Origin of the sequence: Mesorhizobium sp. M0293 (genome assembly GCF_040321735.1) — a bacterium.
GTDB lineage: Bacteria > Pseudomonadota > Alphaproteobacteria > Rhizobiales > Rhizobiaceae > Mesorhizobium.
The window spans coordinates 1-56,360 of the sequence record NZ_JAMYSA010000024.1 but is presented as its reverse complement, the minus strand read 5'-3'; the positions used below and the strand labels follow the sequence as shown (position 1 = coordinate 56,360).

Annotated in this window: 54 protein-coding genes and 1 pseudogene (1 of these 55 running past the window's edge); 31 read left to right on the top strand and 24 right to left on the bottom strand. The window is 62.4% G+C overall.

The window, feature by feature from the left end; translation table 11 throughout:
- The 3 genes from eglC to NKJ06_RS11985 all read left to right on the top strand — a co-directional run.
- On the top strand, positions 1–304 hold the 3' portion of the coding sequence (gene eglC, locus NKJ06_RS11995; protein ID WP_352633391.1) for an endo-1,3-1,4-beta-glycanase EglC. 1,121 nt of this gene lie to the left of the window's left edge; the window shows 304 of its 1,425 coding nt (coding positions 1,122–1,425); the start codon falls outside the window, past its left edge; the stop codon is at positions 302–304.
- Between the two features lie 74 nt (positions 305–378).
- Positions 379–2,106, top strand: a complete 1,728-nt coding sequence (locus NKJ06_RS11990) for a type I secretion system permease/ATPase (RefSeq protein WP_352809838.1) — start codon at positions 379–381, stop codon at positions 2,104–2,106.
- A gap of 3 nt (positions 2,107–2,109) precedes the next feature.
- Positions 2,110–3,429 (top strand): HlyD family type I secretion periplasmic adaptor subunit, encoded by a 1,320-nt coding sequence (locus NKJ06_RS11985; protein WP_352633386.1) that lies wholly within the window; start codon positions 2,110–2,112, stop codon positions 3,427–3,429.
- Between the two features lie 33 nt (positions 3,430–3,462).
- On the opposite strand, the gene NKJ06_RS11980 is transcribed toward NKJ06_RS11985, so the two are convergent.
- Entirely contained in the window at positions 3,463–4,707 is a 1,245-nt protein-coding gene (locus NKJ06_RS11980) for an ROK family protein (RefSeq protein WP_352633384.1), read from the bottom strand.
- A gap of 269 nt (positions 4,708–4,976) precedes the next feature.
- Here NKJ06_RS11980 and xylF point away from each other — a divergent pair, with 269 nt between their 5' ends.
- The 4 genes from xylF (at position 4,977) to NKJ06_RS11960 (ending at position 10,101) form a co-directional block, all read left to right on the top strand.
- Complete coding sequence (xylF, locus tag NKJ06_RS11975) at positions 4,977–6,017, top strand: D-xylose ABC transporter substrate-binding protein (protein WP_352633382.1); 1,041 nt, start codon at positions 4,977–4,979, stop codon at positions 6,015–6,017.
- 144 nt (positions 6,018–6,161) lie between these two features.
- Positions 6,162–7,487 (top strand): sugar ABC transporter permease, encoded by a 1,326-nt coding sequence (locus tag NKJ06_RS11970; protein WP_352633380.1) that lies wholly within the window; start codon positions 6,162–6,164, stop codon positions 7,485–7,487.
- 13 nt (positions 7,488–7,500) lie between these two features.
- Positions 7,501–8,301, top strand: coding sequence for an ATP-binding cassette domain-containing protein (locus NKJ06_RS11965; RefSeq protein ID WP_352633378.1), 801 nt, complete (start codon positions 7,501–7,503; stop codon positions 8,299–8,301).
- A gap of 153 nt (positions 8,302–8,454) precedes the next feature.
- Positions 8,455–10,101, top strand: coding sequence for a CHASE domain-containing protein (locus tag NKJ06_RS11960; protein ID WP_352633377.1), 1,647 nt, complete (start codon positions 8,455–8,457; stop codon positions 10,099–10,101).
- Between the two features lie 94 nt (positions 10,102–10,195).
- On the opposite strand, the gene NKJ06_RS11955 is transcribed toward NKJ06_RS11960, so the two are convergent.
- The 5 genes from NKJ06_RS11955 to NKJ06_RS11935 form a co-directional block, all read right to left on the bottom strand.
- On the bottom strand, positions 10,196–10,441 hold the full coding sequence (locus NKJ06_RS11955) for a YMGG-like glycine zipper-containing protein (RefSeq protein ID WP_023757387.1): 246 nt from the start codon (positions 10,439–10,441) through the stop codon (positions 10,196–10,198).
- Positions 10,442–10,524: 83 nt separating this feature from the next.
- Positions 10,525–10,803 carry a hypothetical protein gene (locus NKJ06_RS11950; protein WP_352633375.1) on the bottom strand — a complete coding sequence of 93 codons (279 nt, stop codon included), beginning with the start codon at positions 10,801–10,803 and terminating at the stop codon, positions 10,525–10,527.
- A gap of 375 nt (positions 10,804–11,178) precedes the next feature.
- Positions 11,179–12,210, bottom strand: coding sequence for a sensor histidine kinase (locus tag NKJ06_RS11945; protein ID WP_352633372.1), 1,032 nt, complete (start codon positions 12,208–12,210; stop codon positions 11,179–11,181).
- Positions 12,211–12,382: 172 nt separating this feature from the next.
- The gene (locus NKJ06_RS11940; protein ID WP_091578592.1) at positions 12,383–12,550 is read right to left on the bottom strand and encodes a DUF1328 domain-containing protein; all 168 of its coding nucleotides are present in this window, start codon (positions 12,548–12,550) and stop codon (positions 12,383–12,385) included.
- A 255-nt stretch (positions 12,551–12,805) separates the two neighbouring features.
- Positions 12,806–13,600, bottom strand: coding sequence for a response regulator (locus tag NKJ06_RS11935; protein WP_352633370.1), 795 nt, complete (start codon positions 13,598–13,600; stop codon positions 12,806–12,808).
- A 222-nt stretch (positions 13,601–13,822) separates the two neighbouring features.
- On the opposite strand from NKJ06_RS11935, the gene NKJ06_RS11930 reads away from it, so the two are divergent.
- Positions 13,823–14,026, top strand: a complete 204-nt coding sequence (locus NKJ06_RS11930; protein ID WP_352633368.1) for a NepR family anti-sigma factor — start codon at positions 13,823–13,825, stop codon at positions 14,024–14,026.
- 3 nt (positions 14,027–14,029) lie between these two features.
- Positions 14,030–14,581 carry a sigma-70 family RNA polymerase sigma factor gene (locus NKJ06_RS11925; RefSeq protein WP_352633366.1) on the top strand — a complete coding sequence of 184 codons (552 nt, stop codon included), beginning with the start codon at positions 14,030–14,032 and terminating at the stop codon, positions 14,579–14,581.
- A 68-nt stretch (positions 14,582–14,649) separates the two neighbouring features.
- Here the strand turns inward: NKJ06_RS11925 and NKJ06_RS11920 are convergent, their stop codons facing one another.
- Positions 14,650–14,970 carry a response regulator gene (locus NKJ06_RS11920; RefSeq protein ID WP_352633426.1) on the bottom strand — a complete coding sequence of 107 codons (321 nt, stop codon included), beginning with the start codon at positions 14,968–14,970 and terminating at the stop codon, positions 14,650–14,652.
- A 224-nt stretch (positions 14,971–15,194) separates the two neighbouring features.
- On the opposite strand from NKJ06_RS11920, the pseudogene NKJ06_RS11915 reads away from it, so the two are divergent.
- The 3 genes and pseudogenes from NKJ06_RS11915 to NKJ06_RS11905 form a co-directional block, all read left to right on the top strand.
- Positions 15,195–15,409, top strand: a pseudogene (locus NKJ06_RS11915) (Crp/Fnr family transcriptional regulator); the annotation flags it as partial.
- Positions 15,410–15,563: 154 nt separating this feature from the next.
- On the top strand, positions 15,564–15,890 hold the full coding sequence (locus NKJ06_RS11910) for an ElaB/YgaM/YqjD family protein (RefSeq protein WP_352633365.1): 327 nt from the start codon (positions 15,564–15,566) through the stop codon (positions 15,888–15,890).
- A gap of 12 nt (positions 15,891–15,902) precedes the next feature.
- Complete coding sequence (locus NKJ06_RS11905; RefSeq protein ID WP_352633364.1) at positions 15,903–16,361, top strand: hypothetical protein; 459 nt, start codon at positions 15,903–15,905, stop codon at positions 16,359–16,361.
- Between the two features lie 80 nt (positions 16,362–16,441).
- On the opposite strand, the gene NKJ06_RS11900 is transcribed toward NKJ06_RS11905, so the two are convergent.
- Positions 16,442–17,974 carry a sensor histidine kinase gene (locus tag NKJ06_RS11900; RefSeq protein ID WP_352633363.1) on the bottom strand — a complete coding sequence of 511 codons (1,533 nt, stop codon included), beginning with the start codon at positions 17,972–17,974 and terminating at the stop codon, positions 16,442–16,444.
- Positions 17,975–18,143: 169 nt separating this feature from the next.
- On the opposite strand from NKJ06_RS11900, the gene NKJ06_RS11895 reads away from it, so the two are divergent.
- Positions 18,144–18,317, top strand: coding sequence for a hypothetical protein (locus NKJ06_RS11895; RefSeq protein ID WP_352633362.1), 174 nt, complete (start codon positions 18,144–18,146; stop codon positions 18,315–18,317).
- A gap of 29 nt (positions 18,318–18,346) precedes the next feature.
- On the opposite strand, the gene NKJ06_RS11890 is transcribed toward NKJ06_RS11895, so the two are convergent.
- Positions 18,347–19,267, bottom strand: coding sequence for a diacylglycerol/lipid kinase family protein (locus NKJ06_RS11890; RefSeq protein WP_352633361.1), 921 nt, complete (start codon positions 19,265–19,267; stop codon positions 18,347–18,349).
- Positions 19,268–19,510: 243 nt separating this feature from the next.
- On the opposite strand from NKJ06_RS11890, the gene NKJ06_RS11885 reads away from it, so the two are divergent.
- Positions 19,511–20,833 (top strand): PRC-barrel domain-containing protein, encoded by a 1,323-nt coding sequence (locus NKJ06_RS11885; RefSeq protein ID WP_352633360.1) that lies wholly within the window; start codon positions 19,511–19,513, stop codon positions 20,831–20,833.
- A 50-nt stretch (positions 20,834–20,883) separates the two neighbouring features.
- On the opposite strand, the gene NKJ06_RS11880 is transcribed toward NKJ06_RS11885, so the two are convergent.
- Entirely contained in the window at positions 20,884–22,455 is a 1,572-nt protein-coding gene (locus NKJ06_RS11880) for an alkaline phosphatase family protein (protein ID WP_352809834.1), read from the bottom strand.
- Between the two features lie 227 nt (positions 22,456–22,682).
- On the opposite strand from NKJ06_RS11880, the gene NKJ06_RS11875 reads away from it, so the two are divergent.
- The 4 genes from NKJ06_RS11875 to NKJ06_RS11860 all read left to right on the top strand — a co-directional run bounded on the left by NKJ06_RS11875 (position 22,683) and on the right by NKJ06_RS11860 (position 25,745).
- Complete coding sequence (locus NKJ06_RS11875; protein WP_352633358.1) at positions 22,683–23,615, top strand: VOC family protein; 933 nt, start codon at positions 22,683–22,685, stop codon at positions 23,613–23,615.
- A gap of 4 nt (positions 23,616–23,619) precedes the next feature.
- The gene (locus NKJ06_RS11870) at positions 23,620–24,240 is read left to right on the top strand and encodes an alpha/beta hydrolase (protein ID WP_352633357.1); all 621 of its coding nucleotides are present in this window, start codon (positions 23,620–23,622) and stop codon (positions 24,238–24,240) included.
- A gap of 2 nt (positions 24,241–24,242) precedes the next feature.
- The gene (locus NKJ06_RS11865; RefSeq protein ID WP_109665182.1) at positions 24,243–24,542 is read left to right on the top strand and encodes a GNAT family N-acetyltransferase; all 300 of its coding nucleotides are present in this window, start codon (positions 24,243–24,245) and stop codon (positions 24,540–24,542) included.
- A 144-nt stretch (positions 24,543–24,686) separates the two neighbouring features.
- On the top strand, positions 24,687–25,745 hold the full coding sequence (locus NKJ06_RS11860; protein ID WP_352633356.1) for a dipeptidase: 1,059 nt from the start codon (positions 24,687–24,689) through the stop codon (positions 25,743–25,745).
- 9 nt (positions 25,746–25,754) lie between these two features.
- Here NKJ06_RS11860 and NKJ06_RS11855 read toward each other — a convergent pair whose 3' ends face one another.
- The 4 genes from NKJ06_RS11855 to NKJ06_RS11840 are packed head-to-tail and all read right to left on the bottom strand — an operon-like array spanning position 25,755 to position 30,452.
- Positions 25,755–26,015 (bottom strand): hypothetical protein, encoded by a 261-nt coding sequence (locus NKJ06_RS11855; RefSeq protein ID WP_352633355.1) that lies wholly within the window; start codon positions 26,013–26,015, stop codon positions 25,755–25,757.
- Positions 26,016–26,017: 2 nt separating this feature from the next.
- Positions 26,018–27,277, bottom strand: a complete 1,260-nt coding sequence (locus NKJ06_RS11850; RefSeq protein ID WP_352633354.1) for an aminomethyl transferase family protein — start codon at positions 27,275–27,277, stop codon at positions 26,018–26,020.
- 3 nt (positions 27,278–27,280) lie between these two features.
- Entirely contained in the window at positions 27,281–28,846 is a 1,566-nt protein-coding gene (locus NKJ06_RS11845) for a phytoene desaturase family protein (RefSeq protein WP_352633353.1), read from the bottom strand.
- Entirely contained in the window at positions 28,833–30,452 is a 1,620-nt protein-coding gene (locus tag NKJ06_RS11840) for a phytoene desaturase family protein (protein ID WP_352633352.1), read from the bottom strand. Before NKJ06_RS11840 ends, NKJ06_RS11845 begins: the two co-directional genes overlap by 14 nt.
- Positions 30,453–30,653: 201 nt before the next feature.
- Here NKJ06_RS11840 and NKJ06_RS11835 point away from each other — a divergent pair, with 201 nt between their 5' ends.
- From NKJ06_RS11835 to NKJ06_RS11815, 5 genes are all read left to right on the top strand, one after another.
- The gene (locus NKJ06_RS11835; protein WP_352633351.1) at positions 30,654–31,448 is read left to right on the top strand and encodes a class I SAM-dependent methyltransferase; all 795 of its coding nucleotides are present in this window, start codon (positions 30,654–30,656) and stop codon (positions 31,446–31,448) included.
- A gap of 6 nt (positions 31,449–31,454) precedes the next feature.
- Positions 31,455–32,168 carry a transcriptional regulator BetI gene (betI, locus tag NKJ06_RS11830; RefSeq protein ID WP_502905610.1) on the top strand — a complete coding sequence of 238 codons (714 nt, stop codon included), beginning with the start codon at positions 31,455–31,457 and terminating at the stop codon, positions 32,166–32,168.
- Positions 32,169–32,198: 30 nt separating this feature from the next.
- Positions 32,199–33,281 carry an ABC transporter substrate-binding protein gene (locus NKJ06_RS11825; RefSeq protein ID WP_352809833.1) on the top strand — a complete coding sequence of 361 codons (1,083 nt, stop codon included), beginning with the start codon at positions 32,199–32,201 and terminating at the stop codon, positions 33,279–33,281.
- Positions 33,282–33,398: 117 nt separating this feature from the next.
- Entirely contained in the window at positions 33,399–34,475 is a 1,077-nt protein-coding gene (locus NKJ06_RS11820; protein WP_352633348.1) for an extracellular solute-binding protein, read from the top strand.
- Positions 34,472–35,782: a flavin monoamine oxidase family protein gene (locus tag NKJ06_RS11815; RefSeq protein WP_352633347.1), complete on the top strand. Its 1,311-nt coding sequence runs from the start codon at positions 34,472–34,474 to the stop codon at positions 35,780–35,782. Before NKJ06_RS11820 ends, NKJ06_RS11815 begins: the two co-directional genes overlap by 4 nt.
- Here the strand turns inward: NKJ06_RS11815 and NKJ06_RS11810 are convergent.
- From NKJ06_RS11810 to NKJ06_RS11800, 3 genes are read right to left on the bottom strand one after another with little or no spacing between them, the layout of a single operon-like run.
- Complete coding sequence (locus NKJ06_RS11810) at positions 35,746–36,819, bottom strand: ABC transporter ATP-binding protein (RefSeq protein WP_352633424.1); 1,074 nt, start codon at positions 36,817–36,819, stop codon at positions 35,746–35,748. The genes NKJ06_RS11815 and NKJ06_RS11810 overlap by 37 nt on opposite strands.
- A gap of 16 nt (positions 36,820–36,835) precedes the next feature.
- Positions 36,836–37,660, bottom strand: a complete 825-nt coding sequence (locus NKJ06_RS11805) for an ABC transporter permease (protein WP_352633346.1) — start codon at positions 37,658–37,660, stop codon at positions 36,836–36,838.
- Entirely contained in the window at positions 37,657–38,574 is a 918-nt protein-coding gene (locus tag NKJ06_RS11800; protein WP_352633345.1) for an ABC transporter permease, read from the bottom strand. Before NKJ06_RS11800 ends, NKJ06_RS11805 begins: the two co-directional genes overlap by 4 nt.
- A 271-nt stretch (positions 38,575–38,845) precedes the next feature.
- Here NKJ06_RS11800 and NKJ06_RS11795 point away from each other — a divergent pair, with 271 nt between their 5' ends.
- A complete protein-coding gene (locus NKJ06_RS11795) occupies positions 38,846–40,267 on the top strand; it encodes an aminotransferase (protein WP_352633344.1) in 1,422 nt (473 codons plus the stop codon).
- 201 nt (positions 40,268–40,468) lie between these two features.
- Positions 40,469–41,164, top strand: coding sequence for a hypothetical protein (locus NKJ06_RS11790; RefSeq protein ID WP_352633343.1), 696 nt, complete (start codon positions 40,469–40,471; stop codon positions 41,162–41,164).
- A gap of 10 nt (positions 41,165–41,174) precedes the next feature.
- On the opposite strand, the gene NKJ06_RS11785 is transcribed toward NKJ06_RS11790, so the two are convergent.
- Complete coding sequence (locus tag NKJ06_RS11785) at positions 41,175–42,377, bottom strand: aromatic ring-hydroxylating oxygenase subunit alpha (RefSeq protein WP_352633342.1); 1,203 nt, start codon at positions 42,375–42,377, stop codon at positions 41,175–41,177.
- A 496-nt stretch (positions 42,378–42,873) separates the two neighbouring features.
- Here NKJ06_RS11785 and NKJ06_RS11780 point away from each other — a divergent pair, with 496 nt between their 5' ends.
- Complete coding sequence (locus tag NKJ06_RS11780) at positions 42,874–43,284, top strand: hypothetical protein (RefSeq protein ID WP_352633341.1); 411 nt, start codon at positions 42,874–42,876, stop codon at positions 43,282–43,284.
- Positions 43,285–43,399: 115 nt separating this feature from the next.
- Here the strand turns inward: NKJ06_RS11780 and NKJ06_RS11775 are convergent, their stop codons facing one another.
- Positions 43,400–45,487 carry an ATP-binding protein gene (locus tag NKJ06_RS11775; RefSeq protein ID WP_352633340.1) on the bottom strand — a complete coding sequence of 696 codons (2,088 nt, stop codon included), beginning with the start codon at positions 45,485–45,487 and terminating at the stop codon, positions 43,400–43,402.
- A 77-nt stretch (positions 45,488–45,564) separates the two neighbouring features.
- Entirely contained in the window at positions 45,565–46,338 is a 774-nt protein-coding gene (locus NKJ06_RS11770) for a response regulator (protein ID WP_352633339.1), read from the bottom strand.
- A gap of 45 nt (positions 46,339–46,383) precedes the next feature.
- Here NKJ06_RS11770 and NKJ06_RS11765 point away from each other — a divergent pair, with 45 nt between their 5' ends.
- Entirely contained in the window at positions 46,384–47,085 is a 702-nt protein-coding gene (locus NKJ06_RS11765) for a winged helix-turn-helix domain-containing protein (protein ID WP_352633338.1), read from the top strand.
- Positions 47,086–47,157: 72 nt separating this feature from the next.
- Here the strand turns inward: NKJ06_RS11765 and NKJ06_RS11760 are convergent, their stop codons facing one another.
- Together NKJ06_RS11760 and NKJ06_RS11755 are read right to left on the bottom strand one after the other, a co-directional pair.
- Positions 47,158–47,325 (bottom strand): hypothetical protein, encoded by a 168-nt coding sequence (locus tag NKJ06_RS11760; protein ID WP_023757353.1) that lies wholly within the window; start codon positions 47,323–47,325, stop codon positions 47,158–47,160.
- Between the two features lie 40 nt (positions 47,326–47,365).
- Complete coding sequence (locus NKJ06_RS11755; RefSeq protein ID WP_352633337.1) at positions 47,366–47,698, bottom strand: hypothetical protein; 333 nt, start codon at positions 47,696–47,698, stop codon at positions 47,366–47,368.
- Positions 47,699–48,055: 357 nt separating this feature from the next.
- Here NKJ06_RS11755 and NKJ06_RS11750 point away from each other — a divergent pair, with 357 nt between their 5' ends.
- Positions 48,056–48,511, top strand: coding sequence for a L,D-transpeptidase (locus NKJ06_RS11750; protein ID WP_352633336.1), 456 nt, complete (start codon positions 48,056–48,058; stop codon positions 48,509–48,511).
- 154 nt (positions 48,512–48,665) lie between these two features.
- Here the strand turns inward: NKJ06_RS11750 and NKJ06_RS11745 are convergent, their stop codons facing one another.
- Both NKJ06_RS11745 and NKJ06_RS11740 read right to left on the bottom strand, forming a co-directional pair.
- The gene (locus NKJ06_RS11745; protein ID WP_352633335.1) at positions 48,666–51,749 is read right to left on the bottom strand and encodes an efflux RND transporter permease subunit; all 3,084 of its coding nucleotides are present in this window, start codon (positions 51,747–51,749) and stop codon (positions 48,666–48,668) included.
- Positions 51,746–53,089 (bottom strand): efflux RND transporter periplasmic adaptor subunit, encoded by a 1,344-nt coding sequence (locus tag NKJ06_RS11740; RefSeq protein ID WP_352633334.1) that lies wholly within the window; start codon positions 53,087–53,089, stop codon positions 51,746–51,748. Before NKJ06_RS11740 ends, NKJ06_RS11745 begins: the two co-directional genes overlap by 4 nt.
- Positions 53,090–53,234: 145 nt before the next feature.
- Between NKJ06_RS11740 and NKJ06_RS11735 the strand changes: the two genes are divergently transcribed.
- The 3 genes from NKJ06_RS11735 to NKJ06_RS11725 form a co-directional block, all read left to right on the top strand.
- Positions 53,235–53,768 (top strand): TetR/AcrR family transcriptional regulator, encoded by a 534-nt coding sequence (locus NKJ06_RS11735; protein WP_352633333.1) that lies wholly within the window; start codon positions 53,235–53,237, stop codon positions 53,766–53,768.
- A gap of 482 nt (positions 53,769–54,250) precedes the next feature.
- Positions 54,251–55,579: an NAD(P)H-dependent oxidoreductase gene (locus NKJ06_RS11730; protein ID WP_352633332.1), complete on the top strand. Its 1,329-nt coding sequence runs from the start codon at positions 54,251–54,253 to the stop codon at positions 55,577–55,579.
- A gap of 2 nt (positions 55,580–55,581) precedes the next feature.
- A partial coding sequence (locus NKJ06_RS11725; protein WP_352809831.1) for a thiamine pyrophosphate-dependent dehydrogenase E1 component subunit alpha occupies positions 55,582–56,360 on the top strand: 779 nt, incomplete at its 3' end.

The following is a 56,360-nucleotide window of genomic DNA, read 5'->3' as shown; positions in this document are numbered from 1 at the left end:
CACCAAGGTTTCGTCCACGGTGAACGTTGCGGACACCGACGGTTTCCACACCTATGGCTTGCTCTGGACGAAGGATGAGCTCGTCTGGACCTACGATGGTGTTAAGGTCGCTCAAGCGGCGACGCCCGCCGACATGCACGATCCCATGTATATGCTGGCCGATCTCGCGGTGGGCGGCATTGCTGGCCAGCCTCCTGACCATCTGGCTACGCCGGCGGAGATGAAGATCGACTACATCCGCGCCTATACGCTGGACGACCTGCAGCACCACCCCTTGGACATCGCCGGCGACCATTCGGTCTAAGCGACGCCCTCATGTTGGGGCCATGAGCCGTTAGGAGCGCGGGAATGATTGCACAGTCTGGTCTGCGGGCAGTCTTGAGGCGCGCCATCGCCGATGTCGGTGTTTTCTCGTTCCTCATCAACATCCTGCTATTGGTGATCCCCCTCTATCTCTTGCAGGTTTATGATCGCGTCCTGCCTTCCTCCAGCGTCGAGACGCTTCTTTACCTCTCTGCTATCGCGGTTCTCGCGCTCGCCTTTCTCGGCCTCCTCGATGCGGTCCGCTCCGTTTACACGCAGCGCGTTGCAGCCACTGTCGATAACAGACTGGGCGCGAGGACATTCGCCGTCTCGCTTGAGGCTAAGTACGCCGGCGGAGCAGCCCTGAATCCACTGCGAGACCTTGCCTCGGTATGCGCATTCATCAGGTCACGCGGCGCGGCGGTCTTGTTCGACCTGCCGTTTGCTCCGTTCTTCCTCGCCCTGTTGTACCTCATCCATCCTTTGCTGTTCTGGCTTACGCTGGCGGGATCTGCGCTGTTGCTTGCGCTGGTTGTGGCAAATCAGTTTGCCACCGGCAGGAATGACGCCTTGTCGGCGGAACGCTCGGCTGTTGCCAGCCTGTCGGAGCAAGCCTTTGCCCGGAATGCGGAGACGCTGCGTGCCATGGGCATGGTCCAAAACGCCGCGCGAGTGTGGGGAAGGCACGTGGCGGAGGCGCTAGTCCTGCATGACCGTTCGTCGATGGCCAACGCGATTTTCAGTGGAACGTCGCGAGCCGTACGCATGATACTTCAGCTGGCGATACTGGGTGTCGGAGCATGGCTCGTGCTGCAAGGGAAGATGACGGCCGGGATGATCTTCGCGTCTTCCCTGGTGTCGTCCCGCGCGCTGCAGCCGCTCGACCAGTTGATCGGGTCATGGAGGCAGATCGTCGACGCCAGACGATCGTGGAAGCGGTTGGACAAGGCGCTTTCCGCCCAGCCGGCACAAGCGCAAAAACTGACCTTGCCTGATCCGTCCGGCGAAATTGTCGTGCAGGGCCTGATCTTTGTCGCGCCGAACGCCCCGCCCGGCACCGAACCCATCATCAAGAGACTGAACTTCCACATCGGCGCAGGCGAAGCGGTGGCGATAATAGGCCCGAGCGGAGCCGGCAAGTCCACCCTGGCGAGATTGCTTGTCGGTGCGATCCAGGCGACCAGCGGCTGCGTCAGGATCAACGGCTCCGACCTCAGAAGCTGGGACGAGAAGCAGCTTGGCAGGCATATCGGATATCTCGCTCAGGAGGTGGAGCTCTTTCCCGGATCGATCGCGGAAAATGTCGCCCGCTTTGAACCCAATGCAAATGACGCCTCGATCGTCGAGGCAGCAAAGAATGCCCGGGCGCATGAGTTGATATTGGAGCAGCGAGACGGCTATCAGACCAGAATAGGTCCGTCGGACAGAACACTGTCGGGTGGCGAACGCCAAAGGATCGGACTGGCGCGCGCTTTTTACGGCAATCCGCGTGTTCTCGTTCTGGATGAGCCCAGTACCCATCTCGACGGCAGCGGCGAAGCCGCGCTCGAAGAACTGCTTGCCGCCGCGAAAGCGGCGGGCATTACGACAATCGCAGTAACGCACCGCCCTTCGATCGCCGCGGCCTGCGACCGCGTGATGCTTCTGCGCGCTGGAGTGATTGAAGCCTTCGGTCCAAGCGGCGACGTGTTGCGGCAGCCGATTGCCGGCAACGGCCTTCCTCCACAGCGCAGCATGGCGGTGACAGGGTCTTTTGCCACGACGGTCCGCAGCACCCCTCATAGCGTCCGCTTTGGATCGTAGAAGATGACAGCGCAGAGCCTCGCCTGGGAAGGCACAGCACGCACCGACATCCGGCGGGTGGCATTCGCCGGATACGCGGCAATAGCGATACTGGTGGGTTGCTTTGGCTATTGGGCGGTCAGTGCACCGTTGTCCGGCGCGGTTATCACGCAAGGCACCATCTCGGCGACAGGCGGGAACATCCTCATCCAGCATCCTGAGGGCGGCATCATCCAAGAGTTGCTGGTCCATGAAGGTGATCGCGTGCAGCAGGCCCAGGATCTGATCCTGCTGGATAGAACAGCCGCGCAAGCCGAACTCAACCGGCTGACGAGACAGTCGATCGCGTTGAAGGCCAGCGCGTCGCGGCTGGAGGCGGAACGCGACGGATTGGATCAGCTTGCCCCAATCACAGTGGCCGCGCCAGCACCGTTCCAGCACGATTTCGAGGCTCTGGTTCGAGAACAGCAGAAGGAATTCAACGCCAGGCTCGCCCGGTTTCGATCGGAACAATCGATCCTCGCGCAGCGAGTTGCCATGCATCGCCAGTCTGTTGTCGGGTTGCAGGCCCAGAAACAGGCCATTCAGCAACAGGCCGAAGTCGTGAAGAAAGAACTCGGCATCAAGACCGGCCTGTTGGACAAGGGCCTCACCAATCGCACTGAATATTCGCAGCTTTTGCGTAGCGAGGCCGATCTCGTCGGGCAGGGAGGGGCGCTGGAGGCAAATCTTGCATCGGCCAGCACCCAGATCGTCGAAGCCCAGGAGCAGATCGAGCGCCTGACCACGCAACGCGTGGAGGAAGCCCTGACGAAGCTCGACGAGGTGCGTTCTTCGCTGGCCGACATTGACGAACAGATGCGCGCATCCGAGGCAGTGCTGCGGCGGACGACGATCAAGGCACCGGCGGCGGGCATCGTGGTGTCGTCCACCTACAATTCCAAGGGCAGCGTGATTGCCCCCGGCGAGAAGATCATGGAGATCCTGCCTACGGCATCGGGCCTGATCGTCGATGCACGGCTGCCGCCGAAAGACATCGACCAGGTTCGTGTCGGCCAGCCGGCAAAATTGCGCTTGTCCGCGTTGAACATGCGGCTCACCCCTGAGATATCAGCCATCGTGACACAGGTTTCCGCGGACCGGCTCATCGACCAGGGTACGCATGAACCCTATTTCCGCGCCAAGCTGAAGATTGCCGCCAACCTGCCGCCCGACGTGAAAGTGGAGCAGCTTTACCCTGGAATGCCGGTCGAAGCGTTCATCAGCACTGGCGACCGGACTTTCTTCGAGTATCTCGCACGGCCGATGCTTGATTCCTTCGCTCGCGCTTTCACGGAGCGGTAGATGTTGCGGACCGCGCAATTTTGACCCTGGTCCTCACGCAACACTCTTTCCGGCGCTCCCTCGCGCCTGCGCGCCGGGCGCGAAAATTTCCTGGTCGACGAAGGTCAGCGCGCGCATGGCGCAGCCTTCGCGGATCAGCGGCAATTCGTTCGGCTCGGTGTCGAAGGAAATCGACTTCGAATGCTGGCCGCCGGCGGTCTGGGCAATCGCCTTGCGCAATGCCGGCTCGATCAGGTCGAAGGCGGCGGCGCTGGCGCCGACCATGGCGACGGGGGCCGGATCGATCAGGGCGAACAGGCTGCCGAGACCGTAGCCGAGCGCTTCGCCGGCCTTGCGATAGGCCTCGCGCTCAGGCCCATCCCGTTCGCGGGCCGCGGTCGCCAAGGCGCGCATGTCGGCGTCGCTGACATCGGCGACGGGTTCCGCGTCCTCACCCAATTGCCTTGCATTGCGCCAGATGGCGTAGTTGCCGGCATAGGCCTCGACGCAGCCGCGCCGTCCGCAACGGCAGAGCGCGCCGTTCGGCTGATGGATCATGTGGCCGAATTCGCCGCCCGAGGAATGGGTACCGGTGAACAGCTCGCCCTTCAGCACCAGGCCCATGCCGATGCCGTGCGACAAGAGAATGGCGATGAAATCGTCGCGGTAGCGATCGGGATCGCGCCAGCGCAGCGCTATCGCCATCATGTTGCAGTCGTTCTCCATGGTGGCGGGGATGGCGAACTCGTCTTCGAGTATGTCGGCGAAAGCGATGTCGGTGTGCGGCGTGATCGGCGACCACAGCATGGCGCGAGCACGGGTGTCGGTGATTCCCTGGATCGCCAACGCGATGCGGGCGATGCTGCGCACGTCAAGGTCGGGGTCTTCAAGGCGGCGCCGCACGATGGCGACGCATTCGCCGATCAGCGCGTCGCGCGACATGGTCAGTGTGTCCAGCCGCCGCTGTTCCTCGGCGACCACCTGGCCGGCATAGTCGATGACGGCGACGGAGAGAAAATTCAACGACAGCACCACGGTCATCACCGCCGCCGCTTCCGGATTGAGGCTGAGGCCGACCTGAGGCCGGCCGCGTTTGAGCGAGCCGGCCTCGCTTGGCTTGCTTTCGGTCAGGATGCCTTCACCGATCAGGTCGGAGGAGATCGCCGATATGGTCGAGTGGCTGAGCCCCGTGGTCGCGGCGATCTCGGTGCGTGACGGCTGTCCGGCGCGGCGTACGGCCGCGATCACCATCGCCCGGTTGCGGCGGCGCAGATCGTCGTGGCGGATTCCGACCGACATGCTTCTTCAAGTCCTCCCGGTCGCCGCGGTTCTCCGTGCCCTCGAACGCTGTCGGCAACGCAGCCAAATACTGGCAGAAGCCGTCCACTCTGTCATTTATTTATTCCGGGGCTCGAAAAAAATTCGCGAGCACATCAAAATCCATCAGAATCGATGTTGACAGTGTTCGGGTGTTGGACCAGTATTTTTTCGAGGCTCGAAAAAATAGGGCCTCTGTGCCGGCCTTCGGGTCAGTTTGGTCGCGCCATACGCGGCGCAGGGAGGATAATATGAAAAGATTCACAGCCGCCATCCTGGCGGGTGTCGCAATGTCGCTGACGCTCGCGTCGGTCGCGCAGGCGAAGGACAAGGTCATCGGCGTCTCGTGGTCCAACTTCCAGGAAGAGCGCTGGAAGACCGACGAGGCCGCCATGAAGACGGCGATCGAGGCAGCCGGCGACAAGTATATCTCCGCCGACGCGCAGTCCAATCCCGGTAAGCAGCTTACCGATGTCGAAAGCCTGATCTCGCAGGGCGCCAATTCGCTGATCATCCTGGCGCAGGATGCCTCGGCCATCGGCCCGGCGGTGCAGAAGGCGCTGGACGAAGGCATTCCGGTCGTCGGCTATGACCGGCTGATCGAGAACAAGGATGTCTTCTATCTGACCTTCGACAACAAGGAAGTCGGGCGCATGCAGGCCCGCGAAGTGTTCAAGGTCAAGCCGGAAGGCAACTATGTCTTCATCAAGGGCTCGGGTGCCGATCCGAATGCCGACTTCCTGTTCGCGGGCTCGATGGAAGTGCTCAAGGAAGCCATCGACAGCGGCAAGATCAAGAATGTCGGCGAGGCCTATACGGACGGCTGGCTGCCCGCCAACGCCCAGAAGAACATGGAACAGTTCCTCACCGCCAACGACAACAAGGTCGATGCCGTGGTCGCGGCCAATGACGGCACCGCCGGCGGCGTCGTCGCGGCGCTGACGGCACAGGGCCTTGCCGGCACCGTGCCGGTCTCGGGCCAGGACGGCGACCACGCCGCGCTGAACCGCATCGCGCTAGGCACGCAGACGGTGTCGGTGTGGAAGGACGCGCGCGAGCTCGGCAAGAACGCTGCCGAGATCGCCTCGCAGCTGGCCGATGGCAAGAAGACGGCCGATATTGCCGGCGCCAAGGACTTCACGACGCCGGGCGGCAATACTGTCAAGTCGCTGTTCCTGACCCCGGTTGCCATCACCAAGGACAACCTCAACGTCGTCATCGACGCCGGCTGGATCAAGAAGGACGAAGTCTGCGCGGGTGTTGCCGCCGGCACCGTTGCGGCCTGCAACTAAGAGCCGGTCTCTTCCTGCATTCTCAACGCCGCGGCCCAAAGCCGCGGCGTTTTCTCAAAAAGATTTGTGTTTCCGCATCGCGCGGATAGCTTCTAGGCTGGGTTCCGGTATCCGCGTCGGACGGCCAGCCGGTGGGAGGAAATCATGACCGACACGACGTCCAACCCCGCAAATACGCCCGCAGACCAGGCGCGCGCGTCCGAACTGAGCACTGTCGGACGCTTCCTCAAGGCAACCGAACTCGATACGCGCATGCTTGGCATGGTTGGTGCGTTGCTGGTCATCTGGGTCGGCATTCACATCCTGTCGGGTGGACTTTTCCTGACGCCGCGCAACCTCTGGAACCTGTCGGTGCAGACCTCCTCGGTCGCGATCATGGCGACCGGCATGGTGCTGGTCATCGTCATGCGCAACATCGACCTTTCGGTTGGTTCCGTCGAAGGCGTGATCGGTATGATCATGGGCGTGGCGCAAGCCGAATTCCTCATTCGTGTCATCGGCTTCCAGCTTGGAAATCCCTGGCTCTGGATCATCGCGCTGGCCGCCGGTGTGGTGCTCGGTCTTGTGATCGGCGCCTTCCAGGGCTTCATCATCGCCTATCTCGAAGTTCCTGCCTTCATCGTGACGCTGGGCGGTCTGTTGGTCTGGCGCGGCATGGCATGGCTGATCACCAACGGGCGCACGGTCGCGCCGCTTGACTCCACGTTCCAACTGATGGGCGGAGGACCGCGGGGCTCGATCGGCGCCACCGCCAGCTGGATCATCGGCATCGTCGCTTGCGTGGCTGTCGCCTTCGCGCTGCTCAACGGCCGGTCGCAGCGCAAACGGTTCAATTTTCCACTGCGCCCCGTCTGGGCGGAAACCTTTCTCGGTGTAGTCACCTGCGCTGCCATCCTTGGAGCCGTCTGGATCGCCAATTCCTATCCGTGGCCAATCGGCATCGTGCGCCAGTATGCGCAGCAGAACGGCATCACCGTTCCCGAAGGCGGGCTGTTCATCGCCCACGGCATCGCCATACCGGTGCTGATGGCCGTCGCGGTCGGCATCGTCATGACCTTCATCACCAAGCGCACCCGTTTCGGCCGCTATGTCTTTGCCATCGGCGGCAATCCGGAGGCCGCCAATCTCGCCGGCATCAACACGCGCTGGGTGACCATGAAGGTGTTCATGATCATGGGCGTGCTGGCCGCGATCAGCGCGGCGATCTCGTCGGCCCGTCTCAACGCATCGACCAATGCGCTGGGCACGTTGGACGAGTTGCTGGTGATCGCCGCCGCCGTCATCGGCGGCACTTCGCTTGCCGGCGGCTCCGGAACGGTGCTGGGCGCCATGCTCGGCGCGCTGCTCATGCAGTCGCTGCAGTCCGGCATGGTGCTGCTTGGCATCGACTCGCCGCTGCAGAGCATCGTCGTCGGCGCAGTGCTGGTCATCGCCGTCTGGCTCGACACCGTCTATCGCAAGCGCGTCTAGGGAGGACAAGATCATGGCAGACAAGACCGCTCCCATGGGCACCGCGCTGATCGATATGCGCAACATCTCGATCGCGTTCGGCGGCATCCGCGCCGTTGACGACGCCTCGATCGATCTTTTCCCCGGCGAGGTCGTGGCGCTGCTCGGCCACAATGGCGCCGGCAAGTCGACATTGATCAAGATCCTGTCCGGCGCCTACAAGCGCGATGCGGGCCAGATCTTCGTCAACGGCGAGGAGGCATCGATCTCCAACCCGCGCGACGCCAAGAAATACGGCATCGAGACGATCTACCAGACGCTGGCGTTGGCCGACAATGTCGACGCCGCCGCCAATCTGTTCCTCGGCCGCGAGCTGATGACCGCCTGGGGTACGCTCGATGACGTTGCCATGGAGGCGGAGGCGCGCAAGGTGATGGGCCGGCTCAATCCGCGCTTCCAGCGCTTCAAGGAGCCGGTGATCAAGCTGTCGGGCGGCCAGCGGCAGTCGGTGGCGATCGCGCGCGCGATCCTGTTCAACGCACGTATCCTGATCATGGACGAGCCGACGGCGGCGCTTGGCCCGCAGGAAACGGCGCAGGTCGGCGAACTGGTCAAGCAGCTCAAGTCCGACGGCATCGGCATCTTCCTGATCAGCCACGACATCCACGATGTGTTCGACCTTGCCGATCGGGTCTGCGTCATGAAGAACGGCCAGGTCGTCGGCACCGCCCGCACTACGGACGTGACCCAGGATGAGGTGCTCGGCATGATCATTTTGGGCAAATGCCCGCCCGGTGCCATTCCAGGACCGGGCGCTCTGAAGATCGCCGCTTGAGGCTTGCCGGTAGCGATGCCGCCTGACCGGAGGAATGTGCCGGGTCTCGGACAATCCGATGTGCCAGCCGTCAGGATGGCTTGGCCTTGCCATTGTATTGGCACGGCGACTTCCCCATAAAAGGCTCGACATGCTCATGGACCGCATCATCCGTTGAAGAAGCTTTTTCCAACCGTCGCGTTCATCGCCGTTGCGCTGATCAGCATGACGATGGCGGGGTTTGCCTATTTCGCGACGCAGGAGGCCGCCCGCATCAAGTTCGAAGCGACGGCCGACGACGCGCTCAACCGGATCGAGAGCCGCATCGACCTGCATCTGTCGCTGCTGCGCTCGACGCAGGCCCTGTTCGATGCCCGCAACGGCAATATTTCCGGCAACGAGTTCAACGCGTTCTTCAAAGCGCTCGATGTCGACAAAAACTTTGCCGGCTTGCGCGGCATCGGCTATCTCAAGCTGGCGAAGGCTGGAGACGAGGCAGCGATCGAACGCGATATGCTGCGCGACCATGGCGTCAGCCATCCGATCTATCCTGATACCACGCAGCCATGGCGCACTCCGGTCGTGCTGTTCGAGCCGCAGGACCCTTCCAACCAGACCAGCGTCGGCTACGACATGTTCAGTGAACCGGTACGGCGCGCGGCGATCGAAAAGGCGATGTCGGACGACCAACAGCACGCCAGCGGGCTGGTGCAGCTGGGCCACGACACCGGTGCCGCGCAGACGTTCACCGGTTTCCTCGTCTTCGTGCGGCTCAATGTCGAAACCGCACCCGATGCCATCAATGCGCCCAGATCCTCCACAGCCGGTTTTCTCTATGCGGCCTTTCGAGCTCGCGACCTGTTCCAGACCGCGCTCAGCCGGTCCCCGCTGCTGCCGGTCAACACGGAAATCTACGACGGCGACGGCGCTGTGAACGGCGACAATCTGCTGTTCCGGTCGGAGACGCCACCGGCTTCGACCTTGGGGGACAGGCTGCTGGTCACCCGCAAGATCATTGTGGCCGGGCGGCCATGGACTGTGCTGTTCCGGCCGACGAGCGCCTTCTCGCAGCCGTCGTCGCGCGCCATTCCGGTGATGCTGGGGCTGTTTGGCCTGCTGTTGGCGGGCGCCATCGCGCTGGTGGCGCGTTATCAGGAGCGGGCCTATGAGGCGGCGTCGCGCTTGCACGAGACCACGGAAAAGAGCCTGCTCGAAAAAGACCTGATGCTGCAGGAGATGAAGCATCGTATCAAGAATTCGATCACCAGGGTGCTGGCGATCGCGCGCCAGACGGCGTCGCGGGCCACCGACGTCAATGAGTTTTCCGCATCCTTCTCGGCCCGGCTCCAGGCGATGGCGGCGTCCCAGGACATGCTGACGCGTTCGCGCTGGCAGAAGGCCGATCTTGGCGATCTCTTGCGCATCGAGCTTGGCCAGGTGTTCGGCAAGGAGCTGCCCGAAGAGCTGTTGTCAGGGCCGCAGGTGCTGCTCGACGAAACCACGACGCAAGCGCTCGGCCTGACCTTTCACGAACTGGCGACAAATGCGCTGAAATACGGCGAAGCCGGCAATTCGGCCAATTCGTTCAAGGGGGACTGGGCGCTGAAAGTGGACTGGTCGCTCGAAGGGCGCGGGCGTGATAGGACGCTTGCTCTCAACTGGCGCGAAACCGGGCACAAGAAACTCGAAGCGCCTGCCAAGACCGGATTCGGCACCAAGCTGATAGACCTCAACGTTACGCGCGAATTGCGCGGCACGATCAAGCGCGATTACCAGCCCAATGGCCTGAACGTGGAAATCAGAATCCCCCTGGCGAACTGAGCGCGATCGTCAGGCGCAGAATCAACCATCCAAACAACGAAAAACCGGAGGCCGGCTAACCGGTCTCCGGATCAACGTTTCGATTATCGCCGAATTAGTTGCAGCGAGCCGTGTAGATCCGGCCGCGATGATCGCGATACTGGCAATAGCCATTGCGCAGATTGCGCACCAGCAGGCCGGAACCAGCACCCACGGCCGCGCCGATCAGCGCGCCCTTGCCGCCGCCGACCAAGCCGCCGACACCGGCGCCAATCAAGCCGCCGCCAACCACGTCCTGTTCGGTCGAGGTGCAGCCACTGACCGCCACCACCGCAACCATGGCAATAATCATCTTCCGCATAGAGTCACTCCTCACTTTGTGTCCTCACTTTAATAAGCTCCAACCGCCATTTAGCATGAAATGGAGGCCTTTGCTGCTGCAATCTATTGTTGGCGAAGATAGTCTTTTTCTGGGCGTATCGTGTTCGACGCTATCACGACGCTGGAAATCGCCAGGGAAGCGTCGAGCGTGCCGTCCGGATGCACATTCCAGACGATCTGGTCATAGTCGTCTTCCAGAGCCGGATCCACCGGAAGGCACTTGGCTACGATATGCTGAGCCTGCCCTTGAACATCGCTCATCGCAAACGGCCGTTCGGCAACGCATTGGTCGGCGGTTTCGAAGACACTTACAGGAACCTGGAGTTCACGACAGTCGGTCATTGTGTTCGAGCAGCCGATGACCAGCAACAATGCAGCGATGTGTTGAGCGGCCAGCGCGCGCGGGGCGTTGACGTCAGGAACTCAGCTGGTAGCATGACTGCGAGTATGACCGCAGCAGCCAGACCTAAGGCGAGAATGCGCATCGAGATATGGCGGACAGAAGGCGGTGGCACGGTTGCCTCGGAGTCTTCAAACTCGCCCATGGAGATACGAGCGGCCTGTTCCAGTCTGTTCATGTCGGCAACCGTCAAAGGCATTCCTCCCACACCATGCTGCAAGTCCTGCTGCGGAAATGTCCGACGATGCAACAGGTTCAAGCGGTGTCTGGGAAAAACAGCATCCGCTTTTATGGTGAACAGCCGGTTAAGGAGCCGCTCATTCCGTCTCGAAATTGCCATGCGGAACGACAAGGCGGTATTCGAGGCGGCCAGCCGCGATTTCAAGCGTCGCCGTGCCGTTTAGCGATGCCGGCACGACCCGTTCGAGTGCGACGCTACCGAAGCGCTTCTCGCTACGCTGGTTGTCATTGGCTCCGATCGTCTCGGCCCAGGTCAGAGACAGAGAGGGCCCGGTGTCGGCGACGGTCAGGTTGGCTGTAACCTCGACGAACCCATCCGGCCGTGACAGGGCGCCATAGCTCACCGAGTTGACGGCGAGTTCATGCATGGCGAGGCCGATATGCAGGGCAGCGTTGGGATTGAGATAGGGGTTTGCCCCCTGAAAACGCAGGCTGCGCACCGGATCCCCGCCGTAGCGGCCAACCTGGCCCGATACCAGTTCGCGAAGTGCGGCGCCCCGCCAATTGGAGGAGGTCACGAGATCCTGGGACGAAGCCAGCGACTGCAGCCGGCCGCGGAAGCGTGTCAGGAAATCACCGATGCCGTCGGAGTAGCGCCCGGTCTGGGTGGCTATGCTTTGAATGATCGCCAGCAGATTCTTCGAGCGATGACTGACTTCGCGCAACAGCGTCGTCAGGGTCTGCTCACGGCGTTTCTGCTCGGTCGTCTCGACCATCGTGGTGACGACGCCTTGCACCGTGCCGCCATCGCCGTGGTCGGCATCGATCCAGACTTGAAACCAGCGGATGCCATCCTCGACGGGAACGCTGATCTCGAGACGTTGCGGGGTGCCGGATGCAATGACGTCGCGCTTGGCCGAGCCAATGCGATCGGCCTGCGCCGCCGGCAGGATGCCGTTGCTGTCGGCGGCGTCGGAAACCCAAGGCGCGCGCATGTTGCGCGCCCATACGGTTTTCATCTCGCGATCCTGATAGAGCACGGAAATGCCGGCATTGTGCAACGCGTGGAGAAGAGCCCGGCCAAGCTGCATGCCGCTTTCGGCAGGATGCAGGGCGATCACTTCATCGCTTTGCACGTCGTCTTTCCTATCTCCGGTTCTGGAACGCATCGGCCAATCTGTCCACCCAACTCAGGCTGAACGGCTCACTGTTGAATGGGTTCCAAAAGAGAATTCCCGAAAACCAGCTCCAAAAGCGGTCCGCCGGACGGTGCCCTTTGCAGGATACCGCCCGGCGGTGGCTGGAAACCGTTTGAGGGGTGCGGCTTCCAGTGTCCGGTCCTCACGACGCCCGTTTGAATAGGCCGGCGAGGAGGGAAATGATCAGGAAGGCGAGAAAGATGAAGAACAATATCTGCGCTATCCCCGCAGACGTGCCGGCGATGCCGCCAAAACCAAGCGCGCCGGCGATGATTGCCACGACGAGAAATACGAGCGCCCAGTAAAGCATGGTTCATCTCCTTCTAATGGTGCGATGAAAACGTGGGTAGATGCGGTTTGTTCCACCCTTTGCCGAAAAAGACGATGCTTGCAAATCGTTCGGAGCCGGAGGCGCAGGAGGAATTTCGCCGTTGCCGCCCGATGCGTGCATCAGGCGGCACGAAGTGAAGAACTGATGAATTTGAAGATCTGGGAGAAAATCGGCGAGCGAGGCTATCGCCTTGGGTTCGTCAATTCTTCAATTCCTCCGCTCCTCAATTCCCGACTATGCGGCGGCTTTCGCCTGGCGATCGAAGAACAGCGCCTGGCTGATCAGTGCCTTGACCATGTCGGGATTGAACGGCTTGGTGACCAGGAAGGCCGGTTCGGGACGTTCGCCGGTCAACAGACGCTCGGGAAAGGCGGTGATGAAGATGACCGGCACCGATGTCGACGACAGGATCTCATTCACGGCTTCGATGCCCGAACTGCCGTCGGCGAGCTGGATGTCGGCCAGCACCATCTTCGGCCGTGTCTTGCCGAACATCATCACCGCCTCGGCATGGGTGCGCGCCGTTCCGACGACGCGGTGCCCGAGGCTCTCGACCATTTCCTCTATATCCATGGCGATCAGCGGTTCATCCTCGATGATCAGCACGTCGGTTGCCACCTGGCGGGATATCTCGTTGCTTGCCTGCGCCAGCAGCTCTGAAAACTCCTGGTCGCCGACATCGAGAATCTCGGCTGCCTCGTCCTCGCTGAAACCTTCGACGGCTACGAGCAGGAAGGCCTGGCGGGGGAGCGGCGCAAGCGCATTCAGATTGGCGGCGGCGCGCTGTTCCCATGCCGATTGCGCCTGCTCCTGCGGGACGCGGATGGCGACCGATGTGAACAGCTTGGCGAAAACCTTGTACAGCGCGATGCGGTCGCTCGATGCCTCGGGAAAGATATCGACATCGGCGATGATGGCTTCGAGCATCGCGGCGACCAGCGCGTCGCCACTTTCCTGTGATCCGGAAACGGCCCGCGAGAAGCGGCGCAGGAATGGCAGGTGTGGTGCGATGGTGGCGGATAAGCTCATGATAAGACGTCTCCCTCAGAATGACGTGATTGCATAGATTGCAGGTCAAGCTGATTGCAAGCCTAGTTAAACAACGCCCTTCCTGAGAAAAAGTTCCGGTCTCGGTGGAACTAATGCGGGGGAACGGCGTTTGAATGCCGGGATGGGCAACCAGACGAGGGTGCCGCTTGCGTTGTGTTGAGTCGGTTGTGAGCGGCTTGGTGCTGGGAATATAAGGGCAAAATGAAGGATATGACGAAAGATATTCTAGCTGGCGCCGCGGGCAGGCGCCGGAACGGTTCTGGTGACGCCCTCGGGCCGAACTCCGAAATCGGACGCAAACTCAAACAATATTACGACGAGCTGGTCTCCGACGATGTGCCGGATCGCTTTGCCCAGTTGCTCAGCCAACTGGAACGGGCCGAACCCGCACAGAAGAAGGACTGAAGCATGGCAGCGGTCTCCCAAGGCTTCAAGACCGATCTGCTTGGGGCGATCCCGAGCTTGCGCGCCTTTGCCGTGTCGCTGACGCAGAATGCCGACAAAGCGGACGATCTCGTCCAGGAAACGCTGGTCAAGGCGTGGGACAAGCATGAGAGCTTCCAGCCTGGCACCAATCTCAAAGCATGGCTTTTCACCATCCTGCGCAATGAATTCTATTCGCAGATGCGCAAACGCGGGCGCGAAGTGCAGGACAGCGACGGCATCATGACGGCCAGGCTTGCCGTTCATCCGGCCCAGCATGGCCAGCTCGATCTGAAGGATTTTCGCGGCGCCCTCGAGCAATTGCCGGAGGATCAGCGCGAAGCCATCATCCTTATCGGTGCGTCGGGTTTCTCCTACGAGGAGGCCGCCGAGATTTGCGGTTGCGCGGTCGGGACGATCAAGAGCCGCGTCAGCCGGGCCCGCACGCGCTTGCAGGAGATCCTGAAAATATCAGGCGAAGACGAGTATGGTCCGGATGCGATTTCGGCCCAGGTAACGGGCACTCCGGCCAGTTGACCTGCGATCGCCAGGCGCGATCCGCAAGGGTCGGGCGCCAGGCGCGATCCGCAAGGGTCGGCATCTTCTCAACCCGGAGAAGCACGTCCGCAGGCCGCCGCCACCGCTTGCACGAGGTCTTCACCCGAATAGGGTTTGCCGACCAGCTTGACGCCCGGAAACGATGCCTTGATTTCATCGGCATCCGAATAGCCCGACGCAAACACGAAAGGTACGCCTGCCGCGCGCAACCCCGAAGCAAAATCGAGTGTCGAGGCGCCGCCCAGCATGAGGTCGACAATGGCCGCATCGAATTGCGTGGCGACCTCCCGGCCATCGACCTCGGTCAGATCGCGGGCGATCACCACCTCACCGGCGCCGTGGTCACGGCAAAGCTGCTCGACATCCATGGCGATGAGAAATTCGTCCTCCAAGACGAGAATCCGCAATCCGTCAAGCAATGTGGGCACAGGCAATGTGGGCACAGGCAATGACTCCTCGAAACGCATAGACTCATGATCGCTAATTGGCGTGCTGTCATTTAAAAAAGACATGTGGCCGGCGGCGGAACCTCAATCCTTGCAACGCATTGAAATGCAGCCCTTCCAAAGAGCGGGCTTTCGAAGGGGGCGAAATGTCAGCTCAGGACAATCGCGCTCGCTCTAACCGTAAGTATCCTTGCGAGAACTGCCCATCGCGGTGCCGGTTTTCCGCGACTTCGAAAAACAGGAACTGGCCTTCATCGGCAAATTCAAGAAAGGCGAGCTCGCCGTCGACAAGCTGTTGCTGGACGGCCGCCGCCAAATCCTCAACTATCTCATGCTCGGCGATCTGATCGGCCTGCACGGCAGGTGATTCGTCGGCCGCTGATTTGGCAAAGCGCTTTTTTACCATGTCGGCGGGCAGGGTGCGCGCCGATGCGTTTTCGGCTAGTTTGTCCCTGGTGTCGGAACCTTGAGACATGCGGCGCGTTTGAAACCAAGCAATCACAAGGAGTTAAGCAATGGCAACTGCCGCAGGAAAGACCGCAAGCGACGCCCGTGCAAATGCAGACCTTGAAGCCGACATCAGGCAGTTGAAGGCCGATATCGACAAGCTCACCAAGCAGTTGGCCAAGACCGGCGAGCATGGCTATGGCACAGCCCGCCGTGCGGCCACCGAAGGGGTCGAGCAGCTGCGTGCGCACGGCGAAGCTGCCTTCGACAGTCTGCGCAGCAACGCCAAGGATATCGAAGCGCAGATGATGGCCAGCGTGCGCGAAAAGCCGGTGACGTCACTGGCGATCGCCGTCGGCGTTGGCTTCCTCTTCGCGCTTCTCGCGCGTCGCTAATCGCATCCTCAGATGGGAATGCTCGCATCCCTGATTTCCGGCCTGGCGTCGGGCGAAACCGTTGCCGCCATGCGCCGGGCGCGCACGGCGGCAATCGTCTATGGGCTCGCCCTGTCGGCAGCGCTCTGTGGTCTCGGGTTTCTGGTCGGCGCAGCCTATATCTGGGCGGCGATGCGCTACGGGTCGCTTGCCGCCGCGCTGGGCTTTGGCGCCGGTTTCCTGGTGCTTGCCGGGCTGATCCTGCTGATTTACCAGATATCCGCAGGCTCGCGCGCGCGGCGCCGGGCGCAACGACGCAATGCCGAAATGAAAGCAATCGGCATCACCGCCGCGCTCGCCGTGCTGCCGACGCTGCTCAAGGGAAAGGGCGGTCTCGGCGTCATCCTGGGTCCGGCCCTGGCGATCGCCGCCTACGCTATCTATCGTGAGAACGTGAAATCTGACGATCCGGATGAGAGCGAGCGGAAATAAGCCTTTTGGCCCCTTTCCGTTTGATCATGATCCCGAAACCGGCTCTTGCTTCGCTGATTTCGGGTTCGGGGTCAGGTCCGTCACTTCGACAGATCTTCCAGAGGCATCGATATTTCGGCAAACACACCTTCCGGCCGGAACTCGTGGGTCACTTCGCTTGAAATCACCTTGGCAAGGCTGCGGCGGATGAGGATCGAGCCGAAACCGTGCCGCTCCGGCGGGGCGACTTGAGGACCGCCGCTTTCGCGCCAGGTCAGGACCAGGCGTCGAGCACCCTTCCTGCCCTGCGTCCTCCAGTCGAGATCAACCTTGCCTGATACCACCGACAGCGATCCATATTGCAGCGCATTGCTGCCCAGTTCATGCAGGATCAGGCCAAGTCCGACGGCCTGGTCTGGCGACAGCAGCAAGTCGTCGCCGGAGATCGTCATGCGCGGCTGCTCTGCCGTTTCGAAAGGCCTGACTTCGATCTGGACAAGTTCACGAATGCCGATGCCGCGCCACTCGCGGTCGGACAACAAATTGTGGGCGATGCCCAGGGCCTGAAGCCGGGCGCCAAAGGCTTCGAGGAATTCGCTCGGCTGGCGGGCATGGCGCACGGTCTGCGTCGCCAGCGCCTGGACGGTCGCCAGAGTGTTCTTGACGCGGTGGTTGAGTTCGCGCAGCAGCAGCCGTTGCCGCTCGTCGCCAAGCTTGCGCTCCGATATGTCGTAGTTGACGCCGAAGATCAGCGTCGGCTTGCCGTCGCCGTCGCGCTCGATGACACGGCCGCGCGTGGCGAGCCAGCGTGGCGGATGAAAGCCCTTCACCCGGTATTCGCCGAAATAGTCGTCGCTGCCGGTCAAGGCGTCGCGAAAGCGGGTTTCGGTCTGGTAGACGTCGCGCGGATCGATGGCGGTGAGGATGTCGCGTGCCCGCAGCCGGTTCGAGCGCGGCAGGTTGAACAGCTCCGACATCAAGGTGTCGCATTCGATGATGTCGTTGCGGATGTCCCACGCCCAGCTGGCCAGCGACGCCGCATCGAGCGCGATGGCGCGCCGCTTTTCCTCGCGCGCCAGCGCGGCCTCGGCGATGGCGCCGCTGCGAGTCGCGTCCTTCAAGGTGAGCAGGCTGGCGGCGAGGCCGGCGAGCGCCTTCAACTGGTCGAGTTCGGCGCGGGATGGAAAGGCATGCGGCTTGCGGTCGAGCACGCACAGCGTGCCGATGCGGGCACCTGCGACGATCATCGGCGCGCCGGCATAGAAACGGACATGGTGCTTGCCGGTGACCAGCGGGTTGGCCTTGAAACGGGGGTCCGTCGTTGCATCCGTGACCACCATCGGCTCGTCGCCGGCGGCAATCGCATGGACGCAGAAGGAGATGTCGGTCGCGGCTTCGGTCTCGTCCAGGCCGAAGCAGGATTTGAACCATTGCCGCTCATGGTCGACGAGCGTGACCAGGGCGATCGGCACCTGCATCGCCGCCGCGGCAAGGCTGCTGATGCGGTCGAAATCCGGATCGGCGGCCGTATCCAGCATCTCCAGCCCGTGCAGCACGGCCAGCCGGTCTTGATCCTTGATCGCGCGTGCAACTTCAGCCGGCAGGCCCGGCACTGTTTCTGCCTTACTATTCACCAAGCCCCCAATGCCCCGTCTTGGCCTGCCCCGTCTCGGCCTTCGCTCCCGCGCCGGCCTGCCGATCCAGGAGCAGCCCGCCGATCCGGAACCATCCTAGCAAGGAACCGTTACCTGACCATGTTGTGCCAGATGCGTCAGCTGGTGCAAAACAAGACAAGGACCGACCATGGCCAAGATCATTCCCGAGAACAAAGCGCGTCAGGGGCGATGGGGCTGGCACGGCCTGCGCATTTTGATTGCCGCGCTGCTTCTGGCCTTCGCTGCCTGGGGCATCGCTGAAATCTATGGTGAATTGGTCAAGACGCCGGCGACGGAGCAAGGAAGTGCGCCAAGCGGCTAGATTTTCGGGCTTCGTCGTTCGAGGTCGCATCAGGCAGCCTTTGCCTCGGCGAGGCTGGCCGGCACCAGGACATTCAGTGCGCCAGGCCGGATTTCGATCGTCGTTTCACGATCGAGCCTGACCAGTTCTCCATCCATCACGGCGCGAAACTTGCTGCTTCCCGAATGGATTTTCAGGACCGTTCTGTTCGCCTGATGGATTTCGACATGTTCATTGTCGCGCCATTTGCCGCGCGCCATGTTGAAGAAGAATTTGACCAGCTCGGCGCGCTGCTGCGCCACCGTGACATAGACGCCAAGCACGCCGCCGGCCGGGTTGTCAGCGTAAGGCAGGTGGCCTTCGCCGAACAGATTGTTGGTGATGCCGATGCCGGTGATGCGGGCCGCAATCTCGGCTTCGCCGATGCTGAGCGTCACGTTCATCGCCGGGGGATTGTTGATTGTCGCCCAGGCTGCCTTGGCCGTGGCGCGGATCTTTCCCAGGCGCGAACCGAATTCCATCTTCTGGCGCAGTTGCACCATTTTGGCGTGCATGCCGATCGAAAACTGATGAACGAAGGGCCGGCCGTTGGCCGTGGCCATATCGACTGCGACAATTTCGCCGTTGGCGAAGGACTCCAGCGCGGCATCGAGGGACTGCGGAATGCCCAGCCCACGAGCGAACAGGTTCATGGTGCCGGCCGGCAATATGGCAAGCGCCTTCTTCGTGCCCATCAGCCGGGCAGCCGCGGCGGAAATGGTCCCGTCGCCGCCACCGGCCAGCACGACATCGACGGAGCGGCGTGAAGCCGCGCCGTTGAGCGTTTCCACTACATCCTTGCCGGCGACAATCTCGATGCTGAGAGAGTGCCCCGACGCCTCCAGCGTCTGATGCATCCTTTCGGAGAAAGCGGCAAGGTCAATAGTGCGCAACGTGCCGCCATCCCGGTTCAGCACCGCTGCAAATCTCATGCCCCGCTCCGTCGCTCGGGCCGGCACAGACCCAGCCAATGGCTGAAACGCGACGAAGCGGGAAAGGTTCCGTTTTGAAAGCAGCCAATACCGGCTCCGTCCTTCAGTCGCCGCGCATCCGCGCCCGCGTTTTTGTCGGAACAACAGCATGCTCACAACGTTGTGAAATTGCAGATGACGCCGCGTCCGAACTCCCTAAGCGACGGTTGCGGCGCACAAAATTACGCACGAGGAGAGACTGACATGATCCGCAATCTTTTAGCCACGACTGCAATCGCAACCCTGGTCGCGACTGGGGCTTATGCGCAGACTGCAACAACCCCGGCGCCAGCACAGACGCCCGCCGTTCAGGAGCCCGCCGCTGCCCCGGTGCGTGCCGAGGGCAGCATCGTCACCAATATCATCGGTGAATCCGTCTATAACGGCACCGGCGACGATGCTGAGAACATCGGCAAGGTCAGCGACGTCGTCTTCGACAAGGATGGACAGGCGAAATCCGTCGTCATCGGCGTCGGCGGCTTCCTGGGTATCGGAGCGAAGAATGTCGCTTTCGACTATGCCAAGCTGCAATGGGCCGAAAAGAACGGCGACCGCTGGCTGGTTGCCCAGACGACGAAGGACGAGCTGACGGCGCAGGCAGAATTCGACAGCAAGCCCTACGCTCCGGCTCCTGCGCCAGCCGCGTCGACCGATGCCACGGCGCCGACCGCGCCCGCGACGACGGATACGGCGCAGAAACCTGCCGACATGAATGCCCCTCCGGCGGAACCTGTGAAGCGCGCCGATGGCAACCTTGCCACCAACATCATCGGGGAAACCGTCTACAATGGCACCGGTGATGACGCGCAGAACATCGGCAGCGTCAGCGACATTGTGCTGACCAAGGAAGGCAAGGCCGAGTCCCTAGTCATCGGCGTCGGTGGTTTCCTTGGCCTCGGAGCCAAGAATGTCACCTATGATTTCTCCAAGGCCCAGTGGGCCGAGAAGAATGGCGACCGCTGGCTGGTGGCCCAGACCACCAAGGAAGAACTGCAGGCGCAGCCGGATTTCAACCGCAAGGCCTATGATCCGGTACCCGCGACAACGGCATCCAATGAGCCGGCAGCAACCGCCCCGGCCGCCGTTCCGTCCAACACGACGGCCCCTGCTGTCGCTCCGGCAGACAAGACGGCGGCGGCTCCTGATGCCTCGGCTCCCGACCAGACGCAGACCGCAGCCATCGACAAGTCCGCGCTGACCGAAATGCCGGTTGGTGAGATCCGCGCCGACGATCTGAAGGGCACCACCGTCTACGGTGCCAACGATGCCAAGGTCGGCGTGATCGGCGACGTCGTCTTGACCCCCGACAAAAACCCCGATGCCGTGATCGTCGATGTCGGCGGCTTCCTCGGCATTGGCGCGAAGGAAGTCGCGGTCGGTATGGATAATCTCAAATTCATGACCGACAAGGACGGCAACAAGTATCTCTACACGACCTTCACTAAGGAACAGCTCGAGGCTCAAACCGCCTATGACAAGGGCAGCTATGCCGAGAAGCGCGATCAGCAGCGCATGATTGTGCGGTAGCTCGGTTCAGTCTTGAAGAAGGTCCGCCCCGGCAACGGGGCGGACCTTTTTCATGTCAGGCGCGGAGGGAGACCGGCGGCGCGGCCCGCAATTCCGTGCTCCGTCAGCTCTACCAGTGCCAGCGACTGGTCAAGATGTTCGGCACGCCAGGCAAGGAGCCGTTCGGCAAACTCCAGCCGCACGGCGAGATGCTTTGGGGAGGCCGCGAGATTGTCCAGTTCGCCCGGATCACTTTCGAGATCGAACAGCAGCGGCGGCAGGCCGCCACCGAAATGGACATATTTGAATTTTTCCGTGCGGATGACGGCGAGGTTGCATTGGCGTGAGGTGATGCCGAAATGGCGTTCGGCCTCACCATCGGCAATCGAGCGGAAATCGAACTCCCAATGCGCGGCATCGCGCCAGGCTGCAGGGTTCGCTCCGTCCAGGAACGACCTCAGCGAGTGACCGTCGAGATGTGGCGCGGGAGCCTCGCCGAGCAGGTCGAGAAGCGTCGGCACAATGTCCACCGCTTCGGTGAAGCGGTCGACGCTGCCGCCGGCCGCCTTGCGGTGGTGCGGATCGCGGATGATCAGCGGAATGTGATAGCTGCCATCGAAGTAGCCGCCCTTGCCCAGCATGAAATGGTCGCCCATCATCTCGGCATGGTCCGATGTCAGCACGATGATGGTGTCGTCCCACGCGCCCGCGGTCTTGACCGCTTGCCAGACGCGGCCGAGCTGCGCGTCGACCTCTGAGATCATGCCGTAATAGATCGCGCGTATACGGCGAAAGTCGTCATCGCTCCAGTCGTGCACCCTGCCATTGGCGTCGGGACGGAACTTAGCCTGCTTCTGCCGGCCAATGTCATAGACGAGATAGGGATGGCTTTCCGCCTCTTCCTGCCAGCTTGCCGCCCGCAGGAAGGCGGGGCCGTCCGCTGGTTCATACAGCGTGTTGTAGGGCTCCGGGACGATGAAGGGCGGGTGCGGGCTGATGAACGAAAGATGCGCGAACCACGGCGCGGCGCGCTCCTGCTCGCCGAGCCAGCGCGTGAATTCGCCGGTCAGGAAGGCGGCCGGCGTTTCATCCCTGGAGTAGACAGGTGGCGCGTTGCTGACAGATGCGCTGGCCTTGCCTTGGGTCACCGGGCGGTGGATGTCGGGAGACCCGGCGCTGGTGTCGATACCTCGCTGCTTCAGCCAGGACAGCCACTGTTTCTGATGCTCGGGCAGCAGCTGGCGCACCGTAAAGCCCGGCAACACGCCTTCATAGCTTTGCAGCCGCGGGTCGCCCGGCGCCAGCAGGCGCGGGTCGAGCGACACGTCGGTATAGCCGAACAGTGTCGGATCATAGCCAAGGCCGCGCGCATGCAACGCGATGTTGCCGTGACGGGCGTCAAGCGGCGTGCCGTTGCGGCAGACGCGGTTATTCATCTGGTAGAGGCCGGTGTAGAGGCAGGCGCGGGCCGGCGAGCAGGGCGCCGCACCGCCATAGTGCCGCTTGAACAGCACACCCTCTGCGGCCAGTGCGTCGGCATTCGGCGTTTTCACAACCGGATGGCCCGCGGAAGACAGACAATCGCCGCGCCACTGGTCGCATGTGATCAGCAGAATGTTAGGCCGCCTGGCTTTTCCAGTCACTCGCGATACCCTTGTCCCTGGATGGTCGAACGCCGCTCATGGAACCGAATTCTGACGACGGCGCAAGTCCGTCTTGTGAGTCAATTGGTGAACAAACTTCTTTCCATTGTTCACTTTTGCAGGACAGTCCATTCTGTGTTTGCCGCCTTTGCCTAAAGCGCCCGCATCCTCATATTGGCGTGGACAGCGGCGAGGGCCGCACAAGCACCAAGGGAAGGAGCAAGACAATGCTCGACCAGATCAAGGGCCTGCATCACGTCACATCGATGGCCAAGGATGCCCGGCAGAACAATGAGTTCTTCACCCAAAAGCTCGGCCAGCGCCGGGTCAAGAAGACTGTCAATTTCGACGCGCCCGATGTTTACCACCTCTACTATGGCGACGAATCCGGGATGCCCGGTTCAGTGATGACCTATTTCCCGTTCCCCAACATCGGCAAGGGCCGTCACGGCGTCGGTGAAGTCGGCACCACGGTCTATTCGGTACCGGAAGGCACGCTTGCCTACTGGGAAAAGCGTTTTGCCGATGAAGGCGTCACCGGCGTGTCGCGCGAACAGACATTCGGCGAGAAGCGTCTGGCCTTTTCCGGTCCCGATGGCGACGGTTTCGCGCTGGTCGAGGACAAGGCGGATAGCAGAGCGCCCTGGGCGAAAGGCGGCATCCCAGCTGATGAGGCGATCCGCGGCTTCCACTCGGTGTCGCTCCGGCTGAAGGATGGCGGTGCCACCGAGGAGCTTTTGAAATTCATGGGCTACGAGGAGATCGAGAAATCAGGCAACGTCAGGCGGCTCGCTGTGAAGAACGGCAACGGCGCCGATGTCGTCGATATCGAATCGCTGCCGACCACGGCCTTCGCCGATCTCGGCGCCGGCTCAGTCCATCATGTCGCCTTCGCCGTCGAGAACCGTGCCAAGCAGCTCGAAGTGCGCAAGGCGTTGATGGACACCGGCTATGGGGTGACACCGGTGATCGATCGCGATTATTTCTGGGCGATCTATTTCCGCACGCCGGGTGGCGTGCTGTTCGAAGTTGCCACCAACGAGCCGGGTTTCGATCGCGATGAGGATACCGCTCATCTCGGCGAGGCGCTGAAGCTGCCGACGCAGCACCAGCACCTGCGACCCTATCTCGAACAGCATCTGCAGAAGCTGGAAGGCTGAGACCATGAGCAAGGACGCGTACATCCACAAGCTGCTGCCCGGTTCGCCGGGCGGTCCGTTGCTGTTCGTCTTCCATGGCACGGGGGCCGACGAGAACCAGCTTCTGTCGCTGGGGCGCGATCTCGCGCACCAGGCAACCATTATCTCGCCGCGCGGCGACGTGTCGGAACAAGGTGCGGCACGCTTCTTTCGCCGCACTGGGGAAGGCGTCTACGATATGGACGATCTGGCGCGGGCGACGGACAAGATGGCAGGCTTCGTCAACACGTACGTCGAGGCGGCGAAGCCGTCGGCCGTGCTCGGTCTCGGCTATTCCAATGGCGCCAATATCCTGGCCTCGGTGGTGTTTGCGATACCGGCGCAGTTCGACGCTGCGGTGCTGATGCATCCGCTGATCCCGTTCGAACCTGACGTCAAGGGCAGTCTCGCTGGCCGCCATATTCTGCTCACCGCCGGCAAGCACGATCCGATCTGCCCACCGAACCTGACCACGCGGCTCGAAGCTTATTTGCGTGCCGACGGCGCCGATGTCACAGTGGAATGGCATGAAGGCGGGCACGAGGTGCGGCCAAACGAGATCGAGGCGGCACGGCGGTTCTTTGCCAATGCTGCCCAAGGAGTATAGCGATGCCGGATCAACTGCCTGAGATCGAACTGGAGGATCGCGGTTCCAAGGGTCGCTACGTCCTTCGCGGGCCCGGTGGCGCCGAAGCCGAGATGACCTTCACCAAGATCGGCGAGCACCAGATCATCATCGATCACACTGAGGTACCGGACGCGTTTCGCGGCCAAGGTGCCGGGCTTAGGCTCGTCACCCGCGCCGTCGAGGATGCGCGTGCGGCAGGCAAGAAGATCATCCCGCTCTGCCCATTCGCCAACGCCCAGTTCCGCCGCCATCAGGAATGGGCTGACGTGCTGAAGCGGTAGGGATTTCGTCGCTCGTAAACGGCGCGACAAGCGGCTGCCATCCCAGCGGGGATGGCTTTGGCATTTGCGCGGGTGGCGCATCCTGCCTATGTAGATATGATCCATCTCAGCCCCTTGCCGACAAACGAACCGAATGATCCCCCTATGACCGAAACCGACCTCGTTCCCGTCTTCGACGGCCACAACGATACGTTGCTCAGACTCTATCAGTCTAAAGACACCGACGTCGAAAAGCTGTTCATCGAGGGGAAATCGGGCGGCCATATCGACCTGCCGCGTGCCAAAGCCGGCGGCTTTGCCGGCGGCATGTTCGCCATCTTTCCGCCGCCTGTCGAGAAATCCAGGCGCAGTGCCGTGCCCCTGGCGCCGAGTGATGCCGAGCCGCTGCCGCCCGAGGTTCCGCGCAATGACGCGCTGACCTCGACGATCGCCATGGCCTCGATCCTGTTTCGGCTGGAACGGGCCGGAGCGCTCACCGTCTGCCGCAGCGCCGGCGACGTGCGCAACGCCATGGCGCAAGGCTCGATCGCGGCGGTGTTCCACATCGAAGGCGTCGAGGCGATCGATCCAGAGCTCACCATGCTCGACGTGCTGCACGCTGCCGGCCTGCGCTCGCTCGGCATCGTCTGGAGCCGGCCGAACGCCTTCGGTCACGGCGTGCCGTTCCGCTTTCCGTCCTCGCCTGACACTGGGCCCGGCCTGACCGATGCCGGCAAGGCGCTGGTCAAGGCCTGCAATCAGCTGAAGATCATGATCGATCTGTCGCATCTCAACGAGAAAGGTTTTCGTGATGTCGCCGCACTCAGCGACGCGCCGCTGGTCGCCACCCATTCCAACGTGCACGCGATCTGCGGTCATTCGCGCAATCTCACCGACTGGCAGCTCGGCGCGATCCGCGAGTCCGGCGGCATGGTCGGGCTAAACTTCGCCACTGGCTTCCTGCGCGAGGACGGGCGAATGAATGCCGACACCAGCCTCGACATCATGGTGCGCCATGTCGATTCGCTGCTGCAGGCGCTGGGTGAAGACGGCGTCGGCGTCGGCTCGGATTTCGATGGCGCCATGATCCCGGCCGTCATCGGCGACGTTGCCGGCCTGCCGAAGCTGCTCGATGCTCTTTCGGCACGGGGTTTCGGCCGTGCGCTGATCGAAAAGATCGCCTATCGCAACTGGCTCGGCGTGCTGGAAAAGACAATTGGATAGCGCTTAGCGCTATTCGAAGCCGATCCTTTTCAACCAGTCCTTGCCGCCGCCGCGATCGCGGATGATCGGCAGCGGATCTTCCGAATCGAGCCGTGCGCAGATGCGGTAGACTTCGAGCGTCTCGGCGCTCATCTCGTCGCGCTTGTAGAAAAACATGGCCGCGGCATAGCGCGTGCGGCCGGACCATTTTTCGCCGAGCGGCGTGTTGACGAGCTCCCACTGCTCGGCGGCTTCCCCATCTTCTTTAGGCTTGTCGGCTTCGTCGGTCATGGTCAGAAGTCCGCGGGCGGGTTGGCGGTGCGGCGGTCGAGCTTGATGAACGGCCGCGCCACTACCTTGGCCCGCTTCATCAGCTTCTGATACTGCAGCTCGCGCATGGCGTAGATCTCGACCCAGAGGTCCTCGATAATTGTATCACCGTATGGCCGCGCCAGCGAGGCGATGGCGATGTTGCGCTTGGCCATCGGCGACCACATGGCGCCGCTGACCAGGCCAACCTCCTGGGCTTTCTTGTGGTAGATGATGGCGTGTTCGGCCGGGATGTTGCCCTCGATTTCCAGCCCGACCAGCACATGGCGCAGCTTGCGTTTGGTGCGAGCCTCGAGGATGGCACGACGGCCGTTGAAATGGCCCCTTTCCAGATCGATCATGAAGCCGAGCCCGATCTCGTCAGGCATGCGCAGGCGGTCGGCGCGGATGGCGTGCTCGGCGGTGGTGAAATCCGCATTGGCAACGATCAGCCCGGCCTCGAGACGCGCGCGGTTGAGCGGCGTGTAGCCGATGGCGCGGATGCCGCGCTGTTCGCCCGCAATCATCAGCCGGTCCCACAGGCTCAGCGCCTTGCCGGCCGGCACGAACAGTTCGTAGCCGAGATCGCCGGTGAAGCCGGTGCGCGAAATCGTGACGCTATCCCCATCATGCGGGAAGTCGGCAAGATCGAATATTTTCAGCTTTTCGACGCCGGTGAAGCCGGCATCGCGCAGCACCGCAAAGGAAGTCGGCCCTTGCAAGGCGAGGCCCGCGATGGCTTCTGTCTCTTCCTCGACTGTGACGTCGAAGCCGCAGGCGCTGTCGAGCAGCCAGGGCAGATGCCGCTCCTGCGAACAGAGGCGGAAACGCGTCGATGACAGCCTAAACAGCATGCCGTCGTCGAGGACAAAACCCGCGTCGTCGCACCATGCGGTGTAGTGGACGCGGCCCGGTTTGAGCTTGGTGACGTCGCGTAGCGTCACACGATCTAGCAAGGCTTCGGCGTCCGGCCCTTCGATCCGGTATTTGATCGTCGGCGAAATGTCGAACAGCGCCGCCTGGCTGCGGATGGCGAAATATTCGAGCTCCTCGTCCCACAGCGAATGCGGGGCACGGTAGCCGGCCCAGTTGTACCAGTCCTGGGTTTTGGCCAGCGCGTCGATACGCGGCTGAAAGGGTGTGCCCAGACGCAGCGTGCGGAAATGCGATTGGACGGCGATGCGAGCCGAAATGGCTGTGCCGGCTGTCTTTGCAACGGGCTTCTTCCTGGTTGCCTGAGCCATGGCCTATCCTTTCATCGCAATGATGCGTCGCGCCGCGTTGAGGCCAGGCGCACCGGACACACCGCCGCCCGGATGCGAGCCGGCGCCGGCCAGGAACAGGCCTTCGACCGGCGTGTCGTAGCCTGACCAGCCTGACACGGGCCGCGAGACCAGCATCTGGTCGGCTTGCAATTCGCCGTGGTGCCAATGGCCGCCCGGCATGCGGTAGCGCGTCTCGATGTCGGCTGGCGTCAGAAGCTCAGCATGGACGACGCTCTTGCCGATGCCGGGCGCGTGAGACTCGAGCTGCGCCATGATCGCCTTGAGGAATTTCGGCTTGCCGGCAGCCCAACCCTCTTTCAACTGATAGGGCGCGTATTGCACGACCGCCGACAGCACGCAGGCGCCGTTGGGTGCTAGCGATGGGTCGGCGAGGCTGGGCAGCGTGATCTCCATCACCGGCTCCGGCGAGAACTCGCCATATTTGGAGGGATTGAAGGCGCGCTCGACGTGATCGGGTGAGGGGGCTATGACCAGCCGGCCCTTGTGACCGGCGGCATCGACGCCGCTGAATTGCGGCGGCCGGTCGAGCGCCAGATTGAGCTTGGCCGCATCGCCCTTCATGCGGATGTTTTTCACCTTGCGCATGAAGCCGATGTCGATCTCGCGCGGTCCAACGAGGTCGAGAAAGGTGGTTGCCGGACTGATGGCGGAGACGATCGTGCTGGCGCGCAGCACCTCGCCATTGTCGAGCGCGACACCGACGGCGCGGCCTTTCTCCATGATGATTTTTGCTACGGGCGCCGATGTGCGGACTTCGACGCCAGCCTTCTCCGCCGAGGCACGGATGGCGGCGACGATCGCGCCCATGCCGCCCTTTGGCAGAACCTGCGCGCCGGCCGCACCGGCGGCCTCACCGGCCAGCCGATAGTAGAGGCCGAGCAATGAGGTCGGTGAACGGGGGCCGAGGTGGCTGCCGAGCGTCGCATCGAAGGCTAGCAGGCCCTTCAGCCTGATATCGGCAAGCTGCTCGTCGAGCAGGTCCGCGACGTTCATCAACAGCACGCGCAGGAAGTCGCGCATGTCTTCCTTGCCGAGCTTCTTCAGCGCCAGCGCGGTCTGGCCGAGCGAGGCGGTCTCGAGCAGCGACATGCTGGCGAGATTGGGTGGCCGGCGCGAGAGGAACGGCTTCAGGATGCCGGCATAGCGCAGCAGCTGCGCGCGCAGGTCTTTCCATGCCGATTGCTCGGATGGGCTGGCGCCAGTCAGCACCTCGCCATAGGCGCCATGCAGGACCAGTGGTGGGCCGTCCTTCGACAAAGCCACCGACGTCATGAAGTCGGCGCGTGCGATTTTTAGCCCGTGTTTCTCCAGCTCCAGCGTCTTCACCACATCGGGATGCAGCCGGTTGAGCAGGTGGGCGATTGACGAGACGCGAAAGCCCGGTGCGAATTCCTCGGTGCGCGCGGCGCCGCCGACGTCGGCGCCGGCCTCCAGAACGAGCACCTTGCGGCCGGCTTTTGCCAGCGTGGCAGCGGCGACGAGGCCGTTGTGGCCGCCGCCAATGACGATGCTATCAAATGACGTCATGGGCCGGGCTCATATGCGAGGTGGATTTGGCAAGATCGCGCAGGATTTCCGCCGCGGCGTTGCGGCCGGGCGCGCCCATGACGCCGCCGCCGGGATGGGTCGAGGAGCCGCAAATATAGAGGCCGCCAACCGGCGAACGGTATTGCGCGTAGCCCGGCACCGGCCGGTTGAACAGAAGCTGGTCGAAGGTCAGTTCGCCCTGGAAGATGTTGCCTTCGGTGAGGCCGACTTCCGCCTCGATCTCGCGCGGCGTGCGCACCTCCATGTGGACGATGCGGTCGCGGAAGCCTGGCGAATACTCCGCGATCTGCGAAATCACGCTTTCGGCGAAACCATCGCGGTCGGCATCGGTCCACTCGCGGCCGTTCACCTTTGGCGGCGCGTATTGCACGAAGCAGCTCATGAAATGCTTGCCGGGCGGCGCCATGGTCGGGTCGAGCGTCGTCGGGATGACCATGTCGAGGAAGGGGTCGGCCGACCAGCGCCCGGCCTTCCAGTCGTCATAGGCGCGCTCCATGCGCTCCATCGAATCGGTGAAATGCATGTCGCCGCGATAGATCGGCGAGTCCTTCGGCAGCGCCGGGAATTCCGGCAGCGAATCGAGCGCGATGTTGACCTTGCCGGAGGAGCCGCGGATCTTGAAGTTCCTGACCCGGCGCAGGAAAATGTCGGGCAGTTCCTTTTCCTCGACCAGTTTGAGGAAAGTGCGCTTCACGTCGGCATTGGAGACGACGAGCTTGCCGTAAATCTCCTCACCGCCGGCCAGCACCACGCCCTTGGCTTTTCCTCGGCCGACGAGCACATGGTCGACCTCGGCGCCGGTTCGGATGGTTCCGCCTGACGCCTTGAAGGATGCGGCCAGCGCCTTGGTCACCGCGCCCATGCCGCCGCGCGCATAGCCCCAGGCGCCGACAGAGCCGTCGACCTCGCCCATATAGTGGTGCAGCAGCACATAAGCCGTGCCCGGCGACATCGGGCCGAGCGCGGTGCCGATGATACCGGACAGCGCGAAGTTCGCCTTGATGACGTCGGTCTCGAAATACTCGTCGAGGAATTCCGAGATCGACATGGTCCAGAAGCGCAGCGTCAGTGCCATTTCCTCAGCCGACAGGCTGGCGAATTTCTTGCCGAGATAGAGCAGCTCGCCGATGTCGCGCGGCCGAAAACTGGTCGGGTCGGGCGCGGTGCGCATCAATAGCGGCTGGATAAAACGGCACTGCCGCGTCACGTCGCGGGCGTAGCGATCATAGGCTTCGGCGTCGCGCTTGGAAAAGCGGGCGAACTCGCGCCGGTGGGCGTCGTGGTCGCGGTAGTTGGCGAGATAGTCGCCGTCGCGGGTGAACACCGCGCCACCCTCGTAGGAGATGACCTGCAGGCCGAAGCGCGGCAGTTCGAGGTCGCGCATGATCTCTGGCCGGAATAGCGAACAGACATAGGAGCAGTTGGAGTAGAGGAAGCCCGGCGTCAGTTCGCGGCTGGTGGCGGCACCACCGACCCAGTCGTTCTTCTCGACCACCAGCACGTCGAGGCCGGCGCGCTGCAGATAGCAGGCGTTGACCAGGCCGTTGTGTCCGCCGCCGATGATGATCGCATCCCAAGCTTTCATTTTGGCCCAGTCTTCCCCTAGCGACCCGCTCTCATTTTTGCGTGATCTGTTCCCGAATGCGCGGAATTTGGCACGAGGGCTGTCATTTTGTCCAGTAATACTGAATGAATGTTCAACAAATGATATTGTGTTTTCCCTGACGTGCGCTACGCTTTGCCGGCGTTCTAAGGTTCTGAAATCGGCGGACGGGGACGACATCCGATGATCGAAACGGCAGATGCCGAGCCGGAGTATGACGACACCGCCATCCGCTTCCTCGAGGCGCTGTGGGGCGATGGCTATCTGTCGCCCGGCGGGCCTGATGAGGTCGACCGGGTGGTCGAAGGGCTTTCGCTCAAGGGCAAGACGATCCTCGAGATCGGCTGCGGCTCAGGCGGTATCACGCTGCATCTGGTCGAGTGCCACGGTGCCGCCCAGGCCACCGGTTTCGATGTTGAACAGCCGGTGATCGAGACGGCGAGACAACGGGCCGCCGCGCGAGGGCTCGCGGATCGTGTCAGCTTCATCCAGGCACCGCCGGGGCGGCTGCCTTTCGCCGATCGCTCCTTCGATGTCGTGTTCTCCAAGGATGCACTGCTGCATGTGCCGGACAAGGACGCGCTGTTTGCCGAAATCTTCCGGGTGCTCAGGCCGGGCGGCGTCTTTGCCGCCTCCAACTGGATGATCTCGCATGACGGCGAACCGTCGCCCGAGATGAAGGCCTATATCGCGGCGGAAGGGCTGTCTTTCGCCATGGCGTCACCGGCACGCTATGCGCGGGCGATGCGTAGCGCCGGCTTTGCCGATGTCGCCGTCAGGGACCGCAACCCCTGGTACCGCGACGTGGCGCGCGGTGAGCTGGAAAGGCTGAAGGGGCCGCTCTATCCGACGGTCGCGGCCGCGGTTGGCGCAGCCTATGTCGACAAGAACATACGAACCTGGGAAGCCATGCAGAAGGTGCTTGACAGTGGTGAGCACCGTCCCACTCATCTTCGCGGTCGAAAGCCGGTTGGATAGCCGGCGATGCTGGAGACCATCAGACTCATGAAGACTTCAGTCGCCAAGGAAGCCCTCCTTGAATCGGCGCGGAAAAGCGAGGCCGAAAAGCGCGGACGCAAGGCCTCGAAGGAAGTCAGGCAGCTTCAGCTCATCGAGGCGACGATCGATTCCCTGGCCAAGCGCGGCTATTCGGAAACGACGATGGCCGATGTCGCCGATGGCGCCGGCCTGTCGCGCGGCATCGTCAATTTTCATTTCGAAAGCAAGGAAAAGCTGCTCATCGCGACCTTGCAGCATATGTATGACGAGTACTCGGCGCATTGGCGCAACGCCCTGCAGAAGGCAGGCGATGATCCGGCCCAGCAACTCCAGGCGCTGGTCTCCGCCGATTTCGACCGTTCGATCTGTAACAAGCGAAAGCTGGCCGCCTGGTGCGCCTTTTGGGGCGAGGCCAAGTCGCGGCCGACCTATCAGGCGCTGAGCAGTGCGCGCGATGCCGTCTATCAGACCATCTTCATCGACCTGTGCGTGACGCTCAAGCAGAGCGGCGGTTATGCCTATGAACCGCAGGTGATGGCGCTGGCACTCAGCGCAATGCTGGAAGGGCTGTGGCTGCGGTTGATGATGGGGACCGAGGACACCACCCGCGAGACCGCGCTGCAAGCAGCCAACGAATTCCTGTCGGCGGCCTTCCCGAAACACTACCCGTCGAAGGCCGCCGGCACCACGAAACCATAAGAACACCAGAACAAAGCAGAGGATGGAACAATGAAAAAACTGACCCGACGCCTGACATTGACCCTGGCGCTGACTGGTGCGCTGGCGGCTTCGGCCGCAGCACTGGCAGTCGCCGCCGACAAGGACCTGGTCGTGTTCGACTGGTCCGGTTATGAGGACCCCAGCTTCCATCCGAAATATGTCGAGAAGAACGGCGACTCGCCGACCTTCGCCTTCTTCGGCGACGAGGACGAGGCGTTCGAGAAGGCTCGCTCCGGCTTCAAGGCCGATCTTGGCCATCCCTGCTCGCAGAGCGTGGTGAAATGGCGCGAGGCCGACCTTCTGCAGCCGCTCGACACGTCGAAGATCACGGGCTGGAAAGATCTCAATCCCGGCATCATGGCGATGAAGGATCTTGCCACGACGCCGGACGGCAAGGCGTGGTTCATGCCCTGGGACTGGGGCAACACCCAGCTCACCTACAACACCTCCAAGATCGACGCCAAGGACGTGCAATCGCTGAAGGCTTTTGCCGATCCCAAGTTCAAGGGCAGGGTGTCGATCGGCGACAATGTCGACGACGCCTATGCGCTGGCGAGCCTCGCCATCGGCGTCAAGGACTGGACCAAGATGACCGACGACCAGTTCAAGCAGGCATCCGATTTCCTGCGCCAGGTGCATAAGAACATCCGCTCCTACTGGACCGACACAACCGACGTCGTGCAGCTGTTGAGCGGTGGCGGGGTCGACCGCGCCTGGGCCTGGAATGACGCCACCGTGCAGTCGGTCGCCGCCGGCGTGCCGATCATGGCGAAGAAGGACACCGACGAAGGCATCTCGACCTGGGTCTGCGGCTATGTGCTGTTCAAGGACGCGCCCGGCAACATCGACAAGGCTTATGACTATCTGAACGCCGTCAACGATCCGGAGACCGCCAAGGTGCTGGTCAAGGACTGGGGCTATGGCCAGGCCAACGCCAAGGGCATGGCCGGCGTCGATCAGGCGGTGCTGAAGGAAAAGGGCTATGACGACGTGCAGAAATTCGTCGACAAGACACTGTTCCAATCGCCGGTGCCGTCCGACCTCAAGCTCAAGATGATCGCCGAATTCGAGAAGATCAAAGCCGGTTATTGAGCCCTGTTCTGGGCGTCCCGTCTGCGCGCCCATCGGGCGGCAGACGGGCTCGCCAAAGTCTGGGAATTCTCCTAACCTTGCGCTGATGTTTTCGCGACCCCGGGGGAATTCTCAGCCATGAAATCGATGCTACGCCGCCTTGCCCTTGCCGCCGCGTGCATGATCGGCGGCGGCGCTGTCTATGCCTCCGCCGAAGGCAGCGGCGATCTCGTGGTGTTCGACTGGTCGGGCTATGAAGATCCGCTGCTGCATCCCGCCTACACCGCCAAATACGGCGCCGAACCGACCTTCGCTTTCTTCGGCGACGAGGACGAAGCGTTCGAGAAGATGCGGGCGGGCTTCAAGGCCGACATCGCCCACCCCTGCTCGCAAAGCGTTGTCAAATGGCGCGAGGCCGGCATGCTGCAGCCGCTCGACACCTCCAGGATATCAGGCTGGAAGGACCTCAATCCCGGCATCATGGCGATGAAGGATCTCGCTGTCACCGCTGACGGCAAGGCCTGGTTCATGCCGTTCGACTGGGGCAACACCTCGCTGCTCTACCGCACCGACAAGGTGACGGCGGAAGAGGCGCAATCGCTCAGGATCTTCGCCGATCCCAAGTTCAAGGGCCGCGTCACCATCGGCGACAATGTCGACGACGCCTATGCCTTGGCGAGCCTGGTGATCGGCCTCAAGGACTGGACCAAGATGACCGATGCGCAGTTCCAGCAGGCGTCCGCGTTCCTGCGCGATGTGCACAAGAACGTCCGCTTCTACTGGACCGACGACACCGACCTCAACCAGGCCTTTATCGGCAATGAGGTCGATCTCGTCTGGGGCTGGAACGAGACCTTCGTGACGCTCAAAGGGCAAGGCATGCCGATCGCCATGAACCGCGACACCAAGGAAGGGATTTCCACCTGGGTGTGCGGCTATGTGCTGATGAAGGACGCGCCCGGCAAGCTCGACGAAGCCTATGATTTCCTCAGCGCCGTCAATGCACCCGGCGTGTCGGACTACCTAGTCAAGACCTTTGGCTATGGCCATGGCAACGGCGCCGGCATGGGAGCGATCGACCACAAGGTGCTGGTCGAGCGCGGCTTCGACAATCTCGACAAGTTTCTCGACAAAACGCTGTTCCAGCAGCCGGTGACGCCGGAGCTTAAGCAGCGCATGGGCGCCGAGTTCGAGAAGATCAAGGCAGGCTATTGAAGAGCGAACCGGAAAGAACCGATGTCGTCATCGTCGGCGCCGGCTTCACCGGCCTGTCGGCAGCACTTGAGCTGAAGGCAGCCGGCATCGATTTCGTCCTGCTCGAAGCACACGACCGCGTCGGCGGGCGGGTCGAGTCCATGGAGATCGGCGACGGAGAGCGTATCGACAGCGGCGGTCAGTTCCTGTGCGAGGATATGCCGGCGCTGATGGCGTTGGTTGAGGAGCACGGCAAGACGCTGGTCGAGACCTATGTCGACGGCGAATTCGTCGCCCAGCCGGCCATGTCTGCCCGAGAGGCAGAACGAACCTACGTCGGCTCGATGGTGATCCGCGATCGCATGAACGCGATCGCGCCTGATGATCCTGATATCGCCGGCTTATCAGTCGCCGCCTGGCTCGATCGGCAGGGCGACCCCGAGGACGCCAAGGCAGCCTTTCGCTCGATGATCGAAGGTTTGTGGTGCCAAGCACTGGAGAAGCTGCCGCTTTGGCACCTCATCGACAATGATCGCCGTATCACCAACGAGGTGTCGGAGCTGCAATACTTTCTCGCAGAGACGATGCATTCGCTGGCGGAGGATTTGGCTCGAGATCTGGGCGGCCGGGTGCGGCTTGGCGCGCATGTCACGCGCATCGAGCAAGGCGCAAATGGCGTGTCCATCCATGCCGGCGCGGGTTCGATAGAGGCTCGTTGTCTGCTCGTCGCCGTGCCGCCAGTCATGGCGTCGAGGATCGACTATTCGCCGCCACTGCCGGCGGCCCTGGAGAAAGCACTCGGCGTCTGGCGGAGCGGTATGGTGATCAAGGTACTGGTGCGCTATCGCACCGCCTTCTGGCGAGCCAAGGGCTTGAGCGGCATGGTGATGTGGCGCGACCAGCCGGGTTTGTTTGCCTGCGACGCCAGCAAGGATGACGATCATCCGGCGCTGGTGGTTTTCATTGGCGGTCCGTCTGCCATCGAATGGCGCGGCTTTGGGCAGGAGGGCCTCCGCACCAGAATTGCGGCGCGTCTCGTTGCGGCACTCGGTCCAGAAGCTGCAAAATGGGTCGGCTTTGCCGTCCGATACTGGTTCGACGACGAAGGCAGCGTTGGCGGCTACAGCGACCTCATCGTCGACATGGATGCGACCGACGCCGAGCGTATAATCCGAGCCGGCGCGCCAGCAATGCATTTCGCCAGTTCAGAGCTGTCACCGTCATTTCCGGGCTATGTCGAAGGCGCGATCATCGCCGGGCGCATCGCGGCGCGCAAGATCATCACGGAAGTTCAGTCGGCCATCGCCACCAGCGCTTCCGGGTCGTAGGCGAGGCGGATAGAGGTTCCCACCGGTATGTCGTCGGCACCGAAATCGTTGGTTTCGGTCACCGATAGCGGCTTCTCCAGGCCCGGTATCTCGACGATCAGATGGGTGATCTCGCCGAAATAGTGGCGTTCGACCACCCTTCCGGCGACTTCGAATTTTGCCGTCGCATTGTCCCACAGCACGCGCAGGCGTTCCGGCCTGATGCCGAGCGTGGCGCCGCCGCCATTGCGCACAAAAGCCTTCGGCTTGTCGGTCTTGATCCGGCCGAAGCCCAGCGTATCGACGACCAGCGACGCGCCGTTCTCCTCGACAATCTGAGCCTTGACGAAATTCATGCCGCCGAGGAAGTCGGCGACCTGGCGGGTGACCGGCCGCTGGTAGATCTCCTTGGGCGAAGCGACCTGCGCGATCCTGCCGCCGAACATCACGGCGATGCGGTCGGACATGGCGAGCGCTTCATACTGGTCGTGGGTAACGAGCACGAAGGTGATGCCGACGGCCTGTTGCAGGCGGCGCAATTCGACCTGCATCTGCTCGCGCAGCTTCTTGTCCAGCGCCGACAGCGGTTCGTCGAGCAGCAGCACCTTGGGCCGCATGACCAGCGCGCGGGCGAGGGCCACGCGCTGCCGCTGGCCTCCGGACAGTTCTGTCGCCAGGCGCTTGCCTAGGCCTGTGAGCGAGACCTGCGCCAGCGCCTCCTCGACGCGGCGTTTTTCCTCGCCGCCCTGCAGCTTCAGCCGCTTCAGCCCATAGGCGACGTTCTGCTCGACATTGAGATGCGGGAAGATCGCGTAGCTCTGGAAGACCATGTTGGTTGGCCGGCGATTGGCCGGGATGCCTTCCATCGGCTGGCCGCCGACCGAGATCGAGCCGCTGGTCGGATTGTCGAAGCCGGCAATCATGCGCAGCAGCGTGGTCTTGCCGCAACCGGAGGGACCGAGCAGCGAGAAGAACTCGCCTTCGCGGATGGTCAAGGAGGCGTCGTCGAGCGCCTTGAACGCGCCGTAGCTGCGGGTGACGTTCTTGATCTCGATCATGGATCGTTGCGGCTGCTCAGGCATAGAGGCCTCCCTCGTTCTGGGTGCGTCTGGCCGCGCGGCGACGCAGGATTTCGGCGACGGTCATCAACAGGAAAGAGGCGATCAGCAGCAGCGTGCCCAGCGCCAGCACGCCGGGCAGCTTCGCCGCAAAACGCAGCTGGCCCCAGATGTAGATCGGCAGCGTCGCCTCGGTGCCGGTGAGGAAGAAGGCGATGATGAATTCGTCGAGCGAGATGGTGAAGCAGACGAGCAGGCTGGAGATGATGGCCGGCGCCACCATTGGCAATGTCACCCGCCGGAAAGTGCCGAAGGCGCTCTCGCCGAGGTCGGCGGAGGCTTCCTCCAGGCTGCGGTCGAAGCCTTCGAAGCCGGAGGTCAGCACGGTCATCGAATAAGGGATGCAGACGAGCACATGGCCGAGCACGACGGTGAACAGCGACAGGCTCAAGCCAAGCTGCAGCATCACCAGCAGCATCGAGATGGCGACGATCACCTCAGGCAGCACCAGCGGCGCCATGATCAGGCCGTTGATGGTGCGACGGCCGGGATAGCGGTATCGGGTGATCGAACGGGCGGCGAGGATGCCGAGCACGGTGGAGAGGATTGCTGCCGAGGCGCCAACGATCAGGCTGTTCCAGGTGGCGTCGAGCAGTGCGGGCGTGCGCGGCAGGTCCTCGTACCAATGCAAGGTGAAGCCGGTGAGCGGAAATTTTGGTGTCGCCGCCGTGTTGACCGAGAAGATCGGCAGGAAAATGACAGGCAGATAGAGGAACACGACATAGAGAAACGCATAGGTGGCCAGCCAGCCGCCGGACAGGAAGCGCCGCACCACAATCATCGCGCCAGCCTCTGGACGGCGCGGATGATCAGCACCGTGGCGCCCGCCATCAGCGTCACGATCAACATGGTGGTGACGGAAAGGGCCGCGCCCAGCGGCCAATTGGAGGCCTTGCCGAACTGCGCCTGGATGGCGTTGGCGATCATGACACCGTCCTTGCCGCCGACCAGCTTCGGCGTGACGTAGTCGCCGACGGTCGGGATCATGACGATCAGCGCCGCCGAGATGACGCCAGGTGCCGACAGCGGTAGCGTCACGCGGAGGAACGAGCGTAGTGGGCCGTCACCGAGATCGGTGGCTGCCTCGACCAGCGTGCGGTCGACCCTTTCCAGCGAGACGAAGATCGGCAGGATGGCGAAGGCCGCCCAGGCATGGGTGAGCGTGATGATGACGGCGCTCGAATTGTAGAGCAGCGCGGTCGACGGCTCGTCGATGATGCCAAGACCCATCAGGCCGGAATTGAGGACGCCGTTGTAACCGAGGATGACCTTCCACGACATCACCCGCAGCAGATAGCTGGTCCAGAACGGAATGGTGATGAGAAACAGCCACAGGCTCTTGTGGCGACCGCCATGGAACGAAATGAAGTAGGCGATCGGATAGGCCAAAAGGACGGTGAGCAGGCTGACCGTCAGCGATATGTAGAGCGAGCGCCATAGGAGATCACGGTAGATCGGCTCGGTCAGCGCGACGCGGTAGTTTTCCAGCGTGAAGGTGCGGTCGATGGTCAGGTAGTGCTGTGTCCAGAAGGAATGCGCGATGACCACCAGGATCGGCAGGACCAGAAGGATAAGCGCGTAGATGAAGGTCGGGCTGATCAGGGCGAGGCCCTGCACGGGTTCGGACTGCAGAAGGGCATTTCGTCTGGCCCGCGTCATGCGCAACGGGGGCGACCCTTCCGCAGCCGCCGTCATTGCCAGGCTCCGGGGGACAGGGCCCCGGGTGCGATCTCGGTTGCTGGCCTGGACTGTCCCGCCATGCGGCATCCCATTGTGCTGGTGCCGGCGGCTTGTTCCCCTTGCCGGCTTTCTTTCATCATGCGCGCATCCTTGGATTGAAATCAAGCGCTAATTCTGCAATATTGATTGAACGAACATTCAATATGAAGTGAAGAAAGCCGCTGTTTCCGATACTTGGCATCTCATTTCATGACCGATGAAATTCTGTGAGGCATGTGAGGCGACAATGGCTGCGGCAAGAGACCTGAAGGCAAACGGGATGGCCGGCGCGGAGCCCGGCGACGATGCCGTCGAACTGGCCAAGCACCATCTCATCCAGCCCTGGCCGTTCGCCGGCTCAGTCGGCGCTGAGGCGCGCGCGCTGATCGGCGAAGGCGACGGCATCTACATCACCGACAGCACCGGCAAACGACTGATCGACGGGCCGGCCGGCATGTGGTGCGTCAATGTCGGCCACCGCCGCGAGGAACTCGCCAAGGTGATGTACGACCAGGCGATGGCGCTGTCCTACAACACGCCGTGGTACACGATGAACGCGCCGTCGGCGGAACTTGCCAGGCGCATCGCCGGCCACGCGCCAGGCGATCTCAGCCATGTCTTCTACACCACCGGCGGCTCTTCGGCCGTCGAGACGGCGCTGCGCTTCATGCAGTTCTACAACAATGTGCGCGGCCGGCCGGAAAAGAAGCTGATCCTGAGCCGCGGCGGCGCCTATCACGGCTCGACCTATCTGTCGGCCTCGCTCAACGGCCGTCCGCGCGACCGAGACTGGATGGACGGCGCCGACGAACTGGTGATCAAGCTGTCTTCGCCCGATCCGTTCCGCCGTCCGCACGGCATGAGCCTAGCCGCCTTCACCGATTTCCTGGTCGATCAATTCCGCGACACGGTCGCCCGTGTCGGCGCCGACAAGATCGGCGCCTTCGTCGGCGAGCCAGTGCAGGCATCCGGCGGTGTCGTCGTGCCGCCAGACGACTATCTCAAGCGGATCCGCCAGATCTGCCGCGACAACGACATCCTCTATGTCTCCGACGAGGTGGTGACGGCCTTCGGCCGACTTGGTCACGTCTTTGCCTCGGGCGACATGTTCGGCATCGATCCTGACATGATCACCTTCGCCAAGGGCGTCACCTCGGGCTATTTCCCGCTCGGCGGCGTCATCATCTCGGAGCGGCTGCTGGAAGAGCTGCGGCGCTCGAACCATCCCGATGCGATGTTCGGCCATGGCCTGACCTACACCAGCCATCCCATCGGCTGTACCGTGGCGTTGAAGAACCTCGATCTGCTGGAAGAGGGCGTGCTTGCCCACACGCATGCGGTCGCGCCTTACTTCCAGGCGCAGCTAAAGACACTGGAAGAATTGCCGCTGGTCGGCGAGGTGCGAGGCCTCGGCCTGATGGGTTGCGTCGAGTGCGTGGCGGACCGCGAAAGCAAGGACCCGCTGCAGCTCGACAAGGATGTGGGAAAACGCATCGACGCCCATTGCCATGAGCTCGGCCTGCTGGTGCGGCCGCTGATCAACATGTGCGTGATGTCGCCGCCGCTGGTCATCACCCGCGAGCAGATCGACGACATGGTCGGCATTCTGCGGGAAGGCATTTCGAGGACGATGGATGATTTGCGCCGGGAAGGTGTGTGGCGGGGCTGAGCTTCCAAGACTTGAGTTCCTCCCCCGCGCAGTGGGGCAAGGAACTCAAGCTGGAATGAAGACGCGATTCTCGCGCCTCTCCTGGACGGTCCCTAGCATGACAACCATGCGACCGGACCGTTCCCGTACGAGACGCCTCCAGCTCGCGGCTCGCCCAGCGCCGCGAATGCCCAGGCGGTTCGGCTCATTGGCAGGCTCGCCTTGCTGGCCAGCTCGACATTTAGCAATTTTCCCCAAGCCCCGGCCTCCGCAACGTTGCAAGTTGTGGCGGCATATTTCGGCGCCGACCTGCGAGGCCGCGCCGGCGGTCGGTTCGTCTACCTGGAAACGAAAGGCAGTATGGCGATGGCGATTTCTCCGTTTCTCACCGCTCTCGGATCCGAAGGTCCCCCAGCCGACGAAGCAAAAGACATGAGTCTGTATGGATGGCTAATCGGAAGCTGGGAAATGGACACGGTCCACTACCTCGACGACGGCACAATCCAGAAATGGGATGGGGAATGCCATTTTGGCTGGGTGCTCGAAGGCCGCGCGATTCAGGACGTTTGGATCAGGCCCAAGCGCCCTGCGCCTTCCACGATGTATGGCACGACCTTGCGCATCTTCGATCCTGGGATCGATGGCTGGCACATCATATGGAACGACCCGCTCAACCGGGACCACTCGCGCCAGATCGGGCGGGCCGACGGCAAGGACATCGTCCAACTCGGCAATGACTCGCGCGGTCTGAAAACTCGATGGCGTTTCACTGAGATCACCGCCAACAGCTTCCATTGGATCGGCGAGGAAAGATCTTCCGAGAGCGACCCTTGGAAAATCACGTATGAGCATCTAGCCCGCCGAACAAACCCTGAGGCTAGTGGCGTCCGCTTGGCACCACACCCGCATCTGTTTTGAACCAAGCCTCCTACGACCGCGACCTCAGCGCGTCGTTCAAGTTCCACATGTCCTTCTCCTCGGGCGCGGTCTCCAAGCCCAGCACCGGCAGCATCTTGCGGAGATGGTCGTGGTGGGTGCGCACGCCGTATTCGAGGTCCGAGAGATAAAAGCCCTCGAAGGCTTCGGACAGCATGGATTCGTTCGACCACACCGAGAGCTGCACATCTTCCGACATGGTGTCGCGGTCGATGCGGAAAGAGAGGTAGCGGGCGGCGGCCTGTTCGCGGCTTTCGTCGCGGTAGCGGTAGATGGCGCCGCGCAGCAGGGTCTGCCCGGTCGACAGCGGGAACTCCTGATAGAACTGCACCGACTCCGGCATCACCGAAATGACCGCATTGGGGAAGATGCCGTAATAGACCCAGGCCTTTTTCAGATAGTCGGGCAGATGAGCTGGTTCGGGCGCGATCTTGACGTAGTTCTTGACGCTCCAGCGCCGGCCGGCATGCGGGTTGTAGGTGGCGAATGAGCGCGACACGCCGTTTATGAAGGGCTCGTCGAAATAGGTGGCGCCATAGAGATCCTGCAAGGCGGGATGCGCCATGGCGACGTGATAACCCTCATTGTCGACATCGCGCACCGACTTCCAGTTGACCGGCGTCTTCTGGCTCCAGATGCCCCAGGAGGGCACCATGTCGGCGGCGTTGTAATGCGCGAATTCCGGCTCGATCGGCTTCATCAGCTCGGCGACCGAGGGCTGTGGCCCGCCATTTCGGAAGCAGATGAAGATGAAGCCCATCCAGACTTCCAGGTCGAGCGGCATCAAGCCGAACTCGGTCTTATCGAGGTCGGGGAAGGAACGCGGGCGTGCGGCACCGCGTAGCGTGCCGTCAAGATTGTAGACCCAGCCATGGAACGGGCACACCAGCGCGTTCTTGCAATTGCCCTGGCTGTCGGCGACGACGCGGCTGCCGCGATGGCGGCACATGTTGTTGAAACCGCGCACGACGCCATCCTTGCCGCGTACGACCAGGGCACGTTCGCCAACCACATCCATGGTCAGGTAATCGCCGGCATTTGGTATATCGCTGACATGTCCGACGATCTGCCAGTGATTGCGGAAAACATGCTCCTTCTCGAGCTCGAGAAGGGCATCCGAATGGTAACTCCAGCCCGGCAGTCCCCGCCGGTCCCAATCGTTGGGGATCGCCACGTCGCGGAGGTGCGGGTTCATAAAACGTCTCTTCTTTTTATTGAATACTTATTCAATAAAAGCATATTTCTCATTGAAATGCAATGGCTTGTGAAAATTCGACCGCTTCCGTGCCGGAATCTCCATGCTGTCCGAGGCCGAAATACACACAACTGTCGACCCGGAAAATCCCGGAGAATCCGGGTGTTAGTCGGAGTTTCGGGCATGCTGTCCAGGCCCGACTTTGCGAAGCGAACAGAGCGCAGGACAAACGCTTCCCCGAGGGCGAAAATGGCTTCGCTATTCTTCGGTCGGTCCGCTGGTTCACAGGCATTCGGATCGGCATAGTCGGCCGTAACTGGGCCGAAAATCGCCTGCCGGCATGATGAGTGCGTCAGCGTGCCCGGTTTTGCCCGATTTTGCCCGAAATATTGTTTCAATCTCGTTACATTGTCAGTCTCGCACCACCGTTGCCTTGTTACAAAGCGCGGCTAAGTTCGATTTATCACCAAAAAGAAACTCAGCGAAGGGGAAGGCAATGCATGCGAAAATCCAGACGATCCGCGGCGAGTGCCGCCTTCAGGCTCCAGAGCGCAATGACCGCCGTCCGAAACTGGCGCTGCGCCAGCGGGCCAGCGACCACCCCATGGCGATGTTCATGGTGCTGGTTGCTTGCGCCTTCGTCGGCATGGCGTTTACGCCGACAATCGGGCCGGCCTTCGCTTCGTTGACTCCCCCGGCCAACCTCATCGAGGGCGCGCAGACGACGACCAGGACCGCGCGTCTGCCGATGCCGGTGACCGACTTCGCCTGCAAGGGCCAGGCCTGGGGCGCCGAGAGCATCGATTGCCTGCGCGCCATCGCCGAGCAGTCCGGAGCGCACAAGACCCGCGCGATCCGCATGATCGCCAACGCCGCGCCGTTGACCGGCACGCCGAATATTTTCTGATTTTTCGTCGAAGCCTGATCCCGAAACCGGTTCCCACTTGGGATCATGCTTTGAACTCCCCGAGCGCTCCCTCCAGCGCGCTCTTCTTCGGCCCCCGCCCCCGGGGGCCTCTTTTTTATCCTTTCAAGGCCGCCTGTTCGGCGATGGCGGACAGCACACTGCGCACATCCAGCGTACTGAACGGCTTTTCCAGGATCTGCGGCCGTTGCTGCGCCGGCAGGGCCTCGATTTCGGCTTTTGCGCCGATCAGGTCGCCGGTGACCAGCACGAAACGACGCGCCAGGTCGGGCTTTTCGGCAAGCAGTTCGCGATAGATCGATATGCCGCTGATGCCCGGCATGCGCAGGTCCGAAAAGACGATGTCTGGCGGCATGTGGCCGCCCAAGGTGGCCGCGCCCGATTCCCAGACAGGAACGATCCGCGACTTGATGCCCATCAATTCGAGAATATCGGAGAGCGAGCCGGCAACATCCGGCTCGTCGTCGATGATCAAGGCGTGGCGCAGGCCGCTCGATCGCGGCTGGTTATCGCCGGCGGTGGCGAGGCCGGCTACAATGGTGGGCAGTTGGACGACGAAACGCGCCCCCCTCGGCAACACTTCCTCGAACCAGACATTGCCATTGTGCCGCTCGATGATCGATTTCGAGATCGACAGGCCGATGCCGGTGCCGACGCCGACCGGCTTGGTGGTGAAATAGGATTCGAAGATGCGGCTGCGGATCGCTTCCGGCACGCCGGGCCCATTGTCTTCGACCGAGAAGCAGGGGTGACCCCGGTCGCTGCGGAACGTCCGCACCTTGATCAGCCGATCACCGGCAATGCCGGCCAGCGCATGCTGGCTGTTGATGAGGAAGTTGGCCGCCACCTGCGTCACATGGTCGGCGTCGGCCATGGCCAGCAGCGGGCCGGTGGCGAAATCGGTGTCGATGATGATGCCGCTGGAGCGCGCGCCGTAGGCGGTCACTTCCAGTGCCGCCCTGATCACCTGGTTGAGGTCGGTCTCGGCTTGTGCCGCGGGATGGAGCCGGACCATCGACAGGAAGCTCTTGACGATGCGGCCGCAGCGCTCGGCGGCCGCACGCACTTTCTCGGCGCGCACCTTGGTCTGCGGGTCGGAAGCGAATTCGTGCAGCAGCGTCGATTGCGCCACCACCACGGCCAGCGGGTTGTTGAGTTCGTGCGACACGCCGGCCAGCAACGAACCCATCGCCGCCATCTTCTCGTTCTGATGCAGCTTCTCGCGCTGGCGGCCGATCTCCTCCTCGGCGCGCAATTTGTCGCGCAGGTCGCGGATGGAGCCGAAGATCAAGCGACGGTCTGCGACCCGCATCTCGGTCGCCGTCAGTTCGATCGGGAACACTTCGCCGGCGGCATTCTGGGTCACCGTCTCGAGCCGCTGGCCGACCATTGGCGCGCCGCGGCCGGACATGTATTCGGCCCCCGAAGCATAACCCTTTCGGTAGTAGATCGGCACGATGGTATCGAGCAGGTCCTTGCCGAGGATGTCGCTGCGCTGGAAGCCGAACATCTTTTCGGCGGCCGGATTGAATTCGATGATCGAGCCGGTCTCGTCGATGACGACGATGGCGTCGAGCGAGGCCTGCAGCATGGTGCGGCGAATGACCTCGCTGGCATGGGCCTCTGAGGGCGAGCGTTCGATGGCATCGCCGATGGCGAGCGCGATGATGTGTAGCGTCGCTTCTTCCTCGTCGGTCCACTCGCGCTCGTTGACGCAGTCATTGACCGCCAGCGTGCCCCACAGATGGCCATGCGCGAAGACCGAAACCGACAGGAACGACTTGATGTTCTGCTTTTCGAAGTCGGTTCTCAGAAAGCCTTCGAGATCGCGCGTATGCCCGGCGAAGATCTTGCCTTGCCGTTCGTCCTCGGCCAGCCGCTCCAGCAGCGGATCCGAATTGACGATCGACTGCATGATGACGGTCGGCGACGCCAGTTCGCCACCGAAAAGAGGGTCGATCCAGTAGGCGGCGACAGATTGGGCGAAGCCCTGGCCGGGCAGCTCGCGCAGGCGAAACAAGATGCCGCGCTGGCAATCCATGGCTCGGCAGAGCGTTTCGAGGATGCCGTCCATCTCGCGCTGCCAGTCGCCGGCCTCACGCAACCGGCGAACGACACGCACGGCCGCCATCGCTGCGCCCTGCCTGAACCCTTGCATATCCGTGCTTGCTGCTTCAGCGATCATCTTCTGCCGTCATTCCGGAGTCGTGCCAATCCGATTGGCGAGCAAGGGCTGCGAATCCGACCCTGTGGCCTCGGGGCTCAGTTGCCGTCGCCGGTCGGCAGCGAGAAGATATAGCCCTCGCCGCGCACCGTGCGCAGGAATTTCGGATTGGCCGGGTCGGTCTCGATCTTCTTGCGCAGCCGCATGATGCGAATGTCGACCGCGCGCGACGATTCCGGGTCTTCGGTGAAGCCGATCGCCTCGGAAATCGCGGCGCGGGTCAGCAGCCGGTTGGCGCGGGTCAGGAAAACTTCCAGCACGTCGAATTCGCTCTTGGCCATGTCGATCACCGCGCCATTGGCGCCGGTGACCAGCCTGCCGTCGAGATCGGCCTGGAAAGGGCCGAAGGCAACGGCTCGGCGATCCGTCCTGGCCTTCTTGTCCTGAAGCTCCTGCGGCTGGGGAACCCGGCGCAACACGCTGCGGACCCTCGCCAGCACCTCGCGCAATTCGTAGGGCTTGACGATGTAGTCGTCAGCGCCGAGTTCCAGCCCGACGATACGGTCGAGCGCGGTGCCGGCGGCGGTCGCGTAGATAATGCCGATCGGCAGTTTCGAGCGCAGCCAGCGGCCGAGCGAAAGGCCGTCCTCACCGGGCATGGCGATGTCGAGGATGGCGAGATGGAACGACTGCGTTTCAACGAGGCTGCGCGCGGCGGCGGCGCTTTCAGCGGTGACCACGTCATAGCCGGCGGCGCCAAGATATTCGGCGACCGCATCCCTCAAATCGGGCTCATCCTCGACGATGACAATTCTTGCCCGCACGATGTTTGCGCTCCCACTTTCAGTGGAAAGTAGATTGGGTATAAACATGATGTCCAGCACTCATATCCGGTTGCCAGGGAACGGTTGGAAAACATGGCCGCACGATCGATCATCGCGCTTGTTTCCGTTGCCGAAGTGGTCGCGACCGAACTCGCCGACCATCTCGAGCGGCGTGGCCACGATGTGCATCAGGCGCGCCAGCCCTGGGAGGCCGAATCGCTGCTGTCGGGAAGGGGTATCGATGTCGTCGTCGTCGGCGACAGTCTCAGCCAGGCGGAGGGGCGGGACCTGCTCCGGCGTTATGGCGGCCAAGGCGGGGGTGGCGAGGGCGGGCCGGATTTCATCCTGATCTGCCGGCCGGCCGATCTCGTCGACAAGGTGCTGGCGCTGGAGCTTGGGGCGGCCGACGTCGTCGAGAGCCCGCTCAATGTCAGGGAGCTCGCCGCCCGTGTTGGCGGTCTGCTTTCGCGACGCGGCAGGGGCACCCAGGAGTTGATCGTGCTGGAGAACGCGACCGTCGATCTGAGGTCGGCCATGGTCATGCATCGCTCGGGCACGGAAGAGCAGCTTTCGCCTGGACAGGTGGCGCTGCTCAGGCTGTTCCTGGCCAGTCCGCGCAAGGTGCTGACGCGTGACGACATCATCGCCGCGGCACCGGCGGAAAACGCCGACGCCTTCGATCGCTCGATCGATTCGCGCATCGTGCGGCTGCGCCGCAAGCTCGACACCGAAACCATCACCACCATACGTGGCGCCGGCTACCGGTTCGATCCGCCGCAGCAATTCGCCGACTGATTGTCCGGCGCTGACGCAGTCTCCTTTGTCGGGCATCGGATTTTCCATCTCTGGTCCCGATGCTCCCGGCGCTCAGCGTACCAGCAGAAGTGATGGGCCCACCGGCATGTCGCCGCCCATGGTGAGCTCACTGGCATGGGCGCGGTCCCTCAGGAGCACGGTGGCAAGCCCGGCAAAGCCGAGCAGACCCTGTGCGTAGAGCAGTGCGGACAGCACCGAAGCGGCAAATTTCGTGTTCATCGTAGCAGTTCCCCAAAATTGAAACGTGTTGCGGATCGTTTCAGGACACCCCCGAAGTGCCCGCGCCGCCCACGGAATCCCCCGTCGCGGCGCGGGCCTTCGGTCCTCTCGGCAGCAAGTTGCCGGAGGGGCCGCGCAAACCCGTCAGCCTAAGACCGACCCGCCAGAGGGCCTTGAGCCGAGCAATGCGCAGGCTGGAGACAATCCAGACCAAGGCGAAAAACAGTGCGGCATGCAGCGTCGAAATCTCGCCTGAAGTCATCGCGCCGAGCCTTGCCAGCGGGGTGCCGGCAACCGTGCCGACGCCGCCAATGACAGCTGCCGCGATGCTGATCCTGAGAAGCCAGGACAGCGCGTTCGATTTCGTTCCCATGTTTCGTTACCGGCTGTTTTCGTTGCGTCAACTTTGCTTGCGCCCCGTATCCGGATCATGCCGCTCGAAGCCGCGCTTTGTTGCAATTCGGTTTCGAGATTGCCGGATTTTTCTTCGTATAACGGTAATTCGCACTTTCGTTTAGAGGCGGATACCCATGTTCCTGACTTTGGCCTAGCCGCCGGGTTACGGAACCGACTTGTATCGGGTTCTATGAAGGGCTGCGTTTGTTAACCGGTGGAAACAGATTCGAAACACAAACGAGTATTTTGCGAAATCTGCTCGAAACATGACGTTGGGATAAGCAGCCCATCGAATTGGAGCCGGCCGGGACCGGCAGAGAGAGGGGACATCATTATGCATACCGCCATTTCCGCCAAGCTCATCAACATCACCGCCGCCGCCTTGACGGGTGCCGCACTGCTGTTTGGCTCGGGCGCCGCGCACGCCGCCAACAAGATCGTGGCGCGCGTTTCGCTTTCACAGCAGGTCATGGAAGTCTCGGTCGACGGCCGCCCGACCTTCGCCTGGAAGGTCTCCACCGGCGACCGGGCCCATGTGACGCCGACCGGCTCGTTCAAGCCGACGCGCATGCATGAGATGTGGTACTCGAAGAAATACGACAACGCACCGATGCCGCACTCGGTCTTCTTCAGCGGCGGCTATGCGGTGCACGCGACCTATGCGATCAAACGCCTCGGCCAGCCGGCTTCGCATGGCTGCGTGCGGCTGCATCCGGACAACGCCGCCGATTTCTACCAGCTCGTCGAAACCTTCGGGGCGACCAACACCAGCATCGTCATCGTCAAGTAGCCTGACGGGATCGCTGCCTTTGGCCTATTGTGCCGAAGCCGTGGAGCGACCGTCAGAAAAAAGAGGCCGGAAAGATCCGGCCTCTTTTTATTTCCAGCTATTTTTGACGCATCTCCGGACGGAAAACCGTTTCACACTTTTCCTGGAATTGCTCTTAGCTCGGCAGTGCCGGCATCAGCTTGGGATCCGGTTTCTCAGCAAGGTGAGGCAGGTCCTTGCTGGCGATGAAGGTGTAGAACATGGGCACCACGAAGAGCGTGAACATGGTTCCGACCAGGATGCCGGTGAAGATCACCAGGCCCATCGAGTAGCGGGCCGCGGCACCGGCGCCGCTGGACGTGATCAGCGGCACAACGCCAAGCGCCATCGCCGCTGTCGTCATCAGGATCGGCCGCAGGCGCACCTTGGCCGAGGCGATGATGGCGTCATGCCGCCGCATGCCATGGATTTCACGCTGCTGGTTGGCGAACTCGACCAGCAGGATGCCGTGTTTGGTGATGAGACCGATCAGCGTGATCAGCCCGACCTGCGTATAGATGTTGAGCGTGCCGAGGCCCAGATTGAGCGGCACGATCGCGCCGAAGATCGACAGCGGCACCGCCATCATGATGATCAGCGGGTCGCGGAAGCTTTCAAACTGCGCCGCAAGCACCAGATAGATGACGACAACGGCCGCCGCGAAAGCGATCAGGATGGTGTTGCCTTGTTCCTTTTCCTGTCGCGATTGACCGGAATAGTCGATGAAGAATGTTTCGGGCAGGCTCTCCCTGGCAATGTCCTCCAGCGCCTTCAGGCCGTCGCCAGTGGTGACGCCGGGCAGCGGAAGTGCTGAAATCGTCGATGAATTCAGCTGGTTGAACTGCTCGATTGCCGCCGGTGCCGCATTGGTCGAAATCTTGACCACCGCCGACAGCGGCACCATCTCGCCCGTTACGCTGCGCACGAAGTATTCGCCGAGCTTGTCGGGGTTGTCGCGAAATTCCTGCGGCACCTGCGGGATGATGTCGTAGCTGTTGGAGTCGCGGTCGAACTGCGCCACTTCGGCGCCGCCGACCAGCAGCGTCAGCGTGCGGCCGATATCGGCGATCGGCAGGTTCAGCGCAGCGGCGCGGTCACGGTCGATGGTCACCGTCACTTCCGGTGCATCATAGGCCATAGAATTCTGCACGACGATGAAGCGGCCGGAGGCTTGCGCCTTGTTCTTGATCTGCTCGGCCACCTCGTACACCTCCGAGGAAGCGCCGGTCGATCGCACCACCATGGAAATCGGCAGGCCGCCGCCGGAGCCCGGCAGCGTCGGCGGCGCGAAGACGAAGGCCTCGACACCGGCGACTTTGGCGATACGGGCCGTGATGTCGGCCTGCAGTTCCTTCGAATTGCGCTTGCGTTCCGCCCAGTCCTTGAAGGCATAGCCGACGAAGGCGCTGTTTGTCGTGCCGCCGAAGGCGACGGCCGAGAACTGCGCCCGTGTCTCGGGAATGTCCTTCACCAGACCGAGAATCTGATTGACGTATGTCTCGGTGTAATCGGACGTTGCATAACGTGGTCCTGTCACGATCGAGAGCAGAAAGCCCTGATCTTCTTCCGGCGCCAGCTCGGTCGAGGTCTTGGTGAACATGAAACCGGTCACCCCTGCAAGCGCAAGCACGATGATCAGCGTCAATGGGCGATAGTTCAGCGAGCCGGTGACCGCACGTTCGTAGACATGCTCGACACGCGCGAAGGCGCCGTCGACAATACGCTGGAAAAGGCCTGGCGTGCCGGACTTCAAAAGGCGCGCCGACATCATCGGGGTGATAGTGACGGCGATGACGCCCGACAGCACAACCGAGCCGGCGAGGGTGACCGCGAATTCGCGGAACAGCGCGCCGGTCAGGCCACCGGTGAAGGCCAGCGGCGCGAAGACCGCGGCCAGCGTCATGGTCATGGCAACGATGGCCGACGCAATTTCGCGCATGCCGCTGAACGCAGCCTGCATCGGCGACATGTGGTCTTCTTCCATGTGACGATGGATGTTCTCCACCACCACGATGGCGTCGTCGACAACCAGACCGATCGCCAGCACCATGGCCAGCAGCGACAAAAGGTTGATCGAATAGCCGACCGCGAACAAAAGGAAACAGACGCCGATCAGCGACAGCGGGATGGTGACGATGGGCATCATCACCGAGCGGAAGGAGCCAAGGAACAACAGGATGACGACGACGACGATGGCAACCGCCTCGCCTATGGTCTTGAACACTTCTTCGATGGAGGCGCTGATCTGCCCGGTCGCGTCGTAGACCACCTCGATCGTCATGCCTTTCGGCAGCGTCTCCTGAATCTGCGGCACCAGCTTGGTGAGTGCAGCCGCCGTGGTCAGCGGGTTGGCCGCCGGTGTCGGGAAGATGGCGAGGAAGGTGCCGGGCTTGCCGTTGAAGCTGACCCTGGTGTCGGTGTTTTCGGCGCCGAGCTCGACGCGCGCGACGTCGCGCAACCGTACCACATTGCCGTCGGTCGAACGCAGCGGCAGCTCGGCGAACGCCTCCGGCGTCTGCAATGTCGAGCGTACGGTGATCGATGAGACGACGTATTCGTTCTCGGTATTGCCGGGGGCCGACAGGAAGTTGGAATTGTTGATCGCCGTCAGCAGTTCGGAGGCCGTCACGCCGCGCGCGGCAAGCTTGATCGGATCGATCCAGACGCGCATCGAGTATTCCTGGGCACCGAAGATCTGCACATCGGCGACGCCTTCGACCGTCGACATGCGCGGCCTGATGACGCGCTCGATATACTCGGTCAGCTGCTCCTTGGTCATGTTCGGATTCTGCATCGAGATGTACATCATCGCGAACTGCTGGCCGGTGCCCTTGACGATAACGGGGTCCTTCGATGCGTCCGGCAAGGTGCCGCGCACACCCTGGACCTTGGACAGCACCTCGGTCAGCGCGACATCGGGGTTGGAGCCGAGCTTCATCTGCACCGTCACGGTGCTGGAAGACGGGCGGCTGGACGAGGTGACGTAGTCGATGTTCTCGGTCGAGGCGACGGCGCGGGCGATCGGGGCGGAAATGAAGCCCTGGATCAGATCGGCGCTGGCGCCTGGATAGGCGGTCGTGATGGTGATCGCCGTTTCATCGACCTTCGGATACTGCCGGATCGACAGGTTGAAGATGCCCTGGAAACCCAAGAGCAGGATCATGCAGGCAAGGACCGTCGAAAGGACGGGCCGGCGAATGAAGAGATCGGAAAAGCTCATTGCTGGTCGGCCTGCTTGTTCGCCGATTTGGTCGGGTCGATGGTGTTGTCCACAACGACGGACATGCCGTTGAAGAGGCGGTTCTGACCTGCGGTGACGACCTCGTCGCCAGCCTTTAGCCCCTCGACGATCTCGACCATGCCTTGATTGCGGCGGCCCGGCTTGACGAACACCTGCGACAGCACCAGCGCGGGCTTGTCACCGTCCGCCGCCGGACCAGCAGCCTTGTCCGCCGGCTTTGCCGCATCGGCGGCAGGCTTGGCTGCATCAGCCGCCGGCTTCATGGCATCAGCCGGCTTGGTGTCAGCCGGCTTGGTATCAGTCGGTCTGGCGTCCGCCGATTTGTCGGCTGCCGGCGCGGCGGGTTTTTCGTTCGGCTTGGCCGGCTGCGCAGGGGCTGCCTCGGCGGGTTTCGCCGGCTGTACGACGAAGATGTAGTCGCCATAGAGGCTTGTCGTCAGTGCCGTCTGAGGCAGCGTCAGCACGTTCTGCTGTTCGGGCAGTTCGACACGCACCTGCACGAACTGGCCAGGGGTCAGCTTGCCGTCGGGATTGGCGACTTCCGCCCTGATATTCACCAGACGGCTGGACGAGTCGATTTTCGGGTCGATACCGCGAATGGCGCCGGCAAACGGCATATCCTCGCCGCCGAAGCCCAACCGAACCGTCTGGCCGATCTTGAGCAACGGGAGTTGCTGTTCGGGAACCGAGAAATCGACCCGCATCGTGTCGAGATCCTGCAGCGTCACCACTGCGGTGCCGGGTGCCAGATACTGGCCAATATCGATCTTAGGAATGCCCACCGTGCCGCCGAACGGCGCCGTCAGCCGCTTCTGGTCGAGCAAGGCCTCCAGCTTGGTGACCTGGGACGCCGAGGCCGAGGCCGCCGCGCGCGCCGTGTCCAGCGTCGAGTCGGAGCCGACGCCACGCTTCGTCAGTTCGATGGCGCGGGCCAACGACGTCTGATCGAGCGCGGCCTGCGCCTTCTGTGCGTCGAGATCGGCGCGCTCGACGGCATCGTCGAGCTGCAGCAGAACCACATTGTCCGCCACCTTCTGGTTGGCATGGAAAAGGATGTCCTTGACGATGCCGGTGGTCTCGACCGTCAGGTCGACACCGCGCACCGCCTTGACCGTACCGATGGCCTCGACGCCCGGCGTCCAGCTCGACGGCTTGGCAATGACCGTCGACACGGTTGCCGCTGGCGGCTTCATCGATGCGAAATATTGCTTGATGCCGTTGTCGCGCAGGAAGTTGAAGCCGACGATGCCGCCGACCACGACGACGAGCACGGCCAGAACAAGAATGATGATAACGATACGAAGTATGCGCTTGAACAAGGAAGTCCCCTCAGTCGAAATCCGGCGCGAAGCGCGGACATCGGGACACATATCGACTGCGGGTCCCGATTTCAAATAATGGCGATCTTACTGTACCGTCTGGACGGTCTTGTCAATTGGGCCTAAGCTTGCGAAGGGAGGCGCCATGAGAGCCCAACGAACGAACTCGCGCGAGAAAATTCTCGCTGCGGCGGCCGATGTCGCACGGGAATCCGGGCCTGGCAGCCTGTCGCTGGAAGCGGTTGCCAGCCGTGCCGGCGTATCGAAGGGCGGGCTTCTCTATAATTTCCCGACCAAGGCCAAATTGATGCAAGGGCTGGTCGAAGACTATCTGCGCGAGTTCGAGCAGGCGCTGGAAACCGCCTGCGTGAATGACAAAGACGAAAACACGCTTGCCGTCTACATCAGGCTGTCGGCCAATGATTGCGAGGAGAAGCAGCCGTCGGCGTCCTGGATTTTCTCGGCGATCGCCGAGGATCCCGATTTCATGACGCCGATAAAGACATTCAAACGGCAGCTCTTCGAGCGGCTGAAGGGCGAGACGCCAGACCTCAAATCGCTGCTGGTCTGCTATCTCGCCATCGAGGGATTGCGCAGCATGAACCTCTTCGACGCGGATGTCCTGTCGAAGGACGAGCGAGAGCTGCTGGTTTCGTCCTTGCTGGAGATCGCCAGATAGGCGCGCCGGATCGAAGCGCTCAATCCACGGCGCGCCTGATCCTGCTCGACACGCTGGACAGCGGCCATGTCGAGGGCAGGCTTTGCGAGGTGCGCCTGCGCTGGCTGGGTGAAAGACTGGAAGAGGCGCGCGACCGGCCGGTCGGGGTGATCGTGCATTTCCAGGATTTCCCGGTGCTGTCGGCGCCTGGTCTAGTTCTATAGAGTTCTTCAATCCGAGACTGGCACCGGTCATGACGGAGCGGCCGGCGCGGGCGGGGATAGCTCCCATATCCTGCCTCCAAGAATCATATCGCGGCGCTATCTGTTCGAGTGCAATGTCCCGCGCGCCTGCCTCCGGCTGCGGAAGGCTTTTGGTCCACGGAGCCTCGCGAAAGGGTGTCAAAAAGCGCAAGAATATGGACATTAGTCTTGACAGAAATACATATGTTCAATACCCGTCAGGCAATTGAACAAGCCTGCAATGTGGGAGGAATAAGCGGTATGGCTTCCAATGTTTCGTTGACGGGTCTTGCCCGCGATCTCGAGGAACGCGCCAAGTCGGGCAAGCCAATCCGCATCGGCCTGATCGGCTCCGGCGAGATGGGAACCGACATCGTCACCCGCGTCGCCCATATGTCGGGCATCGAGATCGGCGCCATTTCCGAGCTGAACCTGCCCGCCGCGAGCAAGGCGGTGGATATCGCCTTCCAGGAAACCGGGCATGCGCGCGAAGTCTCGAACGCTTCGGCGATGACGGCGGCGATGGAGGCCGGCAAGGTGGCGGTCACCAACGATGCCGGCCTGGTCATCAACAATGATCTGATCGACGTCGTCATCGACGCCACCGGGGTCCCCGCCGTCGGCGCCGAGATCGGGCTGCGCGCCATGGAGCATGGCAAGCATCTGGTGATGATGAATGTCGAGGCCGACGTCACCATCGGCGCCTACCTGAAGAGCGAGGCCGACCGGCTCGGCGTCACCTATTCGCTGGGCGCCGGTGACGAGCCGTCCTCCTGCATGGAGCTGATCGAGTTCGTCTCGGCCATGGGGCACCCGATCGTTGCCGCCGGCAAGGGCAAGAACAATCCGCTCAATATCGATGCCATCCCCCCCGACTATGAGGAGGAGGCAAGGCGCCGGCACATGAATGTGCGCATGCTGGTCGAATTCGTCGACGGTTCCAAGACCATGGTCGAGATGGCGGCGATCGCCAACGCCACCGGGCTGGTGCCCGACAAGGCCGGCATGCACGGCCCGGCCGCGACGCTTGGCGAATTGTCCAAGGTGCTGGTGCCGCAGAAGGACGGCGGCGTGCTGTCGAAGGTCGGCGTCGTCGACTACTCGATCGGCAAGGGTGTCGCGCCCGGCGTCTTCGTCGTCGCCGACATGTCGCATCCGCGCATCTCCGAGCGCATGGAAGATCTGAAGATGGGTAAAGGACCATACTTCACCTTCCACCGTCCCTATCACCTGACCTCGCTCGAAGTGCCGCTGACCTGCGCGCGCGTCGTGCTCTACGGCAAGGCCGACATGGTGCCGCTGGCCAAACCGGTCGCCGAGGTCTGCGCGGTGGCCAAGAAGGACATGAAGCCCGGCGAGAAGCTCGATGCGATCGGCGAATATTGCTACCGCGCCTGGATCATGACGGCGCCCGAGGCACGGGCCGCAAAGGCCATACCCTGCGGCCTGCTGCAGGGCGGCTCGGTCACCGCGCCGATCAGGAAGGGCGAGCTGATTACCTACGCGAATGCAGCTCCCGCAGCGGGCTCCAAGATCGCTGAACTGCGCGCCCGCCAGGACAAGCTCGTCTACGGGTCCGTGGGGGCGTGATCATGGCCGGAGCCAGCAAAGCCGTCACCGATAGTCGCGCCAATCTGCCCTTTGTCTATCGCCAGTACAGCGCCGAGCAGCTCAGGGGGGTGCTCCACAAGATGTACCTCATCCGTCGCTTCGAAGAGGGCGCGGAGGAGTGCTACACGCGCGGCCTCATCCACGGCACCATGCACTTGTCGATCGGCCAGGAAGCCAGTGCCATGGGCATCTGCATGCCGCTTGCCGAGGATGACCAGATCACTTCGACGCATCGCGGCCATGGCCACTGCATCGCCAAGGGGGCCGAGGTCAAGCGCATGTTCGCCGAGTTCTTCGGCAAGACCACCGGCTACTGCAAGGGCCGTGGCGGCTCGATGCACATTGCCGATGTCGCCAAGGGCAATCTCGGCGCCAACGGCATTGTCGCAGGCGGCATCCCGATCGCCGTTGGCGCCGGGCTTTCCTCGAAGATGATGAAGACCGGCAAGGTCGTGGTCTCCTTCTTCGGTGATGGCGCCAACAATGAGGGCGCCTTCCACGAGGCGCTGAACATGGCGGCGATCTGGAAGCTGCCGGTGATCTTCGTCTGCGAGAACAACGGCTACGGCATGTCGACATCGACGGCGCGTTCGACCGCCGTCAAGAACATCGCCGAGCGCGCCGCCGCCTATTCGATGCCGGGCGTCATCGTCAACGGCAACATCTTCTCCGAGGTCGCCGAGGCGTCTCATCAGGCTGTCGCCCGCGCCCGCGCGGGCGCGGGGCCGACGCGGATCGAATCCAAGCCCTATCGCCCTCG

Bases quoted from the DNA above. Each gene is read 5' to 3' on its own strand.
- NKJ06_RS11780 (WP_352633341.1), top strand. From the start codon at position 42,874: ATGCATGCGAAAATCCAGACGATCCGCGGCGAGTGCCGCCTTCAGGCT.
- NKJ06_RS11945 (WP_352633372.1), bottom strand. From the start codon at position 12,210: ATGCGTTCCAGAACCGGAGATAGGAAAGACGACGTGCAAAGCGATGAA.
- NKJ06_RS11845 (WP_352633353.1), bottom strand. From the start codon at position 28,846: ATGACGTCATTTGATAGCATCGTCATTGGCGGCGGCCACAACGGCCTC.
- NKJ06_RS11895 (WP_352633362.1), top strand. From the start codon at position 18,144: ATGGCCAAGATCATTCCCGAGAACAAAGCGCGTCAGGGGCGATGGGGC.
- NKJ06_RS11810 (WP_352633424.1), bottom strand. From the start codon at position 36,819: ATGATCGAGATCAAGAACGTCACCCGCAGCTACGGCGCGTTCAAGGCG.
- NKJ06_RS11865 (WP_109665182.1), top strand. From the start codon at position 24,243: ATGCCGGATCAACTGCCTGAGATCGAACTGGAGGATCGCGGTTCCAAG.
- NKJ06_RS11805 (WP_352633346.1), bottom strand. From the start codon at position 37,660: ATGATTGTGGTGCGGCGCTTCCTGTCCGGCGGCTGGCTGGCCACCTAT.
- NKJ06_RS11795 (WP_352633344.1), top strand. From the start codon at position 38,846: ATGGCTGCGGCAAGAGACCTGAAGGCAAACGGGATGGCCGGCGCGGAG.
- NKJ06_RS11890 (WP_352633361.1), bottom strand. From the start codon at position 19,267: ATGAGATTTGCAGCGGTGCTGAACCGGGATGGCGGCACGTTGCGCACT.
- NKJ06_RS11775 (WP_352633340.1), bottom strand. From the start codon at position 45,487: ATGATCGCTGAAGCAGCAAGCACGGATATGCAAGGGTTCAGGCAGGGC.
- NKJ06_RS11800 (WP_352633345.1), bottom strand. From the start codon at position 38,574: ATGACGGCGGCTGCGGAAGGGTCGCCCCCGTTGCGCATGACGCGGGCC.
- NKJ06_RS11910 (WP_352633365.1), top strand. From the start codon at position 15,564: ATGGCAACTGCCGCAGGAAAGACCGCAAGCGACGCCCGTGCAAATGCA.
- NKJ06_RS11755 (WP_352633337.1), bottom strand. From the start codon at position 47,698: ATGGGAACGAAATCGAACGCGCTGTCCTGGCTTCTCAGGATCAGCATC.
- NKJ06_RS11855 (WP_352633355.1), bottom strand. From the start codon at position 26,015: ATGACCGACGAAGCCGACAAGCCTAAAGAAGATGGGGAAGCCGCCGAG.
- NKJ06_RS11860 (WP_352633356.1), top strand. From the start codon at position 24,687: ATGACCGAAACCGACCTCGTTCCCGTCTTCGACGGCCACAACGATACG.
- NKJ06_RS11730 (WP_352633332.1), top strand. From the start codon at position 54,251: ATGGCTTCCAATGTTTCGTTGACGGGTCTTGCCCGCGATCTCGAGGAA.
- NKJ06_RS11825 (WP_352809833.1), top strand. From the start codon at position 32,199: ATGAAAAAACTGACCCGACGCCTGACATTGACCCTGGCGCTGACTGGT.
- NKJ06_RS11955 (WP_023757387.1), bottom strand. From the start codon at position 10,441: ATGCGGAAGATGATTATTGCCATGGTTGCGGTGGTGGCGGTCAGTGGC.
- NKJ06_RS11940 (WP_091578592.1), bottom strand. From the start codon at position 12,550: ATGCTTTACTGGGCGCTCGTATTTCTCGTCGTGGCAATCATCGCCGGC.
- NKJ06_RS11980 (WP_352633384.1), bottom strand. From the start codon at position 4,707: ATGTCGGTCGGAATCCGCCACGACGATCTGCGCCGCCGCAACCGGGCG.
- NKJ06_RS11840 (WP_352633352.1), bottom strand. From the start codon at position 30,452: ATGAAAGCTTGGGATGCGATCATCATCGGCGGCGGACACAACGGCCTG.
- NKJ06_RS11935 (WP_352633370.1), bottom strand. From the start codon at position 13,600: ATGAGCTTATCCGCCACCATCGCACCACACCTGCCATTCCTGCGCCGC.
- NKJ06_RS11870 (WP_352633357.1), top strand. From the start codon at position 23,620: ATGAGCAAGGACGCGTACATCCACAAGCTGCTGCCCGGTTCGCCGGGC.
- NKJ06_RS11965 (WP_352633378.1), top strand. From the start codon at position 7,501: ATGGCAGACAAGACCGCTCCCATGGGCACCGCGCTGATCGATATGCGC.
- NKJ06_RS11905 (WP_352633364.1), top strand. From the start codon at position 15,903: ATGGGAATGCTCGCATCCCTGATTTCCGGCCTGGCGTCGGGCGAAACC.
- NKJ06_RS11750 (WP_352633336.1), top strand. From the start codon at position 48,056: ATGCATACCGCCATTTCCGCCAAGCTCATCAACATCACCGCCGCCGCC.
- NKJ06_RS11820 (WP_352633348.1), top strand. From the start codon at position 33,399: ATGAAATCGATGCTACGCCGCCTTGCCCTTGCCGCCGCGTGCATGATC.
- NKJ06_RS11745 (WP_352633335.1), bottom strand. From the start codon at position 51,749: ATGAGCTTTTCCGATCTCTTCATTCGCCGGCCCGTCCTTTCGACGGTC.
- betI (WP_502905610.1), top strand. From the start codon at position 31,455: ATGCTGGAGACCATCAGACTCATGAAGACTTCAGTCGCCAAGGAAGCC.
- NKJ06_RS11770 (WP_352633339.1), bottom strand. From the start codon at position 46,338: ATGTTTATACCCAATCTACTTTCCACTGAAAGTGGGAGCGCAAACATC.
- NKJ06_RS11875 (WP_352633358.1), top strand. From the start codon at position 22,683: ATGCTCGACCAGATCAAGGGCCTGCATCACGTCACATCGATGGCCAAG.
- NKJ06_RS11925 (WP_352633366.1), top strand. From the start codon at position 14,030: ATGGCAGCGGTCTCCCAAGGCTTCAAGACCGATCTGCTTGGGGCGATC.
- xylF (WP_352633382.1), top strand. From the start codon at position 4,977: ATGAAAAGATTCACAGCCGCCATCCTGGCGGGTGTCGCAATGTCGCTG.
- NKJ06_RS11930 (WP_352633368.1), top strand. From the start codon at position 13,823: ATGAAGGATATGACGAAAGATATTCTAGCTGGCGCCGCGGGCAGGCGC.
- NKJ06_RS11835 (WP_352633351.1), top strand. From the start codon at position 30,654: ATGATCGAAACGGCAGATGCCGAGCCGGAGTATGACGACACCGCCATC.
- NKJ06_RS11760 (WP_023757353.1), bottom strand. From the start codon at position 47,325: ATGAACACGAAATTTGCCGCTTCGGTGCTGTCCGCACTGCTCTACGCA.
- NKJ06_RS11765 (WP_352633338.1), top strand. From the start codon at position 46,384: ATGGCCGCACGATCGATCATCGCGCTTGTTTCCGTTGCCGAAGTGGTC.
- NKJ06_RS11920 (WP_352633426.1), bottom strand. From the start codon at position 14,970: ATGGATGTCGAGCAGCTTTGCCGTGACCACGGCGCCGGTGAGGTGGTG.
- NKJ06_RS11850 (WP_352633354.1), bottom strand. From the start codon at position 27,277: ATGGCTCAGGCAACCAGGAAGAAGCCCGTTGCAAAGACAGCCGGCACA.
- NKJ06_RS11735 (WP_352633333.1), top strand. From the start codon at position 53,235: ATGAGAGCCCAACGAACGAACTCGCGCGAGAAAATTCTCGCTGCGGCG.
- NKJ06_RS11885 (WP_352633360.1), top strand. From the start codon at position 19,511: ATGATCCGCAATCTTTTAGCCACGACTGCAATCGCAACCCTGGTCGCG.
- NKJ06_RS11970 (WP_352633380.1), top strand. From the start codon at position 6,162: ATGACCGACACGACGTCCAACCCCGCAAATACGCCCGCAGACCAGGCG.
- NKJ06_RS11950 (WP_352633375.1), bottom strand. From the start codon at position 10,803: ATGACCGACTGTCGTGAACTCCAGGTTCCTGTAAGTGTCTTCGAAACC.
- NKJ06_RS11985 (WP_352633386.1), top strand. From the start codon at position 2,110: ATGACAGCGCAGAGCCTCGCCTGGGAAGGCACAGCACGCACCGACATC.
- NKJ06_RS11785 (WP_352633342.1), bottom strand. From the start codon at position 42,377: ATGAACCCGCACCTCCGCGACGTGGCGATCCCCAACGATTGGGACCGG.